Annotated in this window: 46 protein-coding genes and 1 pseudogene (1 of these 47 running past the window's edge); 14 read left to right on the top strand and 33 right to left on the bottom strand. The window is 71.1% G+C overall.

The genetic code is table 11. From position 1 onward, the window contains the following. The 5 genes from AB0F88_RS20090 to AB0F88_RS20070 all read left to right on the top strand — a co-directional run. Window positions 1–779, top strand: partial view of a glucose-6-phosphate dehydrogenase assembly protein OpcA gene (locus tag AB0F88_RS20090; protein WP_362685742.1) — the 3' portion only. 133 nt of this gene lie to the left of the window's left edge; 779 of the gene's 912 nt are visible here — the last part of the coding sequence; the start codon falls outside the window, past its left edge; it ends in the stop codon at window positions 777–779. 57 nt (window positions 780–836) lie between these two features. After that, a complete protein-coding gene (gene pgl / locus AB0F88_RS20085; protein WP_362685739.1) occupies window positions 837–1610 on the top strand; it encodes a 6-phosphogluconolactonase in 774 nt (257 codons plus the stop codon). 139 nt (window positions 1611–1749) lie between these two features. After that, window positions 1750–6915, top strand: coding sequence for a pentapeptide repeat-containing protein (locus AB0F88_RS20080; RefSeq protein WP_362685736.1), 5166 nt, complete (start codon window positions 1750–1752; stop codon window positions 6913–6915). Between the two features lie 4 nt (window positions 6916–6919). Further along, complete coding sequence (locus tag AB0F88_RS20075; RefSeq protein WP_362685733.1) at window positions 6920–7573, top strand: SLATT domain-containing protein; 654 nt, start codon at window positions 6920–6922, stop codon at window positions 7571–7573. A 105-nt stretch (window positions 7574–7678) separates the two neighbouring features. Then, window positions 7679–7951 (top strand): DUF1778 domain-containing protein, encoded by a 273-nt coding sequence (locus tag AB0F88_RS20070; RefSeq protein ID WP_362685730.1) that lies wholly within the window; start codon window positions 7679–7681, stop codon window positions 7949–7951. Between the two features lie 39 nt (window positions 7952–7990). On the opposite strand, the gene add is transcribed toward AB0F88_RS20070, so the two are convergent. Further along, window positions 7991–9025, bottom strand: coding sequence for an adenosine deaminase (add, locus tag AB0F88_RS20065; protein ID WP_362685727.1), 1035 nt, complete (start codon window positions 9023–9025; stop codon window positions 7991–7993). A gap of 179 nt (window positions 9026–9204) precedes the next feature. Here add and AB0F88_RS20060 point away from each other — a divergent pair. Then, a pseudogene (locus AB0F88_RS20060) lies at window positions 9205–9648 on the top strand (Clp protease N-terminal domain-containing protein); the annotation flags it as partial. A 340-nt stretch (window positions 9649–9988) separates the two neighbouring features. Here AB0F88_RS20060 and AB0F88_RS20055 read toward each other — a convergent pair. Further along, entirely contained in the window at window positions 9989–11020 is a 1032-nt protein-coding gene (locus tag AB0F88_RS20055) for a GNAT family N-acetyltransferase (RefSeq protein ID WP_362685724.1), read from the bottom strand. Between the two features lie 178 nt (window positions 11021–11198). Between AB0F88_RS20055 and AB0F88_RS20050 the strand changes: the two genes are divergently transcribed. Together AB0F88_RS20050 and AB0F88_RS20045 are read left to right on the top strand one after the other, a co-directional pair. Beyond that, complete coding sequence (locus AB0F88_RS20050; RefSeq protein ID WP_362685721.1) at window positions 11199–12599, top strand: FAD-binding oxidoreductase; 1401 nt, start codon at window positions 11199–11201, stop codon at window positions 12597–12599. A gap of 155 nt (window positions 12600–12754) precedes the next feature. Next, window positions 12755–14368, top strand: a complete 1614-nt coding sequence (locus AB0F88_RS20045; protein ID WP_362685718.1) for an amidohydrolase — start codon at window positions 12755–12757, stop codon at window positions 14366–14368. A gap of 4 nt (window positions 14369–14372) precedes the next feature. Here the strand turns inward: AB0F88_RS20045 and AB0F88_RS20040 are convergent, their stop codons facing one another. Then, window positions 14373–14975, bottom strand: a complete 603-nt coding sequence (locus AB0F88_RS20040) for a DUF4276 family protein (protein WP_362685715.1) — start codon at window positions 14973–14975, stop codon at window positions 14373–14375. Then, complete coding sequence (locus AB0F88_RS20035; RefSeq protein WP_362685712.1) at window positions 14972–16114, bottom strand: AAA family ATPase; 1143 nt, start codon at window positions 16112–16114, stop codon at window positions 14972–14974. The genes AB0F88_RS20040 and AB0F88_RS20035 overlap by 4 nt, the downstream gene beginning before the upstream one ends. A gap of 139 nt (window positions 16115–16253) precedes the next feature. Here AB0F88_RS20035 and AB0F88_RS20030 point away from each other — a divergent pair, with 139 nt between their 5' ends. Continuing rightward, window positions 16254–16520 (top strand): amidohydrolase family protein, encoded by a 267-nt coding sequence (locus AB0F88_RS20030; RefSeq protein WP_362686709.1) that lies wholly within the window; start codon window positions 16254–16256, stop codon window positions 16518–16520. Here the strand turns inward: AB0F88_RS20030 and AB0F88_RS20025 are convergent. The 5 genes from AB0F88_RS20025 to AB0F88_RS20005 form a co-directional block, all read right to left on the bottom strand. Next, on the bottom strand, window positions 16508–17722 hold the full coding sequence (locus tag AB0F88_RS20025; RefSeq protein ID WP_362685709.1) for a cytochrome P450: 1215 nt from the start codon (window positions 17720–17722) through the stop codon (window positions 16508–16510). The two genes, AB0F88_RS20030 and AB0F88_RS20025, sit on opposite strands and share 13 nt — an antisense overlap. 97 nt (window positions 17723–17819) lie before the next feature. Beyond that, on the bottom strand, window positions 17820–19376 hold the full coding sequence (locus AB0F88_RS20020; RefSeq protein WP_362685706.1) for an acyl-CoA reductase: 1557 nt from the start codon (window positions 19374–19376) through the stop codon (window positions 17820–17822). A gap of 28 nt (window positions 19377–19404) precedes the next feature. After that, window positions 19405–20799 (bottom strand): hypothetical protein, encoded by a 1395-nt coding sequence (locus AB0F88_RS20015; RefSeq protein ID WP_362685703.1) that lies wholly within the window; start codon window positions 20797–20799, stop codon window positions 19405–19407. Continuing rightward, window positions 20796–26573, bottom strand: coding sequence for a type I polyketide synthase (locus AB0F88_RS20010; protein ID WP_362685700.1), 5778 nt, complete (start codon window positions 26571–26573; stop codon window positions 20796–20798). The genes AB0F88_RS20015 and AB0F88_RS20010 overlap by 4 nt, the downstream gene beginning before the upstream one ends. A gap of 130 nt (window positions 26574–26703) precedes the next feature. Further along, window positions 26704–27300: a hypothetical protein gene (locus AB0F88_RS20005; protein WP_362685697.1), complete on the bottom strand. Its 597-nt coding sequence runs from the start codon at window positions 27298–27300 to the stop codon at window positions 26704–26706. On the opposite strand from AB0F88_RS20005, the gene AB0F88_RS20000 reads away from it, so the two are divergent. Beyond that, the gene (locus AB0F88_RS20000; protein ID WP_362685694.1) at window positions 27286–27477 is read left to right on the top strand and encodes a hypothetical protein; all 192 of its coding nucleotides are present in this window, start codon (window positions 27286–27288) and stop codon (window positions 27475–27477) included. The genes AB0F88_RS20005 and AB0F88_RS20000 overlap by 15 nt on opposite strands. Window positions 27478–27729: 252 nt before the next feature. Beyond that, window positions 27730–28545 carry an MBL fold metallo-hydrolase gene (locus AB0F88_RS19995; RefSeq protein WP_362685691.1) on the top strand — a complete coding sequence of 272 codons (816 nt, stop codon included), beginning with the start codon at window positions 27730–27732 and terminating at the stop codon, window positions 28543–28545. A gap of 127 nt (window positions 28546–28672) precedes the next feature. On the opposite strand, the gene AB0F88_RS19990 is transcribed toward AB0F88_RS19995, so the two are convergent. Together AB0F88_RS19990 and AB0F88_RS19985 are read right to left on the bottom strand one after the other, a co-directional pair. Then, window positions 28673–29938 (bottom strand): serine hydrolase domain-containing protein, encoded by a 1266-nt coding sequence (locus AB0F88_RS19990; RefSeq protein WP_362685688.1) that lies wholly within the window; start codon window positions 29936–29938, stop codon window positions 28673–28675. 279 nt (window positions 29939–30217) lie between these two features. After that, window positions 30218–30460, bottom strand: a complete 243-nt coding sequence (locus AB0F88_RS19985; RefSeq protein ID WP_362685685.1) for a DUF6343 family protein — start codon at window positions 30458–30460, stop codon at window positions 30218–30220. Window positions 30461–30792: 332 nt separating this feature from the next. Here AB0F88_RS19985 and AB0F88_RS19980 point away from each other — a divergent pair, with 332 nt between their 5' ends. After that, window positions 30793–31299, top strand: a complete 507-nt coding sequence (locus AB0F88_RS19980; protein WP_362685682.1) for an SPW repeat protein — start codon at window positions 30793–30795, stop codon at window positions 31297–31299. 167 nt (window positions 31300–31466) lie between these two features. Here the strand turns inward: AB0F88_RS19980 and AB0F88_RS19975 are convergent, their stop codons facing one another. The 5 genes from AB0F88_RS19975 to gap all read right to left on the bottom strand — a co-directional run bounded on the left by AB0F88_RS19975 (window position 31467) and on the right by gap (window position 35314). Then, entirely contained in the window at window positions 31467–31814 is a 348-nt protein-coding gene (locus tag AB0F88_RS19975; protein ID WP_012892502.1) for an RNA polymerase-binding protein RbpA, read from the bottom strand. A gap of 77 nt (window positions 31815–31891) precedes the next feature. Then, window positions 31892–32122, bottom strand: coding sequence for a preprotein translocase subunit SecG (secG, locus tag AB0F88_RS19970; RefSeq protein WP_030905020.1), 231 nt, complete (start codon window positions 32120–32122; stop codon window positions 31892–31894). Window positions 32123–32255: 133 nt separating this feature from the next. After that, a complete protein-coding gene (gene tpiA, locus AB0F88_RS19965) occupies window positions 32256–33041 on the bottom strand; it encodes a triose-phosphate isomerase (RefSeq protein ID WP_362685679.1) in 786 nt (261 codons plus the stop codon). 81 nt (window positions 33042–33122) lie between these two features. Then, window positions 33123–34310, bottom strand: coding sequence for a phosphoglycerate kinase (locus AB0F88_RS19960; protein WP_362685676.1), 1188 nt, complete (start codon window positions 34308–34310; stop codon window positions 33123–33125). Next, the gene (gap, locus tag AB0F88_RS19955) at window positions 34310–35314 is read right to left on the bottom strand and encodes a type I glyceraldehyde-3-phosphate dehydrogenase (protein ID WP_362685673.1); all 1005 of its coding nucleotides are present in this window, start codon (window positions 35312–35314) and stop codon (window positions 34310–34312) included. Before gap ends, AB0F88_RS19960 begins: the two co-directional genes overlap by 1 nt. Before the next feature lie 215 nt (window positions 35315–35529). Between gap and AB0F88_RS19950 the strand changes: the two genes are divergently transcribed. After that, window positions 35530–36042: a hypothetical protein gene (locus AB0F88_RS19950; protein WP_362685670.1), complete on the top strand. Its 513-nt coding sequence runs from the start codon at window positions 35530–35532 to the stop codon at window positions 36040–36042. A 36-nt stretch (window positions 36043–36078) separates the two neighbouring features. Here AB0F88_RS19950 and whiA read toward each other — a convergent pair whose 3' ends face one another. The 7 genes from whiA to uvrA form a co-directional block, all read right to left on the bottom strand. Continuing rightward, the gene (gene whiA / locus AB0F88_RS19945; protein ID WP_329079024.1) at window positions 36079–37059 is read right to left on the bottom strand and encodes a DNA-binding protein WhiA; all 981 of its coding nucleotides are present in this window, start codon (window positions 37057–37059) and stop codon (window positions 36079–36081) included. Window positions 37060–37152: 93 nt separating this feature from the next. Further along, window positions 37153–38070 (bottom strand): uridine diphosphate-N-acetylglucosamine-binding protein YvcK, encoded by a 918-nt coding sequence (gene yvcK, locus AB0F88_RS19940; protein WP_362686706.1) that lies wholly within the window; start codon window positions 38068–38070, stop codon window positions 37153–37155. A 14-nt stretch (window positions 38071–38084) separates the two neighbouring features. Next, window positions 38085–38957, bottom strand: a complete 873-nt coding sequence (gene rapZ / locus AB0F88_RS19935; protein ID WP_344920849.1) for an RNase adapter RapZ — start codon at window positions 38955–38957, stop codon at window positions 38085–38087. Then, the gene (gene uvrC / locus AB0F88_RS19930) at window positions 38954–40912 is read right to left on the bottom strand and encodes an excinuclease ABC subunit UvrC (protein WP_362686703.1); all 1959 of its coding nucleotides are present in this window, start codon (window positions 40910–40912) and stop codon (window positions 38954–38956) included. The genes rapZ and uvrC overlap by 4 nt, the downstream gene beginning before the upstream one ends. Window positions 40913–41196: 284 nt before the next feature. Next, on the bottom strand, window positions 41197–41667 hold the full coding sequence (locus AB0F88_RS19925) for a Rieske (2Fe-2S) protein (protein WP_362685666.1): 471 nt from the start codon (window positions 41665–41667) through the stop codon (window positions 41197–41199). 240 nt (window positions 41668–41907) lie between these two features. Continuing rightward, window positions 41908–42333, bottom strand: a complete 426-nt coding sequence (locus AB0F88_RS19920) for a Rieske (2Fe-2S) protein (RefSeq protein ID WP_362685663.1) — start codon at window positions 42331–42333, stop codon at window positions 41908–41910. 89 nt (window positions 42334–42422) lie between these two features. Then, window positions 42423–45263 carry an excinuclease ABC subunit UvrA gene (gene uvrA / locus AB0F88_RS19915; RefSeq protein WP_362685660.1) on the bottom strand — a complete coding sequence of 947 codons (2841 nt, stop codon included), beginning with the start codon at window positions 45261–45263 and terminating at the stop codon, window positions 42423–42425. 268 nt (window positions 45264–45531) lie between these two features. On the opposite strand from uvrA, the gene AB0F88_RS19910 reads away from it, so the two are divergent. Then, window positions 45532–46173, top strand: a complete 642-nt coding sequence (locus AB0F88_RS19910) for an MBL fold metallo-hydrolase (protein ID WP_362685657.1) — start codon at window positions 45532–45534, stop codon at window positions 46171–46173. Between the two features lie 86 nt (window positions 46174–46259). On the opposite strand, the gene AB0F88_RS19905 is transcribed toward AB0F88_RS19910, so the two are convergent. The 10 genes from AB0F88_RS19905 to recN form a co-directional block, all read right to left on the bottom strand. Beyond that, window positions 46260–46529, bottom strand: a complete 270-nt coding sequence (locus AB0F88_RS19905) for a hypothetical protein (RefSeq protein ID WP_362685654.1) — start codon at window positions 46527–46529, stop codon at window positions 46260–46262. Window positions 46530–46664: 135 nt separating this feature from the next. Next, window positions 46665–47498, bottom strand: a complete 834-nt coding sequence (gene pssA, locus AB0F88_RS19900) for a CDP-diacylglycerol--serine O-phosphatidyltransferase (protein ID WP_362685651.1) — start codon at window positions 47496–47498, stop codon at window positions 46665–46667. Next, a complete protein-coding gene (locus AB0F88_RS19895) occupies window positions 47485–48108 on the bottom strand; it encodes a phosphatidylserine decarboxylase (protein ID WP_362685648.1) in 624 nt (207 codons plus the stop codon). The genes pssA and AB0F88_RS19895 overlap by 14 nt, the downstream gene beginning before the upstream one ends. Before the next feature lie 151 nt (window positions 48109–48259). After that, a complete protein-coding gene (locus tag AB0F88_RS19890; protein WP_362685645.1) occupies window positions 48260–49249 on the bottom strand; it encodes a TerC family protein in 990 nt (329 codons plus the stop codon). 435 nt (window positions 49250–49684) lie between these two features. Beyond that, complete coding sequence (locus AB0F88_RS19885; protein ID WP_362685642.1) at window positions 49685–50845, bottom strand: glycosyltransferase family 4 protein; 1161 nt, start codon at window positions 50843–50845, stop codon at window positions 49685–49687. A 20-nt stretch (window positions 50846–50865) separates the two neighbouring features. Next, on the bottom strand, window positions 50866–52524 hold the full coding sequence (locus AB0F88_RS19880) for a lipid II flippase MurJ (RefSeq protein WP_362685639.1): 1659 nt from the start codon (window positions 52522–52524) through the stop codon (window positions 50866–50868). Next, entirely contained in the window at window positions 52521–53399 is an 879-nt protein-coding gene (locus tag AB0F88_RS19875; protein ID WP_362685636.1) for a hypothetical protein, read from the bottom strand. Before AB0F88_RS19875 ends, AB0F88_RS19880 begins: the two co-directional genes overlap by 4 nt. Before the next feature lie 4 nt (window positions 53400–53403). Next, window positions 53404–54390, bottom strand: coding sequence for a copper transporter (locus tag AB0F88_RS19870; RefSeq protein WP_362685633.1), 987 nt, complete (start codon window positions 54388–54390; stop codon window positions 53404–53406). Then, window positions 54387–55598: a putative cytokinetic ring protein SteA gene (gene steA, locus AB0F88_RS19865; protein WP_362685630.1), complete on the bottom strand. Its 1212-nt coding sequence runs from the start codon at window positions 55596–55598 to the stop codon at window positions 54387–54389. Before steA ends, AB0F88_RS19870 begins: the two co-directional genes overlap by 4 nt. 176 nt (window positions 55599–55774) lie before the next feature. Next, window positions 55775–57487 (bottom strand): DNA repair protein RecN, encoded by a 1713-nt coding sequence (gene recN / locus AB0F88_RS19860; RefSeq protein WP_362685627.1) that lies wholly within the window; start codon window positions 57485–57487, stop codon window positions 55775–55777. Between the last annotated feature and the right edge of the window lie 184 nt (window positions 57488–57671).

Here is a 57671-nt window from a genome sequence, read left to right as displayed (position 1 = left end):
AGTACGACGCGGTCCGGGCCGCGACCGAGGCGGCCAGGGAGCACCCCTCCCGGATACTGGTCGTCATCCCCCGCGACTCGGAGGAGCCGAACCGGCTCGACGCCGAGATCCGGTTCGGTGAGTCGACCCCGGGCGAGGTGATCCTGCTCCGCCTGTACGGGGAGCTGACCAGGCACGCCGACTCGGTGGTCAGCCCGCTGCTGCTCACCGACACCCCGGTGGTGGCCTGGTGGCCCAGCGACTGTCCCGAGGTTCCGTCCAAGGATCCGATCGGCATGCTGGCCCAGCGCCGCATCATCGACGCGCGGTCGGCGGCCGACTCGGTCAAGGCGATCACCGACCGGGCCCGCGGTTACGTGCCCGGCGACACCGACCTGGCCTGGACCCGGCTGACGACGTGGCGGAGCCTGCTGGCCGCCGCGTTCGACCAGCCGGTGGGCAAGGTCAAGCGGGGCACCGTGGAGGCCGTGTCCGGCCATGCCAGCGCCCTGCTGCTGGCGGCCTGGCTCGGCGACCGCCTCGGCGCCTCCGTGAAGGTCTCCGAGTCCCCCGGGCCCGGCCTGACCGCGGTCAAGCTGGTCTCGGCCGAGGGTGACATCACCGTCGTCCGGAGCGACGGCCGCATGGCCACGCTGTCGCGTCCCGGCCAGCCGGACCGCAGGGTCGCCCTGACCCGGCGCCCGACGTCGGAGCTGCTCGCCGAGGAGCTGCGACGGCTGGACCCCGACGAGATCTACGCGGCCGCGATCAAGCGACTCGCCCAGACCAAGAAGTCCTGAGCCGCGAGTGCCCCGCGGCCACGGCCGCGGGGCACCTCCTTTCGAAAGAGAAGTCCCGTGAGCGTTCCCACCGTGATCACCCACCGCGACGCCGACATGCTCGCCAAGGCCGTCGCCGCCCGGGTGATCGTCCGAGCCGTCGACGCCCAGTCGGCCAAGGGCTCGGCCCATCTGGTCCTGACCGGCGGGACCGTCGGCATCGCCACCCTCGCCGAGATCGCCGCCTCCCCCGCCAGGGACGCCGTCGACTGGCGCAAGGTGGACATCTGGTGGGGTGACGAGCGTTTCCTGCCGAGCGGCGACGCCGAGCGCAACGAGACCGGTGCCCGCAAGGCCCTGCTCGACCACCTCGACCTCGACCCCGAGCGGGTCCACGTGATGCGCGGCCCCGACTCCGGCATGACCGCCGAGGAGTCGGCCGAGGCGTACGCCGAGGAGCTGCGCCGGGCGGCGCGCCCCGAGGACCACGGCCCGGCCCCGTCGTTCGACCTCATGATGCTGGGCATGGGCCCGGACGGCCACATCGCCTCGCTGTTCCCCGGCCTGCCCGCCCTGTACGACACCCGCCCGGTGGTGGCGGTGCACGGCTCGCCCAAGCCTCCGCCCATCCGCGTCTCGCTGACGCTGCCGGTCATCCAGGCCTCCCGCGAGGTGTGGGTGATCGCCGCCGGCGAGGAGAAGGCGGGAGCGGTACGGCTGGCACTGTCGGACTCGGGGACGATGCAGGTCCCGGCCGCCGGGGCCCGGGGCAGCCGGCGCACCCTCTTCCTCCTGGACAGGGCCGCGGCCTCCAAGATCCCTTCTTCCCTGAGCCGGATCTCTTCGCCTTGAGTCGTTGAAGACGTTCACAGGCCGCCTCCCCTGAGCGGGGAGCGGCAGGAATCCTCGCAAACGAGAAATCGTTTGCGAGGATTTTTCATATTAATAACCGTCTTATGATTGCGACCACGGCGGCATCCGTGGAGGGATCATGACCGGTCGGCGCTCCATCACGATTCTTCATGTTTCGGACATGCAGTTCGGAAAGGAGCATCGGTTCGGCGGGGAGGGCGTCACCGCAGGGGATCGTCGGCATTCCTCGCTGGCGGCGCGGCTGCTGGACGACATCACCTACCTCCAGGACGAGCACGGCGTGCGGCCCGATCTCGTGGTGGCCTCCGGCGACCTGGCCGAATGGGCTCTTCCCACCGAATTCAAAAAGGTGAGCGAGTTTCTCGCCGAGGTGGCGAAGGGCCTAAAACTCGGGAACGACCGGGTCGCGATGGTGCCGGGCAACCACGACGTCAGCTGGAAGAAGTGCCAGGCCTACTTCGACGATTGCGAAGGGGACGAAACCACCCCGACTCCCCCGTACTGGCCCAAATGGCAACCCTATTTCACGATGTTCAGCCAGTTCTATACGGGAATATCGGGCGTCGGGTTCCCCAAGGACCAGCCGTGGACCCTGTTCGAGATGCCGGAGCTGAACACGGTCGTCGCCGGGCTCAACTCGACCATGGCCGAGAGCCACCGGGACTCCGACCACTACGGCTTCTGCGGCGAGGAGCAGCTGCGCTGGTTCGCCGACCGGCTGCGCGCGTACGCCGGGCGGGGTTGGCTCAGGATCGGTGCGATGCACCACAACCCGGTGATCGTCGACCCGGAGGACGACGCCTTCCTCCGTGACCGGCACCAGTTCGGCGAGCTCGTCGCCCCGCACCTGAACCTGCTGCTGCACGGCCACACCCACGAGGGCCGTATCGACAGCTTCGGCGCCGACGCCCTCGCCGTCCTCTGCGCGGGCAGCACCGGGGTGCGCAAGGAGGCCCGTCCGGACGACGTGCCCAACCAGTACCAGCTCGTCAAGGTCACCCCCCGGAGCCTGAAGGTGTATGCCAGGCGCTACAACGCCTCCCGCTTTCGGTGGGAGGGCGACACGAGCATCGGGATCGGCCGTGACCAGGCGACGCGCCGGCTGAAGCGGTCCTTCGACGACTGCCGCGCCGCCTTTCCCTCCCTCGTCTCCCGGGACGACGACCACGACGAGGAGGAGGACCCCCGGGCCCGCCGCTCGCCGGACGCCCGCCGGGACGATTTGCTGACCCGGGTGCGCCGGGTCTGTCAGGTCCGCCACCCGGAGGCGGACGTGGAGGAGGTCAGGAGCGGCGACGGACGCTCCGGCTACCTGAGGGTTACGGTGCCGTCCGAGCCCCAGGTGTCGCTGTATCCGATCGGGGTATGCGACGGACCGCCGGATCACGAGGCCGTCGAGACGTTCCTGTCGGACGTGGACGCGCGATATCGCGCGGGAGATCCCCAGCTGACCTCGTACTTCGTCTACGACGGCGAGGCCGCCCCGGATGAGCTGAAACTCTGGTCGGGCATGCGGGGAGTGCGCCTCCAGCGGCTGATGGAGTTCCAGGGGATGTTCGACCTGCAGCCGTACGCGCGCAAGCAGGCCGAGCGACTGGCCGACAGCCAGGTCTACCCGTCCGAGCTTTATGTCCCGCAGCGGTTCGGCATCGTGGACGGCCGGGGAATGGGACGGCCCCAGGTCGACCTCCTGGAGCGGCTGAGGGAATGGATCGCCGAACACGACGGCCGGTTCGTCGTCGTGCTGGGCGACTTCGGCCACGGCAAGACCTTCCTGCTCCGCGAGCTCACGAGGCTTATCCACGAGGAGGGCGTGCCGCCGGTCATCCCGATTCTGATCCAGCTCAGAGACCTGGAGAAGGCCCATACCCTCGACGAGTTGCTGGCCGCCCATCTGACGGCGGGCGGCGAGGAGGTCATCGACCACCGCCTGCTGCGATATCTCATCCAGGAGGGACGGGTGCTGCTGCTCTTCGACGGCTTCGACGAGCTGGCGCTGCGTGTCACCTACGAACAGGCGGCCGAGCACCTGGGCAACCTGGTCCAGGCCGCACAGGGGCGGGCGAAGGTGGTGCTGACCAGCCGCACCCAGTACTTCCTCTCCGACCGGCACGTGGAGACCGCCCTGAGCAACAGGCTGGCCAACATGCCGGGCCGCAGGCTCATCAAGCTTCACGAATTCGACGACGGCCAGATCCTGGCCTTCCTCACCCGTCTCCTCGGCGGGGACGAGGCCGGGGCCCGGGCGCGGCTCGAACTGCTGCGCGACGTGCGGGACCTCCTCGGGCTGTCCAGGAACCCGCGCATGCTCAGCTTCATCTCCCGGCTCGACGAGGACCGGCTCCGCCAGATCCGGGACCAGGAAGGCGCGATCAGCGCCGCGGTGCTCTACCGGGAGCTGCTGGAACGCTGGCTGGAGTTCGAGTACGACCGCGCCCAGCCCAAGGGCGCGATGCCGTCCCTGTCGGTCAGGGATCGTTGGACGGCGGTGCAGGCACTCGCGCTGGAACTGTGGAACACCGGCCAGGAGACTCTCGACATCGACAAGCTGGGAACCGTCGCCGAGACACTGCAGAACCTCGCCGAACTCCAGCTCACCCCCGACCAGGCATCCCACATGATCGGGTCCGGCACCCTCCTGGTCCGCCCGGAGGCCGGGCGGTTCAAGTTCGTGCACCGCTCGGTGATGGAGTGGCTGGTCGCGGAACAGATCGCCAGGCAACTCAAGGAACGGGAGTGGAATCCGCCCGAGCTGCTGGTGCGAGCCCTCTCCGATCTGATGGCCGACTTCGTCGCGGAACTGGCAGGGAGATCCATCGTGATCGCCTGGGCACGCTCGTCGCTCGTGGCCGACATCGACACGACGACGGAGACCGCGAAGGGGAACGCCCTGACACTGCTGCGCCGCCTGAACGCGCCCTTGCAGACCGGGAACCGCGACCGGGCGTGCATCAGGCTCAGGGGAATGAACCTGCGCGGCACCGACCTCACCGGGGCCGATCTCCGCGAAGCGGATCTCCGCGACGCGGACCTGCGAGAAGCTCTTCTCGATGGCGCTGACCTCTCCGGCGCAGACCTGCGAGACGCCGTGCTGCGGGAAAGCTCGGGGAAGAAGGCGCGTCTCAACGGCGCCGACCTGCGCGACGCCGACTTCTCCCTTGCCCGGTTCTTCGAGGCCGACCTTACCGGCGCGCGCTTCGGGGGCTCACGATGGTTCCGGGCAGTCCTGCTGGGCGCGATCCTGCCTCCCGGCTGCCTCGACGACTGCGACACCCGCGGCGCAGCCCTTCCCTCGCATTTCATCGCATCTCACGAGCTGGCTCCGGCGCGCAACAGCCTGATCTATTCGGTGGCGTGGAGTCCCAATGGAAATGTTGTGGCCTTCGGTGGCAGCAGTCACAGGGCGTATCTCTGGGATACTGCCACCGGCTCCCTGATCCGTACCCTCGAAGGGCACACCGGCAGCGTCAACACCCTGGCGTGGGGCCCCGACGGCACGCGCCTCGCCACCGGCAGCAACGACGGAACCATCCGCATCTGGAACCCTGCCACCGGCACCTCGACCCGCACCCTCGAAGGCCACACCGACTGGATCCACTCCATCGCCTGGAGCCCCGACGGCACACACCTCGCCACCGGCGGCAACGACGGAACCATCCGCATCTGGAACCCTGCCACCGGCACCTCGACCCGCACCCTCGAAGGCCACACGATCGGCGTCAACACCCTGGCCTGGAGCCCCGACACCACCTACCTCGCCACCGGCGGCAACGACGGAACGGCCCGCATCTGGAACCCTGCCACCGGCGCCTCGACCCGCGCCCTCGAAGGCCACACCGGCTGGATCCACTCCATCGCCTGGAGCCCCGACGGCACACACCTGGCCACCGGCAGCAGTGATGGAACCATCCGCATCTGGAACCCTGCCACCGGCGCCTCGACCCGCACCCTCGAAGGCCACACCGACTGGATCCACTCCATCGCCTGGAGCCCCGACGGCACACACCTGGCCACCGGCGGCAACGACGGAACGGCCCGCATCTGGGACCTTGTCACCGGCGCCTCGACCCGCACCCTCGAAGGCCACACCGACTGGATCCGCACCATCGCCTGGAGCCCCGACGGCACACACCTGGCCACCGGCGGCAACGACGGAACCATCCGCATCTGGAACCCTGCCACCGGCACCTCGACCCGCACCCTCGAAGGCCACACGATCGGCGTCAACACCCTGGCCTGGAGCCCCGACGGCACACACCTCGCCACCGGCAGCAACGACGGAACCATCCGCATCTGGGATCCCGCCACCGGCGCCTCGACCCGCACCCTCGAAGGCCACACCGACTGGATCCGCACCATCGCCTGGAGCCCCGACGGCACACACCTCGCCACCGGCGGCAACGACGGAACCATCCGCATCTGGAACCCTGCCACCGGCGCCTCGACCCGCACCCTCGAAGGCCACACCGGCAATGTCAACACCCTGGCCTGGAGCCCCGACGGCACACACCTCGCCACCGGCAGCAAGGAGGGAACGACCCGCATCTGGGACCTTGTCACCGGCGCCTCGGCCCGCACCCTCGAAGGCCACACCGGCTGGATCCACTGCATCGCCTGGAGCCCCGACGGCACACACCTCGCCACCGGCAGCAAGGAGATCATCCGTATCTGGGACCCTGCCACCGGCGCCTCGACCCGCACCCTCGAAGGCCACACCGGCTGGATCCACTGCATCGCCTGGAGCCCCGACGGCACACACCTCGCCACCGGCAGCAACGAGATCATCCGTATCTGGGACCCTGCCACCGGCGCCTCGACCCGCACCCTCGAAGGCCACACCGGCAATGTCAACACCCTGGCCTGGAGTTCTGACGGCACACACCTGGCCACCGGCAGCAGCGATGGAACGGCCCGCATCTGGGATCCCGCCACCGGCGCCTTGATCCGCACCCTCGAAGGCCACACCGGCTGGATCCACTCCATCGCCTGGAGCCCCGACGGCACACACCTCGCCACCGGCAGCGGTGACGGAACCATCCGCCTCTGGAACCCCACCACCGGAGCTCACCTCGCCGCGTTGATCCCTCTGCCCGACGGATCCGCCGCCTTCGGGCCCGACGGTATGGCCTACAAGTTCAGCGGCACCCTCTCCGGCGTGTTCTGGTGGTCCGTCAACCTGTGCACCTTCACCCCCGAAGAACTCGCCCCATACGTCCCCGGCATACGCCGCGTACCGTACGGCTCTCCCCTGAGCGCCCTCCTCCCCAGCCCCGAAGGCAGGTGACCCCATGTCCGCCGCCGGCCACGCACCCTCCAGCGACCGGGGACCGGAGGAAAGAGACGTCTCCACACCGAGCAGGCGCCGTACGTCCAGGCAGCCCGATCTCGGAGTCAGGTCCTTCCCGCTGGTCTCGGCCGAGGAGTGGCGCGCGCCCGAGGAGGTCCTGCGCCGGATGTATCTCGAAGCCGAGGAGCGGGCCATCGAGGCGTACACCTGGTACATGCGCGACCGCGTCAGGAAGCGCGCCTCATCCAAGGTGCTGCGGGGGGCCGCGATCGTGCTGGCCGCCGCGGGCGGGCTCCAGCCGCTGGCCAGCGCGGCCGGGGCGGGGGGCGGTCTGGGGTGGGGCTACGTGCTGCTCGCCTCGGCCGGGGTCTGCGTCGCGTTCGACCACTTCCTCGGGCTGTCGTCCCGCTGGATGCGGGACATGGTGTGCGCGCAGGAGATCCAGTCGCGGTTGCACGACTTCCAGCTCGACTGGGCGGTGCTCAATGCGCGGGACGCACTCGATCAGGGGCCGATTCCGGTGGAGGAGTATCTCGAACTGCTCCGGACCTTCATCATCGACCTGTCAGCGATCATGACCAGGGAGACCGGCGAGTGGGTCACCGAGTTCCAGAGCGGCCTGGCCCAGCTCAACCTGCCCCCCGGCCAGAAGTGACCTTCCACCGCCTTACGTAATCACAATGTGCGGTCGAACGGCCACCATCATGATGGTTCGCGGCAGGAGCTCGCCGTACGACCACCGCATGACAGGGAGATGATGATGGCCGACGAGACGCATCGCATCGAGACGCGCGCGGACACGGCGGCCGAAGCACTCATCGTGCAGGCCGCACAGGCTTCGGGAGAGTCGATCTCCTCATTCGTCCTCCGCGCGGCCTGCGCGGAGGACCGCCGGGTGCTTGCCCGGCCCGATGCCACACTGATGCCCGCTGATCAGTTCGACGACCTGGTCGCCTCGCTCGACGAGCCGGACGAGGCGCCCGCTCTCCGTAAGGCCGCGCGGCGACGGCGCGCCTATCACGAGTCGTCCTGAACCAATGATCACGGCCCTCGAGGTCGTTACCGCAGGCGGTCAGGACGCTGTCGCTGGGAAGCGTGCGGCGACGGCGTCGATCTCGGCGTGGAGTTCCTTCTTGTCCGCCGGGTCCATCGACGAGGCCTCGACGGCGTTGCGGGCCAGGGTGACGAGGGTCTCGCGGCCCAGGCCCAGCCTGTCGGCGGCGACGCGATACTCGCGGCTCAGGGTGGTGGCGAACATGGGCGGGTCGTCGCTGTTGAGGGTGACGAACAGGCCCTCCTCGATCATGCGGGGCAGCGGGTGCTCCTCGACGCGGGCGACCTGGCCGGTGCAGACGTTGGAGGTCGGGCAGACCTCCAGGGGGATCTGGGTCTCGCGCAGGTGGGCGATGAGGCGGGGGTCGTCCACGCAGGAGGTGCCGTGGCCGATCCGCTCGGCGCCCAGGAGGTCGAGGGCCTCCCAGATGGTCTCGGGGCCGGTCATCTCCCCCGCGTGCGGCAGGCTGCGCAGTCCGGCGGCGGTGGCGGCGCGGAAGGCGTCCGCGAAGACGTCGCGATACTTCGGGCGTTCCTGCTCGATTCCGGCCAGTCCAAAACCTACCAACGCCTGGGGAGGTTCCTGCAGCGCGTGGTCCAGGGTGACCCGGGCCGCCTCGGCCCCGTACTCGCCGGGGATGTCGAACACGTACGCCATCCGCACCCCGTGCTCCTCGCGGGAGCGCCGGGCGGCCAGGTCGAGCGCCTCGGTGACCTCCCGCATCGGCATGCCGACGACGTGGTGGGCGTACGGCGTGACGGTCAGCTCGGCGTAGCGGCCGTTCTGCCCGGCGAGGTCGGCGGCCAGGCCGAGCACCAGGGTCGCCACGTCCTCCGGCTCGCGGACCAGGGCGTTGACCGCCTGGTAGATCCGGGCGAAGTGCGGGAAGTCGGTGAACCTGTAGAAGGCGCGCAGCTTCTCCTCGTCCGTGGGGACGCCCCCGTCGGGGTGGCGGCGGGCGAGCTCCAGCACGGTGGGGACCGAGGCGGAGCCGATCAGGTGGACGTGAAGCTCGACCTTGGGCAGGGCGTCGATGAAGGCGTCGATCGTCATGCGGGGACCCTACGCACGCCACCCCCGGACGCGAAAGCCATTTCCTATGAATCTAACTCTAAAATGTAAGCTTTTCCCGACAAGGGGATGGGAATTGCCGAGGGAGATGTCCTCCCGCTCACCGGCCGTCTGGCGCATAGTGGGGGCAGGCACCTCGACACCCCTCACGGAGGCTTCCCGTGTTCGAGCGCTTCACCGACCGTGCCCGCCGTGTCGTGGTCCTGGCGCAGGAGGAGGCCAGGCGGCTCAGCCACGGCCACATCGGCACCGAGCACATCCTGCTCGGGCTGATCCTCGAGGAGGACGGTGTCGCCGGCCGTGCGCTGCGGGCCTTCGGCATCGGCGGCGAGCGCGTCAGGAACGCCGTCGAGGAGATCATCGGCAGGGGCGACGAGAGTCCCGGCGGCCACATCCCGTTCACCCCGCGCGCCAAGAAGGTGCTCGAACTGTCCCTGCGCGAGGCGCTCGGCCTGCACCACACCTACATCGGCACCGAGCACATCCTGCTCGGGCTGCTCCGCGAGGGTGAGGGCGTGGCCGCCCAGGTGCTGACCGAGCAGGGAGCGCGCCTCGAGGCCGTACGCGCCCAGGTGATCACGCTGCTCGGGCGGCGCGGCCCCGAGCGCGCGGTGACGGCGGAGGAGGGCTTCCACGTCATGGGGGCGGCGTTCTCCGCCAGGCTGGAGCGCATCCAGGAGAGCCTGGACCGGATCGAGCGCAGGCTGGACGCCATCGAGACCTCCCGCGACACCGGCGACGCCTCCCGCGACGGCACCACCGCCGGCGGAGACGACGGCGACGCCGGTACGCCCCGGGACGATGGCGACGCCTCCGGCGCGCCCCGCGCCCCGGAGCCCCCGTCCCAGGAGGGGCGGGCCTCCTGAGGCGGGAACGCGGATGAATGCGGCCTCCCCGCTTCGGGACCCCTGAGCGATCTCGAAACGGGAAGGCCACGTGACGGGGTCAGCTCGGGGATGCCGTCGCCATCACGCCCACGGCCAGCCTGGCCTCCACCACGCCGGGGTCCTCGGTGTAGTTCAGGGTCGCGCCGAGCGAGACCAGGAGCCTGCGCATGCGCACGTTGTCGGACAGCAGGGTCGCCCTGACCTCGGCGAAGCCCAGGTCGCGGGCCTGGCGGACGAGCATCCCGGCCAGGGCGGTGCCCAGCCCCCTGCCCTGCCAGCGGTCCTCGACCAGGAACGCCATCTCGGCGATGCCCGGGTCCGGGGTGAACATCAGGTTGGCGAGGCCGACGACCTGGCCGTCGTGCCCGGCGACGATCGACTGGCCGTGGGTGCGGTCGCAGAGCCGGTCGAAGACCTTCGGCGGCAGCACCGGCATCGAGGTGAAGTAGCGGAACCTGCGGGCCTCCGGCGAGCAGCGGTCGTGCAGGTCGCGTACGGCCTCGCGGTAGAGCCGGGTGAGCGGGCGGACACTGACCTCGACGCCGTCGGAGAGCGTGATGTCGCGGTCGGTTCCGGACTGCTCGACGGGGGGCTGCGCGAGGCGGACGAAGGAGGCCGCGCGGGCGGCCTCGGTCAGGGTGAACGGCAGCTCGGCCCGGCGGATCCTGATCGCGCGGCGCGGGGCCACGGGCACGGTCAGCAGGGTCGGGTCCGGAAGATCGCTCATCTCAGCACCGTAGACCCAGCGGGAGTCGTCGGCGCGCAGCAGCTCCCCCAGCAACTCGGGCAGGCGCCAGGGCGTCATGCGCAGCCGGGAGGCGAGCAGGAGGACGCGGGTGGGCTCGTCGGTCAGCTCGTGGGCGGTGGCGGTGACGACCTGGACCCGGCGTCCGCCGGCGGCCTCCAGCGCCTCGCGCACCGCCTCGGCCCCGGCGGGGATGTCCGTGACGAACTCGTCGACCGTGCCGTCCGCGTCGGTCTGCACGCTCAGGCCCAGGATGTTGCCACCCTTGGCGGCGAGTGCGGCGGCCAGCGAGGCGAGCCGCCCCGGCCGCTCGTCAACGGTCGTACGAATCCTCAGAAACCCCATCAGAATGCTCCCTCTGTTGGGGGATAGCCTTTCCTGACACTGTTACGGGACTGCTACACATGAGTGAGCCCATCGTTACGTCTGGGAAGATCACTTGTTACGCGGCAGTACGGCGTTTCTGCAACGGTTTCCGTTGACAGGCACACCCAGATAGACGGATATAGCAGGATATGAGGCCATGAGCACGCGCGTTCCCCTGGCTGGGGACTTCGTCAACGGAGACGTCTCCTTCTGGTACCGCTCCCTCGGCATCCCCTCCCCCGGCGCCCCCCTCGCCGGAGACCTCGACGCCGACGTGGCCATCGTCGGCGCCGGCTACACCGGCCTGTGGACCGCCTACTACCTGAAGAAGGCGAGCCCCGGCCTGCGGATCGTCGTGCTGGAGAAGGAGTTCGCCGGGTACGGCGCCTCCGGGCGCAACGGCGGCTGGCTGGTCGGCGAGCTGGCAGGCACTCCCGAGCGCTACGCCAGGACGCACGGCCCGGACGCGGCCAGGCGGCTGCAGCGGGTGATGTTCGAGACCATCGACGAGGTCGTCGCCGTCGCCGAGGACGAGAAGATCGACGCCGACATCGTCAAGGGCGGCGTCACCACGGTCGCCACCAACACCGCCCAGGACCGGCGGCTGCACCAGCTGCTCGCCCACGAGCGCCACTGGGGCTGGACCGAGGAGGACGTGCGGCTGCTCGACCCCGCCGAGCGGGAGGAGCGCCTGCGGGTGGACGGCGCGGTCAGCGCGATCTGGAGCCCGCACTGCGCCAGGATCCAGCCCGCCAAGCTCGCCAGGGGCCTGGCCGAGACCGTGCGGAACCTCGGGGTGGACATCTTCGAACGCACCCCGGTCACCGAGATCGCCCCGCGCGAGGCCCGCACGCCGTACGGCACCGTCCGCGCCGAGTACGTCATCCGCGCCACCGAGGGCTTCACCGCCGAGCTGAGGCAGTACCACCGGACCTGGCTGCCGATGAACAGCTCGATGATCGTCACCGAGCCGCTGGGCGCGCTGTGGGACGAGATCGGCTGGGCGGGACACGAACTGCTCGGCGACATGGCGCACTACTACATGTACGCCCAGCGCACCGCCGACGGCCGGATCGCGTTCGGCGGGCGCGGCAAGCCCTACCTGTACGGATCCCGGGTGGACGACCGGGGCCACACCCACGGGTGGACGATCGAGGCGCTCTGGGAGCTGCTGACCGGGATGTTCCCCGCGCTCCGGGCCTCCCGGGTGGCGCACGCCTGGTCCGGGGTGCTCGGCGTGCCCCGCGACTGGTGCGCCACCGTGCACGTCGACCACACCACCGGCATCGGCTGGGCGGGCGGCTACACCGGCCACGGGGTGACCACGACCAACCTCGCCGGCCGTACCCTGCGCGACCTGATCCTGCGCGAGGACACCGAGCTGGCCTCCCTGCCCTGGGTGGACCGCAAGGTGCGAGGCTGGGAGGTGGAACCGCTGCGGTGGCTCGGCGTGCACACCATGTACGACCTCTACCGCCGGGCCGACGCCAGGGAGAAGGCGGGACTCGGCCGCACCTCGGTGCTGGCCCGCGTCGCCGACTCCATCACCGGACGCTGAACCGCCCCCGTCACCGGACGCCGAACCGACCCCCCTTACCGGACGCTGAACCGCCCCCGTCACCGCATGCTGAACCCACCCCCTTACCGGACGCTGAGACCACGGACGCCGAGGAGAGCCATGACCTGCCCGCCCGCCACCCGAGTGGGAACCGAGTGAACGACATCCTCTTCCGCGGCGGCCGGGTCTTCCTCGCCGCCGACGCCTTCGCCGAGGCGGTGCTGGTCCGGGACGGCCGGGTCGCCGCCGTGGGCGCGGAGTCCGACGTCGTACGACTGGCCTCCCCCGGCCACGAGACCGTCGACCTGGACGGCGGGCTGCTCACCCCCGGCTTCACCGACGCGCACCTCCACCCGGTGCAGGCGGGCCTGGAGCGGGCCAGGTGCGACCTGTCCGCGGTCTACGGCCTGCCGGAGTATCTGGAGCGGATCACCGCCTATGCCGCCTCCCACCCCGGCCACGCGTGGATCGACGGCGGCGGCTGGGACATGTCGGCCTTCCCCGGCGGCCTGCCGCACCGTTCCCAGCTCGACGTCGTCGACCGGCCGGTCTACCTGATCCAGCGCGACCACCACGCCGCCTGGGTGAACAGCCGGGCCCTGGAGCTGGCCGGGATCACCCGCGACACCCCCGACCCCGCCGACGGCAGGATCGAGCGCGACGCCGACGGCACGCCGAGCGGCGTGCTGCACGAGGGCGCGATGGACCTGGTCGGCCTGCTCACCCCGCGCCCCACCGCGGAGGACCTGCACGACGCGCTGATGGAGGCCCAGGACCACCTGTTCTCCCTCGGCGTCACCGGCTGGCAGGACGCCATCGTCGGTTCCTACGCGGGCTCCGACGACCAGCTGCCCACGTATATCTCGGCGGCGGCCTCCGGCGCGCTGCGGGCCCGCGTGGTGGGCGCGCTGTGGTGGGACCGGGCGCGCGGCGCCGAGCAGATCCCCGAGCTGCTGGAACGACGCCGCTCCGCCGAGGGCCTGGAGCGGTTCCGCGCCACCTCGGTGAAGATCATGCAGGACGGCATCGCCGAGAACTTCACCGCCGCGGTGATCGAGCCCTACTGCCGCTGCGGCGGCACCGGCCTGTCGTACGTGGACCCCTCTCTGCTGAAGGGGTACGTCGCCGAGCTGGACCGGCACGGCTTCCAGGTGCACTTCCACGCCATCGGCGAGCGGGCCGTCCGCGAGGCGCTGGACAGCTTCGAGGGGACCGACCCGGCCAACCGGCACCACATCGCGCACCTGCAGATCGTCGAGCCGTCCGACGTGCCGCGCTTCGCCGAACTCGGCGTGACCGCCAACCTGCAGCCGCTCTGGGCCACCCACCACGCCCAGATGGACGAGCTGACCCTCCCCTTCCTGGGTGAGGAGCGCTCCGCCTGGCAGTACCCGTTCGCCGACCTGCAACGTAACGGCACCCTGTTCTGCGCGGGCAGCGACTGGCCGGTCTCCGACGCCGACCCGATCCAGGGCATGCACGTGGCCGTCAACCGCACCGAACCCGGCGGCTCGGTGCACGCGGGCTACCCGACGGCGCAGACCCCGTTCCTGCCCGGCCAGAGCCTCACCCTGGCCACCGCGCTCACGGCCTACACCGCGGGCTCGGCCCGGATCAACCACGACGACGACGCGGGCACCATCGTCCCCGGCAACCGCGCCGACCTCGTCGTCCTGGACCGCGACCCCTTCACCGAACCGGCCGCCGACATCTGGCGCACCAGGGTCGCCATGACCTTCCTCGACGGCCAGGAGGTCTACCGCCGCTGACCGCTCACGCCCCGGCGGCCCGCATCAGGCGTTCGACATCGCGCCAGAACTTGTCGAAGGAGGGCGCGTTCTTGCGCGCCTGCGCCATGTCGAAGATCGCGGTCAGGGCCGCCTGATCGGCCGTCGGGCGGTAGGAGGTGCCGTCGGTCTTGCGGGCCGAGAGCCACCCCTTCGCATCGCGGGGCCCCTCGGGATCTACGGGTGATTCGAGGGGGTTCGCCAACCCCCTCTGGCCCGCGAGCGACGGGGCGGCGGCGAGGAACCACGCCTCGAACTCCCGGTTGGCGAGGACCATCGAGATCTCCCGGTCACCACGAGCCCGCCGGGCCCGCTCCAGGAGCGCCGGACCGGTAGTCGCGGGACAGTCGTCATCGGCGTCGATCAGCAGCAGGATCCCGCCTCGCCCGTCGACCTGGTAGGAGGCCTGGAGCACGGCGCTCTCGATCCCTCCCGGAGCGACGAGCTTGGAGCGCGGAACCCGGCGGGGCGTCGGGATCCGTACCGTCCAGACCGAGAGTTCCTCCGCGATCCTGCGGAGCAGGACGGGAAGCGCGGCGACCTCTCCCTCCCCCTCGACGACAGCGGCGATGGTGACCGCCTCGGTCATTCGGCCTCCCCGGTGCCGGGCCTGAGCTGGTTGCCGCGCATCAACTCCCCGATGGTGGCCCGCCGGTCGTCGACGAGGCGACGGCTCACGTCGTCGATCTCACCGATCGTCGTGAGCCCGTCCGTCATGGTCACGACGCGTACGGACGCCGGATCGAAGTCGTCGCGATCGAGCAGGTCCGCGCTCTGCGTGGTGACCACCACCTGGACGTGCTCGCTCGCCTCGCTCAACGCGTCGAACAGCACCCCGGCGGCCGCCGGGTGCAGAGACGTCTCCGGTTCCTCGATTCCCAGCAGGGTCGCCTCGCCTTCGAGTACGGCGGGCTGGAACAGCGCGGCCAGCAGCCCCGCCGCGCGCAGCGTCCCTTCGGACATGGCCTCGGGACCGAACACCCGCTCTCGATCCGCGTGACGGGTAAGGAGCTCGACGGTGGAATAGGTGTCCAGAAGCCGCTGATCGACGCTGACGGTCCCGGGAACGATGGCTCCCATGTAGTCGTCGACCCGTGCCTTGAACGCCGGATACCGCTGCGCGAGGACCCCGAGTACCGATCCCAGCCGCCTTCCGGCGTCATCCAGCGTGGCCCCGGCGGACCTGGACTGAACCTGCCGCATCAGGCCCGCGTCCAGGTGGTAGAAGAGCATGCGGCGCAGGCCGCGGTAGACCTCACTGAAAACACCTCGGGTGGCGGCCAGCGGGAGATAGAGCCGGTCCGGCTCGATGCCACCGTCACCTGTCTGGTTGAAGAAACCATGGGTCATGACAAAACTGACTTCTTCGAAACTCGACCGCGGTTGGATGCCGCGGACGAAGCACTGCTCTCCAAGCACCAGAAGCGGGCGATGACCCGCGGGGTCCCTGCCGATGGTGAAGCTGTACGTGACCGACAACGGCTCCTCGTCCGGCTGGACGACGAACTCCAGCAGGACGCCGAAACCCTTCTGGCCCCGCCGGCTCACCTCGTCCAGGCCGCCGCGTCTCATCAGGGCGTCGGCGGGTGTCGTCTCCAGCGCGTCCACCACGAACCTGAGCACGTCGAGAAAGTTGCTCTTACCCGCCGCATTGGGACCGAGCAGGACCAGGAGGGGGGTGAAGGTGACATCGCACGACGCGATGCTCTTGTAGTTCTCCACCTTCACGCGTCGCAGAAACGGTACGGCCTGCCCCATCACACCCCCGCCATGTCGATCCGTCCTGTGGCGGCGGCCGTGACCGGCGCCTACCCGCGTTCCACCAGGAAACCGGCGCCACCACGATAGCGGTTCGACCGGTCCCTAGATCGGAAAGGCGGTCCGGTCCCAAAGGCCCCGGGTTCCCGGGAGTTTCCCGCCCGGCCAGAGCCTCACCCCGGCCACCGCGCTGACGGCCTACACCGCGGGCTCGGCCCGGATCAACCACGACGACGACGCGGGCACCATCGTCCCCGGCAACCGCGCCGACCTCGTCGTCCTGGACCGCGCCCCCTTCACCGAACCCGCCGCCGACATCTGGCGCACTAAGGTCGCCATGACCTTCCTCGACGGCCAGGAGGTCTACCGGCGCTGACCGAGGGGCACCCGGAACCGTACGGGCAGCCGGTCGAAGCAGATGTGGCGGCCGTTCTCGTAGAAGCGGCGGGGTTCGCCGAAGAGCTCGTAGCCGGGGTGGCGGGCCAGCTCGCGCAGGACCACGAGGAACTCGGTGCGCGCGAGCTGGGCCCCGATGCAGAAGTGCACGCCCGTCCCGAAACCGAGGTGGCGTACGAGGCCCCGGTCGAGCCGGAACCGCTCCGGGTCGGGAAACTCGGCGGGGTCGCGGTTGGCGGCCCCGGCGAGCAGGATGACCCGCGATCCCCGGGGAATGACGACGCCGCCGACCTCGACGTCCCGGGTGGTGAACCGGGTGCCGTGGTCGACCGGCGTCCAGAGCCGCAGCGTCTCCTCGACGGCGGCGGGCATCAGCTCGGGCCGCTTGCGCAGCCGGTCCTGCAGGCCGGGTTCGCGGGCCAGCTGCCACAGCAGGTGCGACAGGGCGTTCATCGAGGTCTCGTGACCGGCGACGGCGAAGCCGACCATCATGACGTGCAGTTCCTCGTCGGTGACGGGCCTGCCGTCGATCGTCTCGCGGACCAGCGTGGACAGGTAGTCGTCGCCCGGTTGTTCCCTGGCCCGGCGGATCTCCTCCTGGAACAGCTCCGCGAACTGCGGCCAGAAGCCCTCCGCGCTCTCGTCGCTCGGCATGCGCGCCCAGGTGTTGCTGGTCAGGTCGCGGATGCGGCGCTGCGCCGCGTCGGTGAAGCCGACCGCGAGCGACACCACGGCGAGCGGCAGCGGCACCGCGAGCTCGGCGACGAGGTCACCGCAGCCCCGCGCGACGATCGGCTCGACCAGGTCCGCGACCAGACGGCGCAGTTCCGGTTCGAGCTGTCGCGACCGCGCCGGGGTGAACGGGGGTTTCATCAGGGTGCGGAACGCGGTCTGCCGGGGCGGGTCGTACTCCAGAGGCGCGAAGGGCGGTGTGCCGGCGGCGCGGGGGAAGAAGACCCCCGACGCCGAGCTGAAGGTCTCGTGGTCGCGCAGCGCCGCCTCCACGTCGCGGTAGTGCGACAGGATCCACACGCCGCCGTACGCGCGGGAGAAGGCGACCCGCGACCGGTTGCGGATGCCGCGGTGGACCAGGCAGGCCAGGTCCGGGTCGAAGCGCGGATGGTGGTGGTCGAAATCGGAGATCAGCTGCTCGACGACGTCCTCTTCCCGCTCCGCCTTCACTGCCGCTCCCTCTGCTCGAAGATCGTTGGATGCCGGGGACGGGAACCACGAGTCCCGCGCGGGTGCCCCCGGACGCCGGCGGCGACGCGGGGACGGCTCATCGCGCGTCCCACGGGGGAGCCCCGGGGTGCAGGTGGCCGAAGGGGTGGACGTCGGCGGGGTCGTAGGTCTCGTCCACGATCCACTTGACCATCCTGCGCAGCGGCTCGATGGCGTCCTGCGGCAGCTCGGGCCGCACGCGGGTGGCGTAGCCGAGGGACACCAGCCGCTGGGCGCCGTAGAGCGGCACGACGTCGCGCAGCTCCCGCTTGAGCGCCTCGGGATAGACGCCCACGGTCTGCGTGTAGGCGTTCATGCCGCGCACCGCGTCCCAGGCCGAGTCGACGGGCACCACGTTGACCACCCGGCCCGACAGCGAGGGATGGAACTCCACCGGCTCGGGCAGCCGCGAGACGATGACCGCGCCCTCGTCGCGGCGCCCGCCGATCACGTCGTACCAGTCGGCGCTCGCCCGGATCGCGAGCAGGTCGGCGCGCAGCCCCGGGTCGAACCGCCTGGCCGCCGTGCTGACCTGCTCGGGGAGCCGGAGGATCTCCTCGTACAGCAACCTGCCCCAGCGGGCGGCCCGGTCGACGTCGGTGACCGCGTAGACGACGCGGGCGTTGAAGCAGCCGAGCTGGTTGAGCGCGCCGACGTCCACCGCCGCCAGCCGGGCGGTCTCGGCCATCCGCCCGTCGTCGGCGAACGCCTCGGGGCCGATGACGGTGGCGCTCAGCTTCGGGTCGAGGGAGATCAGCTCCAGGCCCGGCCTGACGTAGCCGGTGACGTGCCGGATGGAGGCCAGCCCGCCCCAGGCCACGATCTTCTCGACGTGGGCCGGCTGGTAGAGCCGCCGCTCGAACGCCTCGGAGCCGCCCTTCCAGTAGACGACCGCGAGATGGCGGGTGAGCGGGTGGCCGGGGGCCATCTCGGCCATGGTCCGCGCGATCGCGAGCGCGGTCAGCGGATCGTTCGACGGCGTCTTGACGATGGCGTCGCCACGGGTGACGGCGTTGCGGATCACGGTGAGCGCGGCGATGATCGGGCTGTTTCCGGCGATGACGTGCACGGTCCGCGCGCCGAGGGCGCGGACCGCCGCGCGGCCCCCGTCCGCGGTGGCCACCTCGTGCCACCCGTCCAGGTGCCCGGCCCCGACGGTCCGCTCCACCACCGCCCGCACCGCGTCCGGGCGGAACAGGCCGGGAAGCTGCTCGTACGACGCGGCGAGCAGCGGCGGGGTCATGTCCGACCACGTGGCCGACCGTTCGAGGGCCTCCCTCAGCAACGCGTTGCGCGACAGCGCGAGACGCGGCCCGAGCTCGGCGAGGAAGCCGACGATGTCGTCGACGCGCAGCGCGTTCAGGTCCCGCATGCGCGCCGGGTCGCCCAGCGGCAGCCGGTCGAGCAGGCCCATCGGGTCGGGGGCGAGGAAGGACGCCTCCGGTCCCCGGCCGGTGAAGGGGACCAGGCCGGTGTCGACCGTCTCGCCCCTGATGAAGGCCGGGATCGTCAGCTCGGCTCCCGCGGCCTCCTGCCGTCCCCGGTCGTCCCCGGCCCGCGCGTCCCGCCGCACCGGGTCGTTCCCGGCGAGGGTCTTGTCCCATCTCGAGTTCATGCCGGCGCCCCTTGAGGAAATCTCGCGCTCATGCCAGCGCCCCGTTGAGGAACTCGAGGGCCTCGGTGAGCGCCTCCGGGGTCGCGGCACATGTGATCTTGTCGTCGCCGCCGTTGCCGCCGAACCTGCCGATGGCGGTCGACAGGCTCGGCGTGGTGCGCCCGCACCGGCACGCCGACCAGTCGACCGTGACCTCGTCGCCGGAGACGAACCCGCCCCAGTGCACGTCGGCCATGAGGTCGAGGAAGGCCGCCCGGCCCGTCCGCACCCCGCTGCGCGGCAGCGGATCCCCGGTCTCCGGGTCGAGGACGTAGAGGATCACCCAGGGCTCGATGTGGTAGCGCTCCGCGTCACAGAGCAGGTTGACCGCCATCACCTCGGTCATCGCGTAGCAGAGTCGCACCCGGGGCACCCCGAAGAGGCGACCGACCGGCTCCGCCCAGTCGGCGGGCAGCGCCGTGCCCTTCGCTCCCCCGCCGGAGAAGACGAACGAGTCCGGCGCGAAGACGGCCTCGATGCCCCGGACCAGCCCGGCGGTCGCCATGGCGTGGTGGACGCTCCACAGGCCTAGCGAGGCCACGCGGCGCCCGCCGAGCGTGTCGGCCAGTTCCTCGACGAACCGCGCCATCCCCGCGCCGGTGGCCCGCTGCGCCTCCTCGAACTCCGCGCGGCGCGCCTTCAGCGCCGGCGGGATCTCCAGCCGGTCGACCTCGCCCCTGGCCGCCGCGGCGCGCAACCGGCCGGCGAGGAACATGACGTCGGCGCTGAGCGAGCCGGGGTGCAGGGCGTGGAACCGGTCGGGGGTGCCCGCCATCTGCTCCGCCATCGCGCCCGCGTGCCGGTCGATCCCGCCGCGCCCGGTACGGAATCCCGGCCAGACCACGTCCATGGGTTCCCGCCACGGCACGCCGTCGGGGAGCGCGTCCAGGCGCACCGTGCGGTACAGGGCCGCGTACTCCTGGCGGGTGTGCGGGACGAACGACATCGTGCCGGACGTGCCTGAGGAGTGGGCCGGCCGCAGGTCGGTCCGGGCGTCGAGGAGGTCCAGCCACGCGTCGATCGAGTCGCAGCCGGAGAAGTCGACGCCGCCGAGGTCGACGGTGGTGAGCCTGCCGAGCCAGGTCGCCAGCTGGTCGAACCGGTTGTCCAGGAGCAGGGAGACGGGATACGACTTGTAGACCGTGTGCGGGAAGAGCAGGGGCGCCGCGTCGTCCAGCGTCCCGATCTCCCCGATGCGCTGCTCGTCGGCGATGGTGCGCAGCACCGGGATCCGGTCGCGGAGCTCGGCGTAGCGCATCCGCAGCGCGGCGAGCTGCAGAGCGGCCAGCCGGTCGGGGGCGAGCGTGTGCATCCGCCATCGCGAGGGCCCGAAGAAACCGACGGGATCCTCCGCGAACAGGCGTACCTCGGTGTCCGCCGTCATGGGTCGCTCCTTCGCTGCTCGGCCAGATAGTCGGTGATGTCGGAGACCGTGGGACGGTTCCACAGCAGGCTCATCGGCAGGCTGATCCGCAGCCGCTCGGAGAGCGTCCGGCGCAGCATGACCGCCAGCAGCGAGTCGACGCCGATCTCCGCGAGCGGGCGCGCCGCGTCCACCGCCTCGGGGTCGGTACGCAGGGCGGCCGCGACCGCCCGCCGCACCTCGCCCCGCAGCAGGTCGGTGAGGGGGGCGCCGGACAGGTCCCGCCAGCCGGGGCCCTCGTCCGCGCCGGGGGCCGGGGGCGGGCCGGGGTCGCCGGCCAGGTCGCGCAGCAGCGGCGGCCGGAGGATGCCGGGGGTGACGGGCAGGACCCGCAGCACCGCCAGGTCGGCGTTGCCGGCCGGCCCGCCCGCGACCAGCGACTCCCACGCCAGGAGCGCCTCCGCCGGGGTGATGTCCGCCGTGCCCCGGGCGCGCAGCTCCGCGTCGACGACCGCCGAGGAGGCCGACATGCCCAGGCCGCGCCAGCTCGTCCAGGCGAGGGAGAGGACCGTCTCGTCTCCCCTGGCCCGCCGGTGCCTGGCCAGGCCGGACAGGAAGGCGTTCGCCGCCGCGTACGAGGCCTGCCCCGGGAGGCCCAGAAGCTGCCCGGCGGAGGAGAAGAGCACCAGGAAGTCCAGCGTCCCCGGCGGGAACGCCTCGTGGAGCGCGAGCGCCCCGGCCACCTTGGGCCGCATCACCGCCCGCAGCGCCTCCTCGTCGTACGCGCGCAGCAGCCGGTTGTCGACCACGCCCGCCGCGTGCACCACCCCGCGGACCGGCGGCAGGCCGAGCGCGCCGGGGTCGGCCAGCCGGGCGAGGGCGGCGGTGTCCGCGGTGTCGGCTATGTCCGCGGCGACCGTCCGCACGGTGACGCCCCTCGCCTCCAGGGAGCTGACCGCGTCGATCGCGTTCCGCGTCACCGGCTCGCGGACGGCGTCCCACCGGTCCCGGGGAGGCAGGGCGGTACGGCCCAGCAGGAGCAGCCTGCGGGCCCCCCGGCCGGCCAGCCATCCCGCGACGTGCAGGCCAAGGGCGCCCAGACCTCCGGTGACCAGGTAGGTGGCCCCGGCCCGGCACAGCGGACCCGGCCGCGCGGGCCGCCGCCCCGTGACACGCTCTCGCGCCTCGGGGCGGTAGGGCACCAGGCGGGCACCGCTCGCGGCACCGTCCTCGACGGCGACGACGTCCTCCCGGCACCGGCTCCCCAGCAGCCGGACCAGGGCCGAGAGGTCGTCGTCGCCCGGTTTCCCCGGCAGGTCGACGAGACCGCCCCACACCTCGGAGTACTCCGTGGCGGCCACCCGCGCCAGTCCCCACAGCGCCGTCTGCGCCAGCCCCGCCGCGCTCTGCGGCTCCCTGGCCGAGGAGGTGACGCACCACAGCCGGGCCCGGCCGGCCTCGCCCAGCAGCCGCGCGGTCTCCGCCAGGCGCGCTGCCAGCCGGGTCGCGGTCGCCGCGATGTCCTGACCGGTCTCCATCGAGTCCGTCACGGACGGCGCGGGCGGCAGCAGGACGACCGCGTCGTCCTGCGTCAGGCAGGGGAGCAGCGCGCGGAGCCCGTCGAGCCCGTGGGATCCGGCGCGTCCGTCGAACCCGTCGCGCCCGGCAGGCCCATCGGAGCCGTCACTCCCGTCGTGCCCGCCACTCCCGTCATGCCCGTTATGCCCGGGGACCGTGTCGAACCGGATGCCCCGCCGCGTGAGAAGCCCGCCGAGAGCGTGCGCGAGGCCGTCCCCGTCGCCCGGCGCCGTGCTCGTGCCTGTTCCGACCAGTACCACCCGGTGCGGCGCCACGCCGGACGCGCCGTCCGGTGACAGGGCCAGCGGTTTCCAGACCACCTCGTGCAGGAGGTCGCCCGTCCCCGTCCCGACCGCCGGGTCCGGCTCGGGCTCGGGGGTGGTGTAGCGCACCCCGCGCAGGACGGCCACCGTCCGTCCGCCGAGGGTGGCGACGCGGATGTCGACCGTGTCCGGCCCGGTGGTGGTCACGCCGACCAGGACCCTCTCCTCCGCGGGCGGGTCCGTGACCAGGGTCGCCTCGGCGATCCGCACCGGCATGCGCAGCTCGGCGCGGCCCGCCGCGGCGACGGCCGCGACGCCTCCGGCCGAGAACGCGGCGTCCAGGATCGACGCCCAGGTCGGCCGGGGCAGGGTGCCCTCCGGGTCCGCCGCCACCAGTGCCGTCAGCGTGCGCGGGCCGCGGCGCAGTTCCTCGATCCGCCAGGGGAAGCCCATCGCCGCCACACCGACCCCGGCGAGCGTGTCCACCACCCAGCCGGCATCGACGACCTCGTCGTCCGGCCCCCCTCCCGGCCCGTTGTCCGGCTCACCGCCCGGCGTGCCCGCCGGTTCGCCGGCCGACCCTGCGTCCAGCCCCTCGTCCGGCTCGCCACCCGGCGCGCCCGCCGGTTCGCCGTCCGGTCCGTTCTCCGGCCCGCCACCCGGTCCGGAGAACGGCCCGCCGCCCCGCCGGGCCGCCTCCACGTCGCCGGACGCCTCGATCCCGTCGCCGAGCAGGGCGGCGCAGTGGGTGAGCCACCCCTCGCCGGGATCCCGGTGGCCGTGGTCCGCGCCGGGTTCCGGAGGGTGTTCCCGGCGGCCGGCGGTGAGGCGGGAGGAGAGCCTGAGCGTCCCGTCCTGGTGAACCACCTGGAGCTCGCGCGACACGGCCGTGGTGACGGGAACCCGCATCTCCACCTCGCGCAGGGTGCCCGCCCCGCCCCGCCCGGCCCGCCCGGCCCCCTCGGCCCCCTCGGCCTCGCGGATCGCCGTGGCCGCCTCGAGGAAGGTGTTCAGCAGCACGGCGGCGGGCACGATCTCCGTACCGCGCACGGGATGGGCGCCGGGGAACGGCCGGGTGGAACGATCCAGAACCGTCCGCCACACATCGGCCCGGGAGATGGCGAACACCGCCGTCCGCGCCCCCAGCAGGGTGTGACTCTCCGGGACGTGAGGCCTCCCGGCCGTCTCGGGAAGCTCGTGCCCGGCCCAGTGGCGCACGTGCAGCCAGGCGTTCGCCGGCAGGTCGACGAGCTCGCCCGCCCCCTGGAGCGCGCTCCAGTCCACCGGTACGCCGTGGCAGTGCAGCAGGGCGACGTTGCCCGCCATGGCGCGGAGCCCGTCCTCGCCACGACGGAGGCTGTGCGCCACGACGGCGTCCTGGATCCCCGCCGACCCGAGCGTCTCCACGATCGAGTGGCACACCACCGGGTGCGCGGAGACCTCCAGGAACGTCCGGTGGCCGTCCTCGGCCGCGGCGAGGACGGCGTTCGCGAAGAGCACCGGGTCGCGCAGGTTGGCCTCCCAGTAGGAGGCGTCCCGCGCGGCCGGGTCGCGGGGGTCGGGCAGCGCGGTCGTGTAGAGCGGGACGGCGGGCCCGGCCGGGCGGAGGCCGGCGATCGCCGCGCGCAGGCCGGCGCGGAGCGGGTCCATCTGCGGGCTGTGGAAGGCGACGTCGGAATCGACCCGCCGGACCTCGACGCCGTCGCGCGCCCAGCACGCGGCCAGCCGTTCCAGCGCCTGCGGCGTACCGGCCACCACCGTGGAGTACGGCGAGGCGGCGACGGCCGCCGACACCGTGCCGACGCCCGCCACCTGGCGGGCCACCTCCTCGTACGGCAGCGAGACCATGGCCATCGCCCCGCGTCCGGTGACCCGGGACAGCAGCCGCGAACGGCGGCAGACCAGCCGGGCCCCGTCCGCCACGTCGAGCGCTCCGGCGGCCACGGCGGCGGCGATCTCCCCCACCGAATGGCCGACCACGGCCGAGGGCCGGACACCGGCGGAACGCCAGAGCGCGGCGAGCCCCACCTGGACGGCGTACAGCAGCGACTGGACGCGTCCGGTGCCGCCCAGCTCGCCCGCCCGGAGCGCCGACACCGGGGAGAAGCCCATCTCCACCCGGTAGATCGGGTCCAGCCGTTCGATCACCTCCGCGAAGGCGGGCTCCGCGGCCAGCAGGTCCCGGCCCATGCCCGCCCACTGGGCACCGTGGCCGGAGAACACCCACACCGGGTCGCGTCTCCCCCGCGGCGGCACCCGGGCGGAGACGACGCCCCGGGGCGCGCCGGGGGTGTCGCGGGCCAGGGAGCGCAACCGGTCGACGAGCTCCGTCCGGTCCGCGGCCACCACGGCCGAGCGGGCCGCCAGGTGGGACCGGTGGCGGGCCAGCGTCCCGCCCACGGACGCCAGGTCGGCCCGCTCGTGGGCGTCGAGCCAGTCGGCGAGCCGTCCGGCGGCCAGGCGCACGGCGGCCGGGTTCGCGCTCGACAGCGGGTACACCCGCACCGGCCCGCGTCGCGGGACCGGCTCGCGGGCCGGGTCGGGAGCCGGGTCGGGAGCCGGGTCGGGGGCCGGGTCGGGGACCGGCTCAGGGGCCGGGTCGCGGGTCTCCGGGAGCGCGGCGAGGTCCGCGGGGACGGCGTCCTGGGCGGCGCCTTGGACGTCCTGTTGGAGAACGATGTGCGCGATCGTGCCGCCGTACCCGTATCCGGCGACTCCCGCGCGCCGGGGGCGGCCGGTGGAGGGCCACGGAGTCGTCGTGGTGACCAGCCGAAGGCCGTTGTCACCCCATGGAACGGCCGGGTTCGGCCCGGACAGCATCGGGGTGGCCGGGATGACACCGTGCCCGATCGCGAGCACCGCCTTGATGAACCCCGCGACCCCGGCGGCGGCCTCGAGATGCCCGATGTTGGACTTCACCGAGCCGACCAGGCAGGGGCCCGCGGTCGCGCGGCCGGCGCCGAGCACCGAGGCCAGCGCGCCCGCCTCGACGGGATCGCCGACCGGCGTGCCCGTTCCGTGGGCCTCGACGTAGTCGACCGTGTCCGGGCCGGCGCCCGCGCTCCGGTAGGCGCGGCGCAGGAGATGCTCCTGGGCCTCGCGGCTGGGAGCCATGATGCCCTCGGTCCGGCCGTCCTGGTGCACGGCGCCACCGATGATCACGGCGAGGACCCGGTCCCCGTCGCGCCGGGCGTCGCCGAGCCGCTTGAGGACGACGACCCCGGCTCCCTCGCCCCGCCCGTATCCGTCGGCCCGCGCGTCGAACGCCTTCGAGCGCCCGTCGGGGGAGATCGCTCCCGCGGCGTCCAGGACCACGCTGTATCCGGGGCCGGCCAGCACCACGACCCCGCCGGCGAGCGCGAGCGGGATCTCGCCGAGCCGGAGGCTCTGGCACGCCTGGTGGATCGCCACCAGGGATGACGAGCAGGCCGTGTCCAGCGCCACGCTCGGGCCGCGGAGATCGAGCGCGTGGGACACGCGGTTCGCGACGCCGCAGTGCGAGGCGCCGACCCCCGTCCACGCCTCGATCCGCGGCAGGTCCTCCAGCAACCGGCGCCCGTAGTCGTCGGCGGAGACGCCGGCGAAGACGCCCGTGTCGGATCCGGCGAGGTCCGCGGGCGGGATGCCGGCGTGCTCCAGCGCCTCCCAGGCGACTTCGAGAAGGATGCGCTGCTGGGGGTCCATCAACCGCGCCTCACGCGGCGAGATGCCGAAGAATTCACTGTCGAATCCCGATATGTCGGTCAGGAAGCATCCGCGAGCCGTGGTCCGGCGGAGGACCGCCGCGTCCTCGGGGCCGCGGTCCGCGTAGCGTGCCCACCGGCCGGCGGGAACCTCGCCGACCGCGTCTCCCCCGTCGAGCAGGAATCTCCAGAAAGCCGCCGGGGAGTCGATCCCCGCGGCGAACCGGCATCCGAGGCCGATCACCGCTATCGGTTCGCGGGCGGTGGGCACACGAGCCTCCCTTCCGGAGGTTCCGACGGAGACAAAAGGCTCCTGGCGCGGCCGGAGAATCACGCCAGGAGCCTTTTCGACGTCAACGGTTCGTCAAAACCGGACGGACCGTCGAAGGGCCGTCAACAGGTCAGAGCTTCACCCGGTTGCCGTCCCAGATGTCCTTCTCCCAGATATCGCCGAAAAGCCAGTTTCCCGGGGCGTCGGGGTCGAGGCTCGTATAGAACTCCTTCCACGCGATGACGAGTTCGTCGACCGAGAGATTTCCGTTTCCGTTCACGTCGAGCCTCGCGAAGGAGATGCGGCTGTTCTCCTCGGACGTGCCGAACGCCTTGTGGAACCTGGCGAACTCCTCCGCTCCGACCGTGCCGTTGTCGTTCTTGTCGCAGAGGTTCCACAGGGCCTGCGCGGCCGGCCGGAACGCCGTCTCGAAGCCGTTGGGATCGTCGATCCAGGCCTGCCGCATGCCCTCCCTGAACTCCTCCGGGGTGATCTTGCCGTCGTGGTCGGCGTCGAGCTTGCCGGTGAGATGCTGCCAGAACTGGCCGAAGCTGCGGAGCAGCTCAAGGGCCTTGGGCGAGTCGAAGGGCTCCTCGAGGTAGGCGATGACGCGCGCGCCGAGCGCGATGCAGTCGGCCATCTCCAGGATGCCGTCGTCGTTCTGGTCGCCGTGTCCGAAGCACACGTCGTACTTGCGCTCGATGAGGTCGCGTTGCAGGAGTTCCACCACCGTGACACCACTTTCTCGCCGATGGCCGTGAAGAATGACGGCCGATTTGAATTCGACGACGGCTTGTCGCCGCCGGTATTGCCAGCGATGAATAATGAGCGCAGGGGGCCGCCCACGGTTCATGCCATTTCCGTGAGCATCAAGTTTCCCCTGATCAGCGGCACCTACGGTTGATTATTATTGCGTCAAACGGGCTTCGTCAAGACGGCCGATACATTTCTTTTGCGAGCCGTAAAGGCCGCGTATCGTCCGATATATCACTACAAAGAATAGGAAATTAAATGGACGTTCATCGCAACCCGCGGGCGCGCCTACCGGCCACGTCCGCGACCGGTCCCGCCGTCCGCACGGCCCTCACCGCCCCCGGCGGGCGCGACAGGCGCGGCGATCTTAGGGTGGGAGCGAACCGCGATCCGAGGAGCCCTCGTGAACGACCTGCCCATCTGCGCCACCTGCGGGGTCCAGTACGCCGCCCCCCGGGAGAACTGCCCGATCTGCGAGGACGAGCGGCAGTACGTCGGCTGGGAGGGGCAGCGCTGGACCTCCCTGAACGAGCTGCGCGCGACCGGGCACCGCTCACTGGTCGCCGAGGAGGGCGCCGGGGTGGTCGGGGTCGGCACCGACCCCGCCACGGCCATCGGGCAGCGGGCGCTGCTGGTCCGCACGCCCGGCGGCAACGTGCTGTGGGACATGGTCACCCACCTCGACGACGAGCTGGTCGGGCAGGTCACCGAGCTCGGCGGGATCGACGCCATCGCGATCAGCCACCCGCACTTCTACGGCTCGATGGTGGAGTGGGCGCACGCCTTCGACGCGCCGATCCACATCCACGCGGCCGACCGCGACTGGGTGGGCCGCCCCGACGACTCCGTCGTGTTCTGGGAGGGCGACACCCACGAGATCGGCGAGGGGCTGACACTGATCAACGCGGGCGTCCACTTCGACGGCGGCCAGGTCATGCACTGGCGCGACGGCGAGGAGGGCCGGGGAGCCCTGTTCTCCGGCGACATCCTCCAGGTGGTCCAGGACCGCCGCTGGGTGAGCTTCATGTACAGCTACCCCAACCTCATCCCCGAGCGTCCCGGTACGATCCGCCGCGCCCTGTCGCTGCTGGAGCCGTACTCCTTCGAACGCGTCTACGGCGGCTGGTGGAAGCGGATCGTGCGCACCGACGGCGCCGAGGCCGTCCGCCGCTCCGCCGACCGCTACCTCTCCCATGTCCTGGACGGCCGATCGGGGTGAGACGGGCTTCTCACCGACGAGACAGACCCCGGGCGAGGCGCCGGAGCAGAGCCTGCGTGGTGAGGGACCGGAAAAGGCATTCCGCTCCCTCACCACTGGAGCTCCGGGAGAACCCCGGAGCCCGGGCTCAGAAGTACTTCGAGGTGAGGTCGGCCGTCGGCCAGGAGGTCACCGCGCGCGCCGTCTGGCTGAGGAGCGGGTCGAGCACGTCGAAGTCGGGCGTTCCCTCCTCCTCGCGGCGGTTGAACGTGGCGCAGTAGGAGATCCCGCCGCTCAGCCGGGCCAGGTAGGTGAACGTGCCGGGCATCGAGCCCGAGTGCCAGGTGTTGATGCCGCTGCCCGAGGTCCGGACCCACCAGCCGCCGCCGTACCAGGCCCCGCCGGAGTTGACGCCGGTCTCCGGCTTGGCGAACAGCTTCGCGATCGAGGTGGCGTTCAGGACCGGACCGGCGGCGTCGAAGATCATCGCGAACTTCACCATGTCGACCGCCGAGGCGGTCCAGCCGCCGTTGGCGTCCTGGTTGGGCATGTTGAAACCGCCGTAGGGGTACGGCACGACGGTGCCGGAGTCGTCCACGACGGACTTGTTGGTGTACTTCGAGACGTAGTTCACCTCGCCCGCGGGCGACTCCGCCCGCAGGCTGCTGCCGAGCCGCATCCTGGTGACCCCGGCGGGCGCGAGGAGTTTCTGCTTGACGTACGACTCGTACCTCGTGCCGGAGATCTTCTCGATGATCCGCCCGAGCAGCGCGTAGCCGTAGTTGCAGTAGACCATCTTGGAACCGGGGTCGAAGTCGAGGGGGCGGGCCGTGGAGTAGCGGATGATGTCGTCGTGGCCGATCGGCAGCGGCACGTCGAGCGCGGCGGAGATCGTGTGGTCCAGCCAGAGCCGGTCCTTGGAGACCGCGGTGTCCCAGCCGCCCAGGTGCTGCATGAGCCTCAGCACGGTCACCTCGGCCAGCCTGGGGTCGGCCGCCGCCGAGAGCCCGAGCAGCGTGGTGACCGGGGCCGAGAGGCTGAGCCTGCCGTCCTGGACCAGCCGCATGATCGCGGCGCAGGTGATGTGCTTGCTCAGGCTGGCGACGCGGAACAGCGAGGTCGGCTGCACGCGCACGAGGCTCGTTATGTTCTGGGCGTTGCGCACCGAGTACACCCCGTACCCGCGCGCCAGCAGGATCTTGCCCTTCCGCGCGACCGCGAGCTGCGCGCAGCCGATCTCGCGCTCCGTGATGTACTTCTTCATCACGTCGTCGAAGCTCTTCAGCGCCGCGGGGACGACCCCGCTGACGAGCGGCCCCCTCGCCGCCGCCCGCGCGGGCCCCGCGCCCAGGGCGAGCGCGGGCACGGCTCCGACGCCCGCCTGGAGAAGCCGCCGTCGCGTGACCCCGTTCATACTTGCCGTCACTGGTGACCCCCACGTCACATAAGTGTCATGAAGGCCCATATATTACGGATCTTCCTGACACTTCGTGCGGGTGATCAGGACGATTCTCCGGACCGTGACCACCGCGTCCGCCCCGGGGAAGGCGTGATCAGCCGCGCAGACCCTTCAGGCGTCCGTACCCGGCCGCGGCCGGCGACCGGGGCCGGTTCCGCCGCGCGGACCGGCGAGACGGGCCGCCGGCCACGAACACACGCCTGCCAGCGCGACCTCCTGCTCGAAAGCGGTCTCCTACTCGAAAAGGGTGTGCCGTTCACCGCGCCGGCGTCTGCGGGCGATCCGGATCCCGACCACCACGATGTCCACCACGGCGACGACCGCCAGCACGGCCAGGGCCACGGCGAGCGCGGTGATCCCGGCCCACGCCGACAGCAGGGCCAGAGCCGTGCACACCACCAGGCCGAAGCCCGCCAGGAAGAGCCGTAGATTCAGCGCGCTCTTCGGGTGGTCGTGCGTTCCCGTCTTCTCGTCCATAAGGTCACCTCCGGGCAACCTCGCCCCCCTCGGCTCCCATGTTCGTTCGAGGGGGTGTGACCCGTCTCGTACCCAGGACGTCCCGCGCCACCCGCGGCGCCGTCGTGGCGACCGCGCCGGTTCACAGCGGACCCTCTTCCATCACGAAGAGTCACGAAGAGTCACAGCGTGGCGGGTCGCCGGAGCCGACCGCCGGATTCCATGTCCCGACGATGTCATTAGACAATCTTGTCCCATTTTGGGCTGTTTGGAGCTTATGTCGGGTATATCAGCATAAATTCGTTTTGGCGGGACATCGAAAACTACGGGAGACCGGCAAGGGGGAATGGGGCATGACGAGACCCACAAGTCTGGAACACCACCCCGATCTCATCGAGATGCGGGAAAGGTACGAACGAGCGGGCTCCAGTTCGATAGCCCAGGTCATCGAGGGCCTGAGCCTCCTGGCGGGCCTGTATCTGGCGATCTCACCCTGGGTGGTCGGCTTCAACGGCCTGTCCAGGCTCACCGTGAGCAACCTCGTCACCGGTATCGCGGTCGCCGCCCTGGCCCTCGCCTTCGCGTCCGCCTACGGCCGGACGTACGGGATCAGCTGGGTCGCGCCGGTCATCGGGATCTGGACCATCATGGCTCCCTGGATCACCGGCTCGGCGACGAGGGGGAGCATCTGGAACAACGTCATCACCGGCATCGTCATCCTGCTGCTCGGCCTGGGGGCCGCGGCGATGGCCTCCAAGAAAATGACCAACATGTCGCAAAGAAGAGGCATGTCTCACATGGGCGACACGTCCAATAGATCGGACATGCCGCACAGGCCCGACATGCCCAACAGGCCCTAGTCAAGGCGCGGCGCGCGGCGTAGGCCGCCCCGGGAGCGCCCGGCCCCGCCCCTCGGGCTCCCGGCGAATCGCGGCCACGGCACGCGAAAGACCCCCGTGAGGATCTCCCACGGGGGCCTTTCAGGCGTGCGTATCGGTGCCGCCGGACCGTACGGGCGAGGACCCGGCTAGTAGATCGGGCGCGAGGAGGAGCGCAGCCGCTCCAGGGCCTCGGCCAGGATCTGCGCGCCGTCCTTGTCGCTGCGGCGTTCCTTCACGTACGCGAGGTGCGTCTTGTAAGGCTCGTTGCGCGGCGGCGCGGGCGGGTTGGCCTCGTCCTGACCGGCGGGGAGGCCGCACCGGGGGCAGTCCCAGAACTCGGGAACGGCCGCGTCGCTGGCGAAACTGGGGCGCGTCTCATGCATGTTCGCGCACCAGAAAGGCACCCGAACACGGGGGGCCGCCTCGCCGCGCTCCGCCTCCCCCATCGGGCCGGCACCGACACGGCTGCCACGGATCGCGTTGCCACTACCCACGGATGAACTCCTTGCTCGATGGCCCCGACGCTTGGGGATGCGGGGACTGAACCACTGTCACGCCTGTTGAAACCGGGTCAGGGCCGAAGAAGCAGGCCCAGCGCGATGATGCAGACGAACCAGACGACACCGGTGATGACGGTGAGCCTGTCAAGGTTGCGCTCCACCACGGAGGAGCCTCCGAACGACGACGAGAAACCGCCACCGAACAGATCCGAGAGACCACCGCCCTTGCCCTTGTGGAGCAGGACGAGCAGCATCATCAGCAAGCTCGACAGGATGAGGGCGATGGAGATTCCGATTGTCACCGTTGACCTGTTCCCTATGTGCGCGTGACCCGCGTCCGGGCACGACCCGTGATGTACGCCGAAGGCGCGACGATTCAAACTTGCTCTAAGAGGGTATGACGTGCTGTCAAGTCGTACCCACCGAATGGCTCAGTCAGCTCGACAATTCGCCAAAACGGCAAATCTTGACGAACTCCCCGGGGTCGAGGCTCGCGCCACCGATCAGGGCACCGTCGACGTCAGGCTGGGCCATGATGCCGGCGATGTTGTCAGACTTGACCGACCCACCGTAAAGGATACGGACACCGGCGGCCACTTCGGCGTCGTACAGCTCGGCGAGTCGCGCCCGGAGTGCCCCGCAGACCTCCTGCGCGTCGTCCGGGGTGGCCACCTCGCCGGTGCCGATCGCCCACACCGGCTCGTAGGCGAGCACGACGGAGGCGGCCTGCTCGGCGCTGACCTTGCGGAGCCCGCCGTCGAGCTGGGCGACGCTGTGGGCCACCTGGCCACCGGCCCTGCGGACCTCCAGGCCCTCCCCCACGCACAGGATGGGGGTGAGCGAGTGCCGGTAGGCCGCCTGCACCTTGGCGTTGACGACGTCGTCGTCCTCGCGGTGGTACTGGCGGCGCTCGGAGTGCCCGGCGAGCACGAAGGTGCAGCCGATCTTGGCGAGCATGGCCCCGGAGATCTCGCCGGTGTAGGCGCCTCCGTCGTGCTGCGACAGGTCCTGCGCGCCGTAGACGATCCGCAGCTTGTCGCCGTCCACCAGGGTCTGCACGCTGCGCAGGTCGGTGAACGGCGGCAGCACGGCCACCTCGACCCGGTCGAAGTCCTTGTCGTTCAGCCCGAAGGCGAGCTTCTGGGTGTGCGCGATGGCCTCGAGGTGGTTGAGGTTCATCTTCCAGTTGCCTGCCATGAGCGGCTTGCGAGGTGTGCTCATCGTTCGCTCACCACTCCCTGTTGACTACGCGGACGGCATCGGTCGTCGACCGGCCACTCCGCTCACCGCGTGGGTTCACTTCTACCGCTCCAGCGCCACGAGTCCGGGGAGGGTCTTGCCCTCCAGGTATTCGAGGCTGGCCCCGCCACCGGTGGAGATGTGCGAGAACCCGTCCTCGGCCAGGCCGAGCCTGCGCACGGCGGCGGCCGAGTCTCCACCGCCGACGACGGTGAAGGCCTCAGAGGCGATCAACGCCTCGGCGACCGCGCGAGTTCCGCCGGAGAAGGCCTCGAACTCGAAGACGCCCATCGGGCCGTTCCAGAACACCGTTTTGGCGTCGGCCAGCTTGCCCGCGAACAGCTCGCGGGTGCGCGGGCCGATGTCGAGTCCCTCGCGGTCGGCCGGGATCGCGGTGGCGTCGACCACCTCGTACTCGGCGTCCTCGGCGAACTCGACGGCCGCCAGGACGTCGACCGGAAGGACGATCTCCACGTCGCGCTTGCCCGCCTCGTCGAGGAAGCCGCGCACCTTGTCGAGCTGGTCCTCCTGGAGCAGCGACCTGCCGACCTCGTAGCCCTGGGCCTTCAGGAAGGTGTAGGCCATGCCGCCGCCGATGAGCAGCCGGTCGACCTTGGTGAGCAGGTTGCCGATGACGCCGAGCTTGTCGGAGACCTTGGCACCGCCGAGCACCACGACGTACGGCCGCTCGGTGTCGTCGGTCAGCTTCCTGAGCACCTCGACCTCGGCCAGGACCAGCCGGCCCGCGGCGTGCGGCAGCAGGCCGGGCACGTCGTAGACGCTGGCGTGCTTGCGGTGCACCGCGCCGAAGCCGTCGCCCACGTAGACGTCGGCGAAGGCGGCCAGCTTGGCGGCGAACTCCGCCCGCTCGGCGTCGTCCTTGGACTCCTCGCCCGGTTCGAAGCGCAGGTTCTCCAGGAGGGCCACCTGGCCGTCCTGCAGGGCCTCCACGACCTCCTGGGCGGAGGTGCCGACCACGTCGGTCGCGAAGGCGACGTCGGCGCCCAGGAGCTCGCCCAGCCGCTTGGCGACGGGGGCCAGGGAGTATTCCGGGTTCGGCTTGCCCTTGGGGCGTCCCAGGTGCGCGACGACGACCACGCGGGCACCCCGGCCCGCGAGCTCCTTGATCGTCGGCACCGAGGCGCGGATGCGGCCGTCGTCGGTGATGACGTCCCCCTCCAGGGGGACGTTGAGGTCGGCGCGCACCAGGACGCGCCGACCGTCCACGTCGAACTCGGAGATGTCCTTCATCAGAGGTCGGCGCCGACCAGCTCGATGAGGTCGACGAGACGGTTGGAGTAACCCCACTCGTTGTCGTACCAGCCGACGACCTTGACCTGGTTGCCGATCACCTTGGTCAGGGGCGCGTCGAAGATGCAGGACGAGGGGTCGGTGACGATGTCGGAGGAGACGATCGGGTCCTCGCTGTAGGTGAGGTAGCCCTTGAGCTCGCCCTCGGCCGCGGCCTTGAGCGCGGCGTTGACCTCCTCGACGGTGGTCTCGCGGCCGACCTCGACGGTGAGGTCGGTGGCCGAGCCCGTGGGGATCGGCACGCGCAGCGCGAAGCCGTCGAGCTTGCCCTTGAGCTCGGGCAGCACCAGGCCGATGGCCTTGGCGGCGCCGGTCGAGGTCGGCACGATGTTGATCGCGGCGGCGCGGGCACGGCGCAGGTCGCTGTGCGGGGCGTCCTGCAGGTTCTGGTCCTGCGTGTAGGCGTGGATCGTGGTCATCAGACCCTTCTCGATACCGAAGGTGTCGTTGAGGACCTTGGCCATCGGCGCCAGGCAGTTGGTGGTGCAGGAGGCGTTGGAGATGACCGTGTGGCTGGCCGGGTCGTACTTGTCGTGGTTGACGCCCATCACCACGGTGACGTCCTCGTTCTTGGCCGGAGCCGAGATGATGACCTTCTTGGCGCCGTTCTCGGCGTGCACGCGGGCCTTGTTGGCGTCGGTGAAGAAGCCGGTCGACTCGACGACGACGTCCACGCCCAGGTCGCCCCAGGGCAGCTTGGCGGGGTCGCGCTCGGCGAACGCCTTGATCGTCTTGCCGTCCACGATGATCTCGTCGGCGGTGCTCTTCACCTCGTACGGCAGGCGGCCGAGGATGCTGTCGTACTTCAGCAGGTGGGCGAGCGTGGCGTTGTCGGTCAGGTCGTTGACCGCGACGATCTCGATGTCCTTGCCGCTGGCAGCGACCGCGCGCCAGAAGTTGCGGCCGATGCGGCCAAATCCGTTGACGCCTACGCGGATGGTCACGGTGCCGATCTCCTCGTACGTCGGTGCGCCGGTCTCTCGGATCGGCGACTTGGGGCGGGCTGAAACCTCAACCACGAACCTTATCGGACCCAAATTGGCCTAGACCACTTGAGGGGGTGCTCCGTTATTCGTTAACCCACGAACAGGTATCGCACCATTCAAGTAAAGTGCCCGACTCGTCACCGTAAATACCTCCAACCCCAAGAGGAACTGCCATGACAGACAACGATCCACACCTGGCGAATGGGCTCCTACCAGGCATTATCGCCGGTCTCCTGGCCACCGTCGCCGGTGCCGCGGCCTACGGCGCGCTCATCGCCTTCAGCGGGTACGAGATCGGATTCGCCGCGATCGGCGTCGGTCTCCTCGTCGGTCTCGCCATGATCGCGGTCAGGCCGACCAGCCCGGTACTGCCGCCGCTGGCCGCCTTCCTCTCCCTCGCCGGCGCCGCGCTCGGCCAGATCGCCGGGGCCGTCATCGTCTGGGTGCGGCTGTCCGGCGAGGACTACGGCTCCGCTGTCGTCCGGGTCCTCGACGCCTTCCCCGAGGCGCTCGGGAGCGACCCCGTGGCGCTGCTGTTCTGGGTGGTCGCCGCCTACGCGGGCTTCAGCTTCGTGAACAGGCGCGTCAAGGCCGCCCGCGAGGCCCACGACGCCCGCGCCTCGTCCGTCCCGCAGCCGGACGAGGCCGACCGGGTGAACTACTTCGAGCCCAAGAAGCAGCCCTGAGCGGCGGGCCTTTCCGCGGCCCGATCCGGACGGGGCCTACGGGGCCAGCATGTCGACGGTGAGATTGGCCTCGGTGTTGGGGATGCCGATGTCCTGGGCGCGCTTGTCGGCCATGGCCAGCAGGCGGCGGATGCGGCCGGCGATGGCGTCTTTGGTCAGGGGCGGGTCCGCGAGCTGACCGAGCTCCTCCAGGGAGGCCTGCTTGTGCTCCACCCGCAGGCGGCCGGCGATCACCAGGTGCTCGGGGGCCTCCTCCCCGAGGATCTCCAGGGCCCGCTGGACCCTGGCCCCCGCGGCGACCGCGGCGCGGGCCGAACGGCGCAGGTTGGCGTCGTCGAAGTTGGCCAGCCGGTTGGCCGTCGCACGGACCTCGCGGCGCATCCGCCGCTCCTCCCAGGCCAGCACGCTGTCGTGGGCGCCCAGCCTGGTCAGCAGCGCGCCGATGGCGTCGCCGTCACGGACCACCACCCGGTCGACGCCGCGCACCTCGCGGGCCTTGGCGTGGATCTTCAACCGCCGCGCGGACCCGACCAGCGCGAGCGCCGCCTCCGGCCCGGGACAGGTGACCTCCAGCGACATCGAGCGCCCCGGCTCGGTGAGCGAGCCGTGCGCCAGGAACGCCCCCCGCCAGGCCGCCTCGGCGTCGCAGGTCGCCCCCGCGACGACCTGGCGGGGCAGGCCGCGGACCGGGCGCCCGTGGTTGTCGATCAGACCGGTCTGGCGGGCGAGCGCCTCCCCGTCGCGGTAGACCCGCACGAGGTAACGCGAGCCCTTGCGCAGTCCGGCGGGGGCCAGGACGAGCACCTCCGCCTTGTGCCCGAAAACCTCACCGATGTCCTTGATCAGCCGCCGGGCGGTGACGTTGGTGTCAAGCTCGGCCTCGATCACGATCCGGCCGCTCACCAGATGCAACCCGCTCGCGAACCGCAGCAGCGTCGACACCTCGGCCTTACGGCAGCAAGGCTTCAGGACCGGCAGCCTGCTCAGCTCGTCCTTGACCACACCTGTCATCGCCATGCGCGTTCGTCCTCCCCCATACAGACCCCATGCGGCCCGAGATAAATCGGGCTCACAGAAGTTTCTCGCACTCCTGAGCACCGCTGACCAGGATCAACGCTTCTCACGGAAAATCTCGTCCAGGACGGAGGCAAGACGTTGTGCATCGTGTCGCGGGGAGCCGTCCTCGTCCGCCACGGAGGCGAGGACCAGCCTGCCGCCGAGGTCGGCCGCGGCCTTCTCCAGCTCGTCGCGGTCCTCGATCACCCCGGTGTCGGCGACGACGACGTCGATCTCCAGGGAGGGCGCGTGCTGGCGCAGCACCTCCAGGTGCTTCTGGGGGGAGAAGCCGTCGGTCTCCCCCGGCTGCGGGGCGAGGTTCAGCGCGACCAGGCGGCGCGCGCGGGTGGTGTGCAGCGCCTCGGCCAGCTCGGGCACCTTCAGGTGGGGCAGCACGCTGGTGAACCAGGATCCGGGGCCGAACACCACCCAGTCGGCGTCGAGGACCGCCTGGACGGCCTCAGGGCACGCCGGCGGATCCTCGGGAAGCAGCGAGATGGCCCGGACCCGGCCGGGGGTGAGGGCACAGGCCACCTGGCCGCGTACCGTGCTCACCTCGCCGTCCAGCTCGACCTCGGCGGCGATGTCGAGCGGCACCGAGGCCATCGGCAGCACCCGCCCGTGCGCGCCGAGCAGCCGCCCGAGCCAGTCGAGCCCGGAGACCGTGTCGCCGAGCCGCTCCCACAGCGCCACGATCAGCAGGTTGCCGATCGCGTGGCCGTGCAGGTCGCCCTCGCTGCGAAAGCGGTGCTGGACGACCTCGCTCCAGGTGCGCCCCCACTCGTCGTCACCGCACAGGGCCGCCAGGGCCATCCTCAGGTCTCCCGGGGGGAGCACACCGAGCTCACGACGGAGACGGCCGCTCGACCCCCCGTCGTCGGCGACGGTGACCACCGCCGTCAGCCGGGAGGTGACCCTCCGCAACGCCGACAGCGAGGCGTACAGCCCGTGTCCCCCACCCAGTGCGACGATCTTGAGACCTTCGTTCACTCCCGGCCCACATCCCGATGGCTCACCTGCACCTCCATGCCACCCCTATCGCGCAGCCGGCCGCCGATCTGCTCGGCCATGGCGACACTGCGATGCTTGCCGCCGGTGCAGCCGACGGCGAGCGTGGCGTAGCTCTTGCCCTCGCGGGTGTAGCCGGAGGCGATGATGGCGAACACCTCCTCGTAGGCGTCGAGGAGTTCCTTCGCACCCGCTTGGTTGAGAACGTACTCCCGTACGGGAGCGTCCAGTCCGTTCATGGGGCGAAGTTCGGGAACCCAGTGGGGATTGGGCAGGAACCGGCAGTCGACGACCAGGTCCGCGTCGACGGGCAGGCCGTACTTGTAGCCGAAGGAGACGACGTTGACCCGCAGGCCGGGGCGGTCCTCGCCGCCGAAGAAGGCGACGATCTTCCCGCGGAGCTCGTGGACGTTGAGGTTGGAGGTGTCGATCACCAGATCGGCGTTGGCCCGGACCTCGCGCAGGATGCCGCGCTCGCGGGCGATCCCGTCGACCAGGCGGCCGTCGCCCTGCAGCGGGTGCGGGCGGCGGACGTTCTCGAACCTGCGGACCAGCTCCTCGTCGCTGGCCTCCAGGAACACCACGCGCACGGCGACGCCGCGCCCCTCCAGCTCTTCGATCGCGCTGTTGAGGTCACTGGTGAAGGCCAGGCTGCGCACGTCGACCACCGCGGCCACCTTGTCGGCGGCCAGCTTGACCCGCCCCGCCTCCTCGGCCATGGCGAACAGCAGTCCGGGCGGCAGGTTGTCGATGACGAACCACCCCAGGTCCTCCAGGGCCTTGGCGGCGGTGCTCCGCCCCGCCCCCGACATTCCGGTGACGAGGACGAACGCGGGCTCTCTTTCGCTCATGGGTTCTGCCCCTTCAAGACCGACACGATCGTCTCGGCCGTTGAGGGGCCGATCCCGGGAACCTCGCAGATCTGCGCCGCGGTCGCCTCCCGCAGCCGCTTCACCGATCCGAAATGCTTGATCAACGCCTGCCTGCGGGCCGGCCCGAGACCGGGGACCTCGTCCAGAGCGCTTTCCTTGACGCTCTTCGACCGTTTGGATCGATGGTAGGCGATGGCGAAGCGGTGGGCCTCGTCGCGTACCCGCTGGAGAAGGTAAAGGGCCTCGCTGGAGCGGGCGAGGATCACCGGCAGGTCCTCGCCGGGCAGCCAGACCTCCTCCAGCCGCTTGGCCAGGCCGCACACCGCCACGTCGTCCACGCCCAGCTCGTCGAGCGCCCTGCGGGCCGCCGCGGCCTGCGCGGGACCGCCGTCGACGACGACCAGGTTGGGCGGGTAGGCGAACTTGCGCGGCTTGCCGGTCTCCGGGTCGATGCCCGGTGTCCGCGACCCCTCCCCCGGCTCTCCGGCGGCCTCCTCCGCGGGATCGGCCCCGGTCGCCGCGTCGAGCTCCCCGGTGGCGGAGCGCTCCTCCAGATAGCGCTTGAACCGGCGGGAGATCACCTCGTGGATGGAGGCGACGTCGCCCTCGGTGGAACGCACGGAGAACCTGCGGTACTCGCTCTTGCGGGCCAGGCCGTCCTCGAACACCACCATGGAGGCCACCACGTTGGTGCCCTGGATGTGGGAGACGTCGTAGCACTCGATGCGCAGCGGCACCTGGTCGAGGTCGAGTGCGTCGGCGACCTCCTGCAGCGCCCTGCTGCGCGCGGTCAGGTCGCTGGCCCGCTTCAGCTTGTGCTGCTTCAGGGACTCGACGGCGTTGCGCTCGACGGTCTCCATCAGCGACCTCTTGTCGCCGCGCTGGGGGACCCTGATCTCCACCCGTGCCCCGCGGTGCTCGCCGAGCAGCTCGGTGACCGCCTCGGCGTCGGGGGGCAGGACGGGCACCAGCACCTCCCTGGGCAGCGCCTCGGCGGCCGCGTCGCCGTACATCTGCAGCAGGAACTGCTCGACCAGCTCGCCCGGCGCGACCTCCTCGACCTTGTCGACCACCCAGCCGCGCTGTCCCCTGATCCGCCCGCTGCGAACGTAGAACACCTGGACGGCGGCCTCCAGCGGATCCTCCGCCAGGGCGACCACGTCGCAGTCGGTGTTGTCGCCGAGGACCACGGCCTGCTTCTCCATCGCCCGCTGCAGCGCCTGGACGTCGTCACGCAGCCTGGCGGCCCGCTCGTACTCCTGCGCGACGGCGGCCTCGCGCATCTCGCGCTCCAGCCGCTTGATGAACCGGCCGGTGTTGCCGGCCATGAACTCGCAGAAGTCGTCGGCCAGGTCCCGGTGCTCCTCGGCGGTGACCCTGCCGACGCAGGGGGCCGAGCACTTGTCGATGTAGCCCAGCAGGCAGGGGCGGCCGATCTGCGCGGCCCGCTTGAACACCCCGCCCGAGCAGCTCCTGATCGGGAAGACCCGCAGCAGCAGGTCGACGGTCTCCCTGATCGCCCAGGCGTGGGAGTAGGGGCCGAAGTAGCGGGTGCCCCTGCGCTTGGCGCCGCGCAGCACCTGGACCCGGGGGAACTCCTCCCCCATGGTGACCGCGAGGTAGGGGTAGGACTTGTCGTCGCGGTACTTGACGTTGAACCGGGGGTCGTACTCCTTGATCCAGGAGTATTCGAGCTGGAGCGCCTCGACCTCGGTGCCGACGACGGTCCAGTCGACGTCCACGGCCGTCGTGAGCATGGTCTGGGTGCGCGGGTGCAGGCCCGCGAAGTCGGCGAAGTAGGAGTTGAGCCGCTGGCGCAGGCTCTTGGCCTTGCCGACGTAGATGACCCGGCCCTCGGCGTCCTTGAACCGGTAGACGCCCGGGGACTCGGGGATGGACCCCGGCTTCGGCCGGAAACTCACCGGACCACCCACAGATCTCGCCACACGGAAAGACTATCGGCCCGGACCGACAGGTTTCCTTACAGCTTTCCTCGCCGATCCTCCCGCCCGGGCCTTCGCCGCGGTCCTCGGCTCTCTTCGCCGATCCTCCCGCCCGGGCCTTCGTCGCGGTTCTCCCGCCCGGCCGGGGCGGGCCACACCCTCATGCGGCGCCCGTCGCCGCGCGGGGTGACCCGGGCCGGGCCGTGCGAGGGACGCCGCGTGGCACCCGGCCCCCCGCCGGGACGTTCCTCCCGGCGGCGGGCCCGCGGCCGGATTCAGGCGAGGACGATGGAGTCGCCGTCCACCTTGATCGCCTTCTCCTCCAGCGGCTTGTCGGCCGGGCCGTTCGCCACGGAACCGTCAGTGATCTTGAACTTGCTGCCGTGGCACGGGCAGTCGATGGTGCCGTCCGCGATCTTGTCGACATCACACCCCTGGTGGGTGCAGACGGAGCTGAACGCCTTGAACTCCCCCGCGGTCGGCTGGGTGATCACGATCTTCTCGTCCTTGAAGACCTTGCCGCCCCCCTCGGGGATTTCCGCGGTCTTGGCCAGGGCGTTCGCCCCGGAGCTCCCCTCGGCACCCGCGCTCGTCTCGGCCGCCTCAGGCGCCTGCGAGGCGGCGGTCGCGGACGTGTCCGCGCCGTCCGCCGCGGGCTCTCCGTATCCCGCGCACGCGGTCAGCACCGCGGCCATCCCGGCCCCTCCGGCGCTCAATATCACGGTACGACGTGTCGTCTCAGTCATGAATATCCTCCAGAATCATCATCTTCAGGTACGGCTGGAACCCCGATGACGGTTCAGCATGCCGTACGTCTTGTCAGGAGACTGTGAAGAATTACCGCCTCGGCCCTCTTTCCGGGCCATCCGGAGAATCCCCTGGAAACCGTCGGGGCGGGCTTCGCCCCCGGCGAACCGGCCCCGGCGCTCCCGAGCCCGCGCCTCCCCTGAGACGCGCCTCCCCTGGGAGGAGGACGGCGCGAACCGTCAGACCATGACGATCCCGTCGCCCTCGACCTTCAGCGCGTACTGGACCAGCGGCGCCTCCGCCGGGCCCTTGAGGCACTTGCCGGAGTCGGCGGCGAACTCGCTGCCGTGGCAGGGGCAGCGGATCACGCCGTCCCCGACCCTGCCGACCGCGCACCCCCGGTGCGGGCAGCTCGCCGTGAACGCCCTGAACACCCCCGAGGACGGCTGGGTGATCACGATCTTCCACTTGGTGATCACCTTGCCGCCGCCCACCGGGATGTCGGCGGTCCGCGCGATGACCTTCCCCTTGATCCCCGGCGGCACGATGGCGGCGGCCGACTCCCCGCCGCCGCACCCGGCCAGCGCCGCCCCGCACGCCACGGCTCCCGCGGCGGCGATCACCTGCCTGCGCGCGGGCATGGCGGAGGCCTCCTGCGTGCTCATCTCGGCCCTTCTCGCAACGTCGTCCCCGGATCGGAACCGGGCTCCGCGTCAAGGGTATTGACGGGGCGGCCCGGTCCGGAATCCGGCCTTCAGCTGCCGAGGATCTTGCTCAGGAAGCGTCCGGTGTGGCTCTCGTCGACCAGGGCGACCTCCTCGGGCGTGCCGACGGCGAGCACGCTGCCGCCCCGGGAGCCGCCCTCGGGGCCCATGTCGATCAGCCAGTCGGCGGTCTTGATCACGTCGAGGTTGTGCTCGATGACGATGACCGTGTTGCCCCCGTCGACGAGCTTGCCCAGGACGCCCAGCAGCCTGCGGATGTCCTCGAAGTGCAGGCCGGTGGTGGGCTCGTCGAGCACGTAGATCGTCCGACCGGTGGAGCGGCGCTGCAGCTCGGAGGCGAGCTTGACGCGCTGGGCCTCGCCGCCGGACAGGGTCGTGGCGGGCTGGCCGAGCCTGACGTAGCCCAGGCCGACGTCGTTGAGCGTCTTCAGGTAGCGCTTGATGGCCGGGATGGAGTCGAAGAAGTCCAGGGCCTCCTCGATCGGCATGTCGAGCACCTCGGAGATCGTCTTGCCCTTGTAGTGGACCTCCAGGGTCTCCCGGTTGTAGCGCGCCCCGTGGCAGACCTCGCAGGGCACGTAGACGTCCGGCAGGAAGTTCATCTCGATCTTGAGGGTGCCGTCTCCCGAGCAGGCCTCGCACCGGCCGCCCTTGACGTTGAAGCTGAACCGGCCCTTCTGGTAGCCGCGGACCTTGGCCTCGGTGGTCTGCGCGAACAGGTCGCGGACCTTGTCGAAGACACCGGTGTAGGTCGCCGGGTTGGACCGGGGCGTGCGGCCGATCGCCGACTGGTCGACGTGCACGACCTTGTCGACCAGGTCCATCCCGTTGACCCGCGCGTGGCGGCCGGGGACGGTGCGCGCGCCGTTCAGCTCCTTGGCCAGCGCGTTGTAGAGGATGTCGTTGACCAGGGTGGACTTGCCCGATCCCGAGACCCCGGTGACCGCGGTCAGCAGCCCCAGCGGGAACTCCACGTCGACGCCCTTGAGGTTGTGCTCGCGGGCGCCCTTCACGGTGATCTGCCGCTTCTTGTCACGCTTGCGGCGGGTGGCCGGGATCGCGATCGTCTTGCGGCCGGACAGGTAGGCGCCGGTCATCGAGTTCTCCGAGGCCAGCAGGTCGGCCACGGTGCCCGAGACGACGACCTGGCCGCCGTGCTCACCCGCTCCGGGGCCGATGTCGACCACCCAGTCGGCGGCGGCGATGGTGTCCTCGTCGTGCTCGACCACGATGAGCGTGTTGCCCATGTCACGCAGCCTGATCAGGGTCTCCAGCAGCCGCTGGTTGTCGCGCTGGTGCAGGCCGATGGAGGGCTCGTCCAGCACGTACAGCACCCCGACCAGGCCCGAGCCGATCTGGGTGGCGAGCCGGATGCGCTGCGCCTCGCCACCGGCGAGGGTGCCGGAGGCCCGGTCCATGGTCAGGTAGTCGAGACCCACGTCGAGCAGGAAGCCCATCCGGGCGTTGATCTCCTTGACCACCCGCTCGGCGATGTGCATGTCGCGGTCGGACAGCTTCAGCCCCGCCAGGAACTCCGCGCAGTCGCCGATCGACATCGACGAGACGTCGGCGATCGAGCGGCCGTCGACCGTGACGGCGAGCGAGACCGGCTTGAGCCTGGCCCCCTCGCAGGCCGGGCACGGGATCTCCCGCATGTAGCCTTCGTACTTCTCGCGCATGCCGTCGCTGTCGGACTCGCCGTGGCGGCGCTGCACCCAGGGGATGACCCCCTCGAAGGTGGTGTAGTAGGAGCGCTGGCGGCCGTAGCGGTTGCTGTAGCGGACGTGGACCTGCTCGTCGTGGCCGTACAGCAGGGCCTTCTGCGCCTTCTTGGGGAGCCGCTCCCACGGGGTGTCGAGACCGAAGCCCATGGTCAGGCCGAGCGCCTCGACCAGGCGTACGAAGTAATCGCTGGTGTGGCCGCCGGCCCACGGGGAGAGCGCGCCCTCGCCCAGCGGCCTCTCCGGGTCGGGTACGACCAGGTCGGGGTCGACCTCCATCCGGACGCCCAGGCCCGTGCACTCCGGGCAGGCGCCGAAGGGCGAGTTGAACGAGAACGAGCGAGGCTCCAGCTCCTCGAACGACAGGTCGTCGTAGGGGCAGTAGAGGTGCTCGGAGTAGAAGCGCTCGCGGTTGGGGTCGTCCTCGGGCAGGTCGACGAACTCCAGGGTGATCGTCCCGCCCGACAGGCTCAGGGCGGTCTCCACCGAGCCGGTCAGGCGGCTGCTCGCGCCCTCCTTCACGGCCAGCCGGTCGACGATCACCTCGATGTCGTGCTTCTCCTGCTTCTTCAGCGTCGGCGGCTCGTCCAGCCGGACCACCGTGCCGTCGACGCGGGCGCGGGCGAAGCCCTTCGCCTGGAGCTGGGTGAACAGCTCGGCGTACTCGCCCTTGCGGCCGCGGACCACCGGGGCGAGCACCTGGAAGCGGGTGCCCTCCTCCAGCTCCATGACCCGGTCGACGATCTGCTCGGGGCTCTGCCTGGCGATCGCCCGCCCGCACTGCGGGCAGTGCGGCTTGCCGATCCGCGCCCAGAGCAGGCGCAGGTAGTCGTACACCTCGGTGATCGTGCCGACGGTGGAACGGGGGTTGCGGCTCGTCGACTTCTGGTCGATCGACACCGCGGGCGAGAGCCCCTCGATGAAGTCGACATCGGGCTTGTCCATCTGCCCGAGAAACTGCCGCGCGTACGCCGACAGCGATTCGACATAGCGGCGCTGGCCTTCGGCGAAGATCGTGTCGAAGGCCAGGCTGGACTTGCCCGAGCCGGACAGTCCGGTGAAGACGATCAGAGAGTCTCGCGGCAGGTCCAGCGAGACGTCCTTGAGGTTGTGTTCACGTGCACCACGCACGATGAGGCGGTCAGCCACAGCAGTCCCGACGTCGTTGATAGAGGGTTGGAAGCGGTCGCGGGAAGACTAGCGAGAGGGGCCGACAATTTTCCGGACCGGCGTCCGGAGTCGTTTTCCCGCCCTCTCCAGCCTACGGCCTTCGCCCCGACATGGCAGGTGGCCCACGGTTTCAACGATGTGAACACCCCTCTTATGCCCCAACCGGCCCGCCGGGCGGAATGATGAGGGTGACGAGGGCAGGGCGCGCGCCGCCCGGCCCTCCCGCGACCCCGTCCGAGGAGAATCCGTGACGTACACCGGTGATGTTCAGGTCGGCGGCCCCGCCGACCTGCGCGAGCTGCCCGCCCTGACGATCGCCAAGCTGGCCGTCGGCCCGTTCGACAACAACGCCTACCTGATCCGGTGCACCCAGACCGGCGACGGCGCGCTCATCGACGCGGCCGCCGAGCCCGACCGGCTGCTCGAACTCATCGGCGACCGGCCGATCAGCAAGATCGTCACCACCCACCAGCACGGCGACCACTGGCAGGCCCTGGAGGAGGTCGCCAGGGCGACCGGCGCCTCGGTGATCGCCCACCCGCTCGACGCGGGGGCGCTGCCGGTGCCGGTGGACCTGGAGGTGGAGGACGGCGACGGGATCACCGTCGGCGTGGTCAGCCTGGAGGTGATCCACCTGCGCGGGCACACCCCCGGCTCGATCGCCCTGCACCACCCGGGCCACCTGTTCACCGGCGACTCGCTCTTCCCCGGCGGCGTCGGCAACACCAACAAGGATCCCGAACGGTTCGCCCAGCTCTTCGCCGACGTGTCGGAGCGGATCTTCGACCGGCTGCCGGACGACACCTGGGTCTACCCGGGCCACGGCAAGGACACCACGCTCGGCGCCGAGCGCCCCTCGCTGCCCGAGTGGCGCGAGCGCGGCTGGTGACACCCCCGGGGCGGCGGGGAGTCCGGGCCCGTACGGCCGGGCTCCCCGCCGCCCGGGCGGGGCCCGAACGCGGCGGGAGGACGGCGTCAGCCGCCGAAGACCCGGAGGATCCGATCCGCTGCCTTGGCCGGATCCTCCACCCGCTCCACCAGGTCGCCCCAGGACCAGCGGTAGAACCAGCCCTCGGCCAGCGGGACGCAGTCGAGGGTCTCGTTGAACATCGCCGCCTCGGGATCGCTGACCCGCAGCGACGGCGGGCTCCGCCTGAGCGTCACGCTCATGCCTCTCAGCTCCAGCTCGCGGGCGAGCATGCCGAGGAAGTAGGTACGGGTGTGCTCATGCGGCTCAGCTCCCATGAGGCAATTGAACGCAGCCACGCCGGACATGGGAAGCGTGCCGGGGCATTCCGGGACGAGAACGGGTCCGGGCATGGCGTACCGACGACCATCCGCCATGCCCTCGGGGAGACGGCGTGAGCGCGCCGCGGGCGGTCAGCCGACCCCGGCGGACGCCTTGCGCTGCTCCTTGCGCTTCTCCCGCTTGAACATCAGGACCCGCAGCGGGATGGCCGCCACGATCGTCATCTGCATGACCGCCCCGACCTTGATCAGCGTGTCGCCACCGGCCAGGCCCGCGACCCAGATGGTGAGGCAGGCGACGTTGATCATCATCCAGGCGAGCACCGCGGCGGCCAGGTTGCCCTTGGGCTTGGGGTACTCGATGCGGCTCACCATGAGGTACGCCACCCCGAAGACGGGCAGGATCGTCCAGATCGACGGGGGGAACAGCAGCACGATCGAGACCACGGTCATCGCGCCCATCGGGATGGGCAGCCCCATGAAGTCGCCGCTCTTGGTCTTCACGCAGGCGAAGCGCGCGAGCCGGACGACCCCGGCCAGCAACACCGAAGACGCCGCGGCCATCACCAGAAGGAAGGGGATCTGCTGGTTGAACCCCGCCCAGATGACCACCATGAAGGCGGGCGCGAAGCCGAAGCTGATCACATCGGCGAGGTTGTCCAGCTCGGCGCCCATGGCCGAGGCGCGGAACTTGCGGGCCACCAGGCCGTCGAACAGGTCACAGGTGGCGCCGATCAGCAGGAGCACCACCGCGGTGCCGAAGAAGCGAGGATCGGCCGCGAAGGGCTTGTCCTGCTGCAGCGCGCTGATGGCCGACCAGGCGAGCACGCAGACCGCGAGGAAGCCGCAGAGGGCGTTGCCGAGAGACAGGGAGTCCGCGGCCGACAGGCGGAACGCCTTGCCCACGGGTCCTCGTGGCTCGTCGTCCGTCTCGTCCATCGGCCAGCTCGCGTCAGCCGTGGTCAAGACCCGTCACCCCCGCGACCGTCTTCTGGCCCACGGAGACGGCCGGGGCGATCCCCTCGGGAAGGTAGACGTCGACCCGCGAGCCGAGCCTGATCAGGCCGATCCGCTGGGCCTTGGCGACCTTCGCCCCCTCGGCCACGTAGGGCACGATGCGGCGCGCGACCGCGCCGGCGATCTGGACCAGCTCGATGTCGCCGAGCGCGGTGTCCAGGTGCCAGACGACCCGCTCGTTGGTGTCGCTGTCCTTGTTGAACGCGGGCAGGTACCCCCCGGACACGTGTTCCATCGAGGTGACCGTGCCGGCCAGCGGCGCCCGGTTGACGTGTACGTCGAGCGGGCTCATGAAGATCGCGACCCGGGTGCGGCCGTCCGGCCACGGGTCGATGCTCTGCACCACGCCGTCCGCGGGCGACAGGATCCGCCCGGTGCCCGGAGTGCGATCCGGATCGCGGAAGAACCAGAGCATCCCGCCGGTGAGGGCGGTCAGCGGGACCGCCGCCAGCGCCCAGCGCCGGTCACGACGGCTGAGCAGGGAGGTCACGGCGGCGGCGGCCACGGTCGGGAGCAACCACGGGGAGACGCCACGTGCCAGGCCCAGCGGGCCTGGCATGTGGCTTGCTGAATCGTGGGACACAGGGAACCTTTGTGATGTCTTGCGGCATTAGACCGGTATGTCTACCCGCTCTGGGGCAGGATGTTACCCATCTCTCAGCCCTTATAAGGCGCAATGAGACAAGCAAAGCGCCTCACACGCCGATTCGCTAGCCCTGCTCGACACTCGCCGGGGTGGTGTTTTCCTTGCCCGCGCGGATGTCACGCCGGGCCTTGATCAAGCTGACCACGGTGGTGACGATCATCGTGACGACGATGACCGACAGCGACAACCAGATCGGCACCGCGGGGGCCCAGGAGACACCGCTGGAGTGCAGGGCCTCGAGGATCAGCTTAACCCCGATGAAACCGAGGATGAACGCAAGACCGAAGCTGAGGTAGACCAGCTTCTGGAGCAGGCCGCCCAGCAGGAAGTACAGCTGGCGCAGGCCCATCAGGGCGAACGCGTTCGCGGTGAAGACGATGAAGGCGTCGGTGGTCAGGCCGAAGATCGCCGGAATCGAGTCGAGCGCGAACAGCAGGTCGGTGGTGCCGATGGCGATCATGACGATCAGCAGCGGGGTGACCAGGCGCTTGCCGTCGACCTTTACGGTGATCTTGGAGCCCACGTAGTCGTCGGTGTGCGGCAGCACCCGCCGCGCCCAGCGCAGCACCGCGTTCTCCTCGAGGTGCTCCTCCTGGCCGAACTGGCGGACGAGCTGGACCGCCGTGTAGATCAGGAACAGGCCGAAGACGTAGAACAGCCAGCCGAAGTTGGCCAGGGCCGCGGCGCCGATCGCGATGAAGATGCCGCGCATGACCAGCGCCATCAGGATGCCGATCAGCAGCACCTTGTGCTGGTACACCTTCGGCACCGCGAAGCGGGTCATGATGATGTAGAAAACGAAGAGGTTGTCGATACTCAGGCTGTACTCGGTGAGATACCCGGCGATGAACTGGCCCGCGGGGGTGGGGCCCGCGAAGACCCACAGCCCGATGCCGAACAGCACGGCGAGGGTGACGTAGAAGCCGACCCAGAACCCGGCCTGCTTGAGGGAGAACTCTCGGGCCTCGCCTCGATCGACGATCCAAAGGTCGAAGGCGAGGACGACCAGGAGCCCGCCGATGACGGCGAACCATGCCCAGACAGGAACATTCACAACTGATAAACCTCCGGCGGCGCGCGCGACAGACTGCCGGAGGTCTCTCCCGCCCGCGTGAGGACAGGTCGACGTGAAGCAGGTCGACAACGCGGACCGACAGCCCCGGGGGCCTCGTGGAGCGAGACAACACCGTGATGACGAGACTGTCGCGAAGGGATACTCCCCCCCTAACCACGCCAGTATAGGTGTCCGGCATGGCGGCGCCTAATCCAACATCGCGACGCCCCCGCTTGTTCCCCCCGGCTCCGGAACCGCCCGCCACCGGCCCCTCGAACCTCTCCAGTCCGCCGGAAGAGCACGAGAACTCCTCCTCCGAGGTCAGGGAGGAGTCCGGCACAAGCCGCGAATCTCTGCACAGTCCTAGGAAAAACCCGGATGGCCCGCTCAGGGAGGTCCGGTCACCACCGCTCAGGAAAGCCCGGTCACCACCGCTCAGGAAAGCCCGGTGTAGACCGCGAGCACCGCCGCGAGCGCCTCCTGCTCGCCCGGCAGCCCGCGGCCCCGCCTGGCCGCGGCCGCGGCCAGTTCCCCGGCGAGACCGTCGTCGGCGAGCACCCTCGCGACCGCGTCGCGCATCGCGGCGATGTCCCCGTACGGCACCAGCAGCCCGGCCTCGCCCACCATCGCCGGGATGCCCCCCACCGCGGTGGCGATGACCGCCGTGCCCGCCCGCAGGGCCTCCTGCACGGTGAGCGGCTGTCCCTCCCAGCGGCTCGGCACCACCAGCGCCCTCGCCACCCCGAGCAGATCCCCCACGTCGGCCCGGTCGCCGAGCAGCCGCACCGGCAGGTTCTCCCGGTCGATCCGCCCCTGCAACTCCCCCCGCAGCGGCCCCTCCCCCGCCACCAGGAACACCGCCTCCGGCGCCCGCTCCTCCGGGCCCCGGCCGTCCGCGGGTTCGGCGGATACCCCGCCCGGGACGGGTCCCGCGTCCCCGCGAGCCTCCCGCAGGGCCTTCACGACGTCGAGCAGGGTCTCCAGCCCCTTCTGCTGGGCGAGTCTCGCGACCGTCAGGAAGATCATCCGATCACCGGTGCCGAGCTCTCGCCGTACGTCGCCGGGCTCGCGCCCCGACGGGGGCAGCGAGGGCGCCGGAACGACGGCGGCCTCGACCCGCCCGGCGCCCAGGCGGGTCATCCGCTCCCCCAGGTCGGGGGAGACGACCAGGATCCGGTCGGCGCGGCGGGCCACGATCCGTTCCAGGAGACCGTAGACGGCACCGACGGCGCCGCCCGCGGTGGCGGCGTTGTGCAGGGTCACCACCAGGCCGGTCCCGGTCCCGGCCAGCGCGATCGCCGCCAGGGCCCCGGCCCGCAGCCCGTGGGCGTGCACCGCGTGCGCCCCGCGCAGCGCCCGGAGCGCCCGGATCGCCCGCAGGTCCTCGATCGGGCGGGGCCGGTCGGAGATCGGCACGGGCGCGAAGCGCGCGCCGAGGGCCGCGAAGCCGAAGGCGCGCTCCGTGCTCGGCGGACCCGCCACGACCACCCGGTGGCCGCCGCGCACCAGCCCCCCGGCCAGCATGGCGACGTGCCGGCCGACCCCTCCCGCGCTCGTCCCCAGTACGAGTGCCACGCGCCTGCCCTGGTCGGCCATCGGAGCGGCTCCCCTCCCTCTCATCCCTCACGGCCCCCGGCGGAGCTCTCATCCCTCACAGCCCCCCGGCGGAGCCTCGCCAGCAGCGCCCGGGCGTCCTTCCCGTCGATCACCACCGCCACGGCCGCGAACGCGGCCGTCCCGGCCACGCCTGCGGCCAGCCCGGCCGCCACGGACATCCACTTCGACACCGCGCCGAAGGCGCCGACCAGGAACAGCCCCGCCCCCCAGGCCGCGGCGCCGCCGGCCAGGGTCGCCAGCAGGGTGCGCGGCGTCCCCGCCAGCGCGGCCACCCCCCTGCTACGGAGCACCGCGACGGCCAGGAGCAACCCGCCGACGGTCATGCCGACGGTGCTGCCCAGTGCCAGCTGCCCGACCACGTCGGGCCGGTCCCCCGCGGCGTGGGCGAGCACGATCTGGGCCAGCAGCGCCACGGCCCAGCCGGTCACCGAGGCGACGGCCGCCGACCGGCCCCGCCCGCAGGCGTACAGGATGCGGGCGAGGTGCAGCATGAGCGCGTACCCGACCAGGCCCGGCGCGAACAGCGCGACGGCCCTCGCCATCTCGGCGGGCTCGCCGCCCGGGGTGTCCTCCAGGAACACCCTCGACACCGGTACGGCCACCGCCGCCATCACCCCGGCCGCGAGCCCCGTCATCAGGAGCACGGCCCGGGTGGTGGAGGCGGTCAGGGCGTCGAAACCCGGCGTGTCCCCCTCGGCCGCCCGGGTGGACAGCACCGGGAACGAGCTGGTGGCGATCGGCATCACGAGCACCGCGTACGGCAGCTGGTACAGCGCCCAGGCGTAGGTGTAGACGGCGACCGCGCCCTCGCCGCCCAGGCCGTTGGCCAGGCGGATGACGACGATCAGCGCGACCTGCTGCGCGACCAGCACGGCGAGACCCGCGGTGGCGAGCCTTCGCGCCTTGATCGCGACGCCCGGCGGGAACGACAGCGTGGGCCGCAGCCGCAACCGCAGCCGGGACACCGGCCCGACGACGGTGAGCACCATCGCGGCGGCGGCGACGGTCGCGCCGAGGGAGAGCGACAGCTGCCCGGCGCCGCTGAGCTTCGACAGGTCTCGGGCGGCCTCCTCGTTGACCGCCTCGAACAGCAGGTTGGAGGCGACGATGAGCAGGCTGGAGACCAGCGGCGCCAGGGCCGGGCCCATGAATCGCCGGTGCGCCTGGAGGACCCCGTACAGCACCACGGCCAGCCCGAAGAAGATCATCCGAGGAGCGAAGACGACGAGCATGCCGGTGCCGGCCTCGACGACGCCGGCCAGTTCGCATCCGTGCGGATCGCCCATGAGCAGCGCGACGATCGGCCCGGCGAACGCGACGATGAGCAGCGTCAGCGGCACCAGGACGAGCATCGCCCAGGTGAGCAGCGCCGAGGTGGTCCGGCTCACCTCGGCCCTGGCCTCGGGGTCGTCGTCGGACCTGGCGGCCGCCGAGGCCAGCACCGGCACCACCATCCCGGCCAGCACGCCACCCGCGACCAGCTCGAAGACGATGTTGGGCACGTAGTTGGCGGTGTTGTAGGCGGTGCCCAGGCAGCTGTTGCCGACGCTCTGCGACTGGACGAGATACCGGCCGAACCCGACGAGCCGGGCCAGGACGGTCACGACTCCGATGAGAAGTGCCGCTCCCGCGACCCCCCGCGCGATCCTCGTGCTCATCGGGGGGTGGGTGCCTGCTCCACAGGGCGACGGCCGAGCATGTCGACGCGGTGCAGGAGGGAGTTGCCCGCGATCACCTTGGTGAAGCTGATCCTCTCCGAGGCCGCGGTCAGCGCGACCACGGTGCCGAGCACGGCGAGCCGTCCGGGACGGCCCAGGGTGACGGCGGCGGCCAGGCCGAGGAGCGCGCCCAGCGCGTTGGCCCCCGCGTCGCCGAGCATCGCCCGCTCGCCGAGGTCCTCGGGCAGCAGTGCGGCGGCGGCCCCCATGGGGAGCGCGGCCAGGGTGGCCGGGACCGGGTCGTTCTTGAGCAGTCCCGCGGCGAGCAGGGGCGCCCCTGCGAGCAGGCCCACCTTCACGGCGCGCCCCGGCCGCAGGTCGAAGAGGTTGGCCAGATTGGCGCTCCCGGCGATCAGCCCGCCGTTGACGACAACGTCGAAGGGGTCGCGGGAGATGACGGCGGCGGCGGCCAGACCGGTCGCGCCGATGCCGAGGATCTTCACGGCCCCGCTGGTGACCTCGCCCTTGGCCAGGGCGCTCAGATGTCCCTTGAACCCCTTGGAGGAGGTCGCGCCGTACAGGTCGTCGTAGGCTCCGAGGCCACCGCCGCCCGCCACCGCCAGCAGCGCCGCCACCCGGACCCCGCCGGGCAGCCCGGGGATCACGGCCGCGGCGGCCCCGGCACCGGCCACGAACGCCGGGCCCTCCAGCAGGGTGATCGGCTCGCCCCGGTGGTTCGTCCGGGTCCAGGTCTCCGCGTCGCCCACCGGCGGCCTGCGGGTGAAGGCGGCGTACGCGGCACGCGCGGCGACCGCGCCGAGGAACGCGCCGGCGAGGGCACCCGCGAGGGCGCGGGGAAAAGCGCGACGAGCCATCGGGTCATCCTCCGGAGGTGGCCGTGGCGGCCGTGGGGGCGGCCGTGGGGGTCGGCGTCGCGCTGGGCTCGATGCCGGAGACGCCGGGGCCGATGCCGTACTGGCCGGCCAGCCCGGTGAGTTGCTCTCGGAGAGCGTAGACCACCACGACCCGTCCCGCGGGCATATCGGCGGTGTCGACGCTGGAGACCTTCTCGGTGAGGGCCGCGTCCTCGCGGAGCGCGGCGATGACCCCGCCGGTCGCGACCGAGGTCTGCGTACCGGCCAGCACGGTGCCCTGGCCCGCGTCGTCCAGGCCGACCGCCAGCGTCACGAGCGCGCTCGCCTGCTCGCCCGCGGTCTCCCCGGTGTACGCCTCCGCCGGGGCGATCACCAGGGCCACCTCGGCGCGCTTGGCGGGTTCGCCGGTGACGGTGAGCAGTCCGCCGCGCTGGAAGGCGTCGAGGATGCCGGCCCCGGCCGGGTGCTCCTTGCCCACCTGGCTGGAGTCACTGGTCAGGATCGCGCCGGCGAGCACCTCGGCCGCCTTGTCGTACGCCGTGTCCTCGACGGAGAAGACGGTCTCGGGGGCCTTGGCGCCGACGGCCAGCTTGTCGAGGAAGCCCGCCTGGGCGGGATCGGTGTATCGCTCGGCGAGGGTGATCCGGCCGGTCACGGTCGCCCCCGCCTCCTCGATCACCTGCTGCGCCGCCTCACGCACGCTCGCCGTGCTGCCCGGGGCCTCGACGATCACGACGCTCTCGCCGACGAGAGCGTCCTGGACCAGCCGGGGGGTGTCGGCGGTCACGAACGCGTCGTTGGCGGCCTCGCGCTTCTGCAGGGCCTCGACCTGGTCGCGGAGCTCGTTGTTGCCCTCGCGGAACTGGTTGACGGCCAGCTCGCTCGCCTTGATGACGGGGTCTTCGAGCAGGGTGGTGCCCAGCACGATGCCCACCGACAGCGCGAGGAAGATCGCGACGATGGAGACGAGGTGATAGCGGAAATCGATCACGAGAAGAGTCCGACCAGCCAGAAGATGAAGCCGCTCCAGACGTCGCGCATGCTGTCCAGCCAGATCTTGCCCACCGGGGAGACGACGATCGCCACCCCCATGGTGATCAGCGTGGTGGCGACGAGCAGGAGCAGGGACGGTGTGGAGATCCGGCTGCGGTAGAGCCGGCTGACGCCTTTCGCGTCGATGAGCTTGCTGCCCACCCGCAGACGGGTGAGGAAGGTGCTGGCCATGCCGGAGCGGCCCTTGTCGAGGAACTCCACCAGGGTCGCGTGGGTGCCGACGGCGACGATGAGGTCGGCGCCCTTGTCGTCGGCGAGCAGCATCGCGATGTCCTCGCTGGTGCCGATCGCCGGGAAGAGCACCGCGGTGCGGCCCAGCTGCTGGACCCGCTCCAGCCCCGGCGCCCGGCCGTCGCGGTAGGCGTGCACGACCAGCTCGGCGCCGGTGGTGAGCGCCTTGGTGGAGACCGAGTCGAAGTCTCCGACGATGATGTCGGGCAGGTATCCGGCCTCCAGCAGCGCGTCCGCGCCGCCGTCCACCCCGATCATGACCGGGCGGTACTCGCGGATGTAGGGGCGGAGGGCGGCGATGTCCTCCTTGTAGTGGTAACCGCGCACCACGATGAGGACGTGCCTGCCCTCCATGACGGTCCGGACGTCGGGAACGCCGATCCCGTCGATGAGGAGGTCGCGCTCGCGGCGGACGTACTCCATGGTGTTGGCCGCGAACGCCTCGATCTGCACCGTCAGCCCGGCCCGCGCCTCGCTCATCGCGGCCTCGACGGACTCGGCCGTCTGCACGTCGCCCTTGCCGACCGCCTCGTCGTCGAGGTGGATGACGCCCTCGTGCAGCCTGACCAGGTCGCCGTCCTTGATCCGCTCGAACAGCTCGGGGGTGGCGTTGTCGACGAACGGCACCCCGGCGTCGACGATGATCTGCGGGCCCAGGTTGGGATAGCGGCCGCTGATGCCGGAGGCGACGTTGACGACACCTGCCGCGCCGCACGCGACAAGCGCCTCCGCGCTCACCCGGTCAACGTCAACGTGATCGATAATCGCGATTTCCCCGGCCCTGAGGCGCTTGGTCAGCCTCTTGGTCCGCCGATCGATTCTCGCCACTGCCGTCACCCCGGGAAGGTCAGTGACCTTCCTGCGGCGGAGGTACCCGGTGAGCCCGTTTTTCAGCCCGTCAATCGGCACCTTCATCACGACCATCCTGCCAGAGGGAACGACCGGGAGAGCCAAACAGCCGGCAGCGTGTCAGATCCGTCACCCGAAATCCCCGGCACCTACTCCCCCGGACCATACGAATTACTCCTTCAACCCGTCACGCGCCCCATCACTCCTTTATCCGGCCTATTCGGCCCGTTTCAACTGTCCGGTCACGCCTTGTCGGCGGCGGCGATCGACAGCAGCTCCTCGGCGTGCGCGCGGCCCAGCTCGGAGTCCTCGAGCCCGGCGAGCATGCGGGAGAGCTCGCGCGCCCGGCCGTCCTTGTCGAGGGCGATCACGCCGCTGCGCACCACGCTCCCGTCGTCGGCCTTCTCCACGACGAGATGCTGGTCGGCGAAGGCCGCGACCTGCGGGAGGTGGGTGACGACGATCACCTGGGAGGTGCGGGCCAGCCGCGCCAGCCTGCGGCCGATCTCCACCGCGGCCTTGCCTCCCACGCCCGCGTCGACCTCGTCGAAGACGAACGTCGGGACCGGGTCGGCACCGGCGAACACCACCTCGATGGCGAGCATCACCCGGCTCAGCTCGCCGCCGGAGGCGCCCTTGTTCAGCGGCAGGAGCGGCGAGGCCGGGTGCGGCGCCATGCGCAGCTCGACCTCGTCGACGCCCTGCGGGCCGAACTCGGGGGCGGCGGCGATGGTGACCACCACCCTGGCGTGCGGCATGGCCAGCGCGGTGAGCTCCTCTGTCACGGCCCGCCCGAACCGCTCCGCGGCCGCCGTCCTGATCCGGGTCAGCTCGGCGGCCAGCTCGGTGAGGCGCTCGGTGAGCTCCTCGTGCTCGCGGGTGAGCTCGCCGATGCGATCGTCGTCGCCGTCGAGCTCCGCCACCCGGGCTGCGGCCCGTGCCGCCCAGGCGAGCACCTCCGCGGTGTCCTGGCCGTACCTGCGGATGACGTGGATGAGCACGGCCCGCCGCTCCTGCACGACCGCGAGCCGGCCCGGGTCGGCGTCGACCGACTCGAAGTACGCGGCCAGCTCGGTGGCGACGTCGGAGATCAGATAGCCCGCCTCCGCGAGCCGGTCGGCGATCCCGGCGAGCGCGGGGTCGAAGTCGCGCACCGCCTCGACGGCCGCGCGGGCCTCGCCGACCAGCGCGATGGCGTCCGGCATGGCCTGCTCGCCGGACAGCGGGTCACCGAGCAGCGCCCGGTGCGCCGTCTCCGCGGCGCCCCTGAGGGAGTCGGCGTGGGAGAGCCGCTCCTCCTCCTCGCGCAGCTCGATCTCCTCGCCGGGCTTGGGGTCGGCCTTCTCGATCTCACCGAGCCCGAACCTGAGCTGGTCGGCCTCCTGGGCGCGCTCCCTGGCCCTGGTGGTCAGCTCCTCCAGCTGCTCCGCGATCTTCCTGTGCCGTTTGTAGGCCTGCTCGTAGGCGCGCAGCGGCTTGACCAGCTCCTCGCCGGCGTAGCGGTCGAGGGCGGCCCGCTGGCGGCCCGGCTGCAGCAGCCGCTGCTGGTCCATCTGGCCGTGCACGGCCACCAGGTCCTCGGCCAGGTAGGTGAGGGTGCCGACCGGGACGGTGCGCCCGCCCAGCCAGGCGCGGCTGCGCCCCTCGACGGAGACCGTCCGCGAGATGATCAGCTCGCCGTCCTCGACCACGCCGCCCACGTCCTGCACCTGCTGGGCGACCCGTCCCGCCGGGTCGACGATCAGCGTGCCCTCGATGGTGGTCTTGCCGGAGCCGGGGCGGACCCGGGCGGGGTCGGCACGGCCGCCGAACAGCAGCCCCAGGCCGGTCACCACCATGGTCTTACCCGCGCCCGTCTCGCCCGTGACCACGGTGAATCCCGGCGCTAGCACCAGGACGGCCTCGTCGATCACGCCGAGCCCCTGGATGCGGACCTCCTCGACTCTAGGTCGCACTGGTCCCTCCCGTCACATCGAATTCACCGAACATCAGTGCGGTGCGCGGGCACGATCCTACGCGCTCGAGGCGTCGCCCGCCCGGACGAACTAGGGCCTGTTCTGAGTTCAGATCGTGAGGTTGTGCTGCGCGGTACCGTCCGGCCCTGGTAGGCGAAGGGGTATGACACGTGGTGACCTCACC

This window comes from Streptosporangium sp. NPDC023963 (assembly GCF_040639135.1).
Classification (GTDB): domain Bacteria; phylum Actinomycetota; class Actinomycetes; order Streptosporangiales; family Streptosporangiaceae; genus Streptosporangium.
Note: the sequence above shows the minus strand (reverse complement) of the source record. Positions and strands in the feature narration are given on the sequence as shown.

Excerpts from the sequence above, each read along its gene's own strand:
- AB0F88_RS19880 (WP_362685639.1), bottom strand. The coding sequence starts at position 52,524 with ATGAGCACGAGGATCGCGCGGGGGGTCGCGGGAGCGGCACTTCTCATC.
- AB0F88_RS20040 (WP_362685715.1), bottom strand. The coding sequence starts at position 14,975 with ATGACCGAGGCGGTCACCATCGCCGCTGTCGTCGAGGGGGAGGGAGAG.
- AB0F88_RS19895 (WP_362685648.1), bottom strand. The coding sequence starts at position 48,108 with ATGCCAGGCCCGCTGGGCCTGGCACGTGGCGTCTCCCCGTGGTTGCTC.
- steA (WP_362685630.1), bottom strand. The coding sequence starts at position 55,598 with ATGAAGGTGCCGATTGACGGGCTGAAAAACGGGCTCACCGGGTACCTC.
- AB0F88_RS20020 (WP_362685706.1), bottom strand. The coding sequence starts at position 19,376 with ATGAACTCGAGATGGGACAAGACCCTCGCCGGGAACGACCCGGTGCGG.
- AB0F88_RS19925 (WP_362685666.1), bottom strand. The coding sequence starts at position 41,667 with ATGACTGAGACGACACGTCGTACCGTGATATTGAGCGCCGGAGGGGCC.
- AB0F88_RS19960 (WP_362685676.1), bottom strand. The coding sequence starts at position 34,310 with ATGAAGGACATCTCCGAGTTCGACGTGGACGGTCGGCGCGTCCTGGTG.
- AB0F88_RS19990 (WP_362685688.1), bottom strand. The coding sequence starts at position 29,938 with ATGAACGGGGTCACGCGACGGCGGCTTCTCCAGGCGGGCGTCGGAGCC.
- rapZ (WP_344920849.1), bottom strand. The coding sequence starts at position 38,957 with ATGAGCGAAAGAGAGCCCGCGTTCGTCCTCGTCACCGGAATGTCGGGG.
- add (WP_362685727.1), bottom strand. The coding sequence starts at position 9,025 with ATGACGATCGACGCCTTCATCGACGCCCTGCCCAAGGTCGAGCTTCAC.
- AB0F88_RS19985 (WP_362685685.1), bottom strand. The coding sequence starts at position 30,460 with ATGGACGAGAAGACGGGAACGCACGACCACCCGAAGAGCGCGCTGAAT.
- whiA (WP_329079024.1), bottom strand. The coding sequence starts at position 37,059 with ATGGCGATGACAGGTGTGGTCAAGGACGAGCTGAGCAGGCTGCCGGTC.
- AB0F88_RS20055 (WP_362685724.1), bottom strand. The coding sequence starts at position 11,020 with ATGGGGTTTCTGAGGATTCGTACGACCGTTGACGAGCGGCCGGGGCGG.
- AB0F88_RS19885 (WP_362685642.1), bottom strand. The coding sequence starts at position 50,845 with ATGGCCGACCAGGGCAGGCGCGTGGCACTCGTACTGGGGACGAGCGCG.
- AB0F88_RS20050 (WP_362685721.1), top strand. The coding sequence starts at position 11,199 with ATGAGCACGCGCGTTCCCCTGGCTGGGGACTTCGTCAACGGAGACGTC.
- AB0F88_RS19905 (WP_362685654.1), bottom strand. The coding sequence starts at position 46,529 with ATGGGAGCTGAGCCGCATGAGCACACCCGTACCTACTTCCTCGGCATG.
- AB0F88_RS20080 (WP_362685736.1), top strand. The coding sequence starts at position 1,750 with ATGACCGGTCGGCGCTCCATCACGATTCTTCATGTTTCGGACATGCAG.
- AB0F88_RS20015 (WP_362685703.1), bottom strand. The coding sequence starts at position 20,799 with ATGACGGCGGACACCGAGGTACGCCTGTTCGCGGAGGATCCCGTCGGT.
- tpiA (WP_362685679.1), bottom strand. The coding sequence starts at position 33,041 with ATGAGCACACCTCGCAAGCCGCTCATGGCAGGCAACTGGAAGATGAAC.
- AB0F88_RS20075 (WP_362685733.1), top strand. The coding sequence starts at position 6,920 with ATGTCCGCCGCCGGCCACGCACCCTCCAGCGACCGGGGACCGGAGGAA.
- AB0F88_RS19980 (WP_362685682.1), top strand. The coding sequence starts at position 30,793 with ATGACGAGACCCACAAGTCTGGAACACCACCCCGATCTCATCGAGATG.
- AB0F88_RS19875 (WP_362685636.1), bottom strand. The coding sequence starts at position 53,399 with ATGGCTCGTCGCGCTTTTCCCCGCGCCCTCGCGGGTGCCCTCGCCGGC.
- AB0F88_RS20070 (WP_362685730.1), top strand. The coding sequence starts at position 7,679 with ATGGCCGACGAGACGCATCGCATCGAGACGCGCGCGGACACGGCGGCC.
- AB0F88_RS19950 (WP_362685670.1), top strand. The coding sequence starts at position 35,530 with ATGACAGACAACGATCCACACCTGGCGAATGGGCTCCTACCAGGCATT.
- AB0F88_RS19920 (WP_362685663.1), bottom strand. The coding sequence starts at position 42,333 with ATGAGCACGCAGGAGGCCTCCGCCATGCCCGCGCGCAGGCAGGTGATC.